Below are 41,291 nucleotides of genomic sequence, written 5' to 3' on the forward strand. Positions count from 1 at the left end.
AACGTTCAGAACAATCCTGAAAACATCAGTTCCGAAAAACCGACAAAAACAACACCACACCCCCAACACGGGGCGCCGAGAGCATGGCAAAAACAACAACAAACAAAAACCACCAAACACACTATTGAGTTCTCAAACAACACGCCCCACCCGGACGCGCAGTCAACCCGCGGCTAAAAGCCGCGCATCGGCAGTGCGGACAGATGAGATGCCCCCGGAATCGCTCGGTGAATCTCGTCGATTCCGTGGGCTTGTCGCGCTGACCGGGTCTGGCCTGGTCGCGGCGACGTGCACTAAGTTACGCGAGGTGAAACTGGGAGTCAAATCCGCTGCTAGCAGGGGTATTTCGGCGCCTTCAAGATCAACTTCGCGCGGCGCCCGCCCCGTCGGGCCGCCCGGGTCGAGTCCTCGCTAACCACCCTGGACGCGTTGGACGCCGGCCACGTTGCGCTTGCCGCGGCGCACCACCAGCCACCGGCCGTGCAGGAAGTCCCCCGGCTGCGGCGACCATTCCTCGCTGTCGACGCGGACGTTGTTCACCGAGACTCCCCCCTCGCCGATGGTGCGGCGGGCCGCGCCGCGACTGGCCGACAGCCCGGTGGCGACCAGCAGATCGACGATGCCGTCCGGGCTGCCCGGCGCCAGCTGGGCCACCGGCGTCTCCTGCAGCGCCGCGGTCAGCGTTGCCTCGTCCAGCCGGGCCAGCTCCCCCCGACCGAAGAGGGCCTGGCTGGCCAGCTCGACGGCTTCGGTGGCCGCCTCGCCATGGACCAGGGTGGTGAATTCGCGGGCTAGCCGGCGCTGCGCGGACCGCTCGTGCGGTCGCTCGGCGGTGGCCTTCTCCAGCTCTTCGAGCTCGTCGGCGGACAGGAAGGTGAACCAGCGCAGGTAGCGGACCACGTCGGCGTCGGCGGTATTGAAGAAGTACTGGTACCAGGCGTACGGGCTGGTCATCTCCGGATCCAGCCAGAGGCTGCCGCCGCCGGTGGACTTGCCGAACTTGGTGCCGTCGGCCGCGGTCACCAGCGGCACGGTCAGCGCGTGCACGGTCGCGCCCAGCTTCTGACGCACCAGCCGGACACCGGCGATGATGTTGCCCCACTGGTCGGAGCCGCCGATCTGCAGTGCGCAGCCGTACCGCCGGTACAGCTCCACATAGTCGTTGGCCTGCAGCAGCATGTAGCTGAACTCGGTGTAGGAGATGCCCTCGGAGTCCAGCCGGCGCCGGATGGTGTCGCGGTCGAGCATCACGTTGACAGAGAAGTGTTTGCCCACGTCACGCAGGAATTCGACCGCCGACAGCGGCGCGGTCCAGTCCAGGTTGTTGACCACCACCGCGCCGGTGGGGCCGTTGTCGAAGTCGACGAAGCGCTCCAGTTGGCCCCGGATCCGCCCGGACCACTCGGCCACGGTGTCGGCGCTGTTCAGGCTGCGTTCGCCGGTGTCGCGGGGATCGCCGATCAGGCCGGTGGCCCCGCCGGCCAGCACGATGGGCCGGTGGCCGGCCCGCTGGAATCGGCGCAACGCCAGTAGCGGCACCAGGTTTCCGGCGTGCAGGCTGGGCGCGGTGGGATCGAATCCGGCATAGACGGTGATCGGCCCGCCGGTCACTTCGGCGGTCAGCGCATCCAGGTCGGTGGATTGGGCGATCAGGCCGCGCCAGCCCAGCTCGTCGAGAATCGTCGTCGGCATGCGTCGATTTTCCCGGATCAGTCGCTGGCGCCGGGCGCCGGTGCCCGCGGGCTTCGTCGGTAGGCCGAAACCTCGGGCTTCCCGGGCGCCCACAATCGCCACGGCCGGTCGGCGGCCTGGCTGACGCCCACCCGTGGCCCTGCCTGCGCCGCCAGCGGCGCACCGAGCCGCAGTTGCACCGGACTGCGTGCGTCAAACAGATCGATTCCGTTGTCCGCCATGGCGATTCCCAGAGCAGAGCAGAGGTTGCCCGGGCCGCGCGCCAAACCGGTGCTCGGCACCGTTTCGCCGCGTCGCGACCGCGCCACCGCCGATCCCTCGTCGATCACCGCCGCCCGCAGCAGCACCGCCGCCGCCGTGCCGTCCGGCCCGCAGGCCACATTGGCGCAGACGTGCATGCCGTAGCTGCGGTAGGTGTACAACCGGCCGGCCGGGCCGAACATCACGGTGTTGCGCCCGGTGGGACCGCGATAAGAATGTGCCGCCGGGTCCGGCCACGGCCCGTCGGGCACGCCGCCATAGGCCTCTACCTCGACGATCGTCGCGCGCACCCCGCGGGCGGTAAGGGTGGCGCCGAGCAGCAGGCGGGCGGCCGCGAGCGGATCGACCGCCAGCTGGGCTGCACTCACCGCCCAGATTCTGCCCGAGCCCCGATTGGGCCTTGACAACGCATCGCAACCGGTCGATATTCATCACATGATGATTTCATCGCGTGATGAATTATCGGGGGCGCGTCCCATCCCGGCCGTCGACATCGAGCACCTGCGGGTGATCCGGGGTAAGCGCCCGGTCCTGCACGATCTGTCGGTGCGGATCGCCCCGGGCACCATCACCGGCCTGCTCGGCCCGTCGGGCTGCGGCAAGACCACGCTGATGCGCTGCATCGTGGGCACCCAGGTCATCACCGGCGGACAGGTCACCGTGCTGGGCGACGCGGCCGGCTCCGCGGCGCTGCGTCGCCGCGTCGGCTACATGCCCCAGCAGGCCACGATCTACGACGACCTGCGGGTCATCGACAACGTCCGCTACTTCGCGTCGCTTGCCGGCGTCGACGCCTCGGCCGCCGACGACGCGGTCGACTCGGTGGATCTGCAGCGGCATCGCGGCGACTACTGCGCGAACCTGTCCGGCGGGCAACGCGCCCGGGTGTCGCTGGCCTGTGCGCTGGTCGGCCGGCCGGACCTGCTGGTGCTCGACGAACCGACGATCGGCCTGGACCCGGTGTTGCGGGCCGAGCTCTGGCACCAGTTCCAGGCGCTGGCCCGGCGCGGCACCACGCTGCTGGTGTCCAGCCATGTCATGGACGAGGCCGACCATTGCGGCGACCTGTTGCTGATGCGCCAGGGCAGGCTGCTGGCGCGCACCACACCGCGACGACTGCGAGAGGAGACCGGATGTACGTCGATGGAGGAAGCGTTCCTGTCCGTCATCCGGCGCAGCACCGCGCCCCGAGCCGGCTGACCCGCACCCTGCAGCTGCGGCCGTTCCTGGCCACCACGCAGCGGATCCTGCGGCAACTGGCCGGTGACCATCGCAGCGTCGCGATGGTCCTGCTGGTGCCCAGCCTGATCATCACGTTGATGTACTTCATGTTCGCCAACGTCCCGCATCCGCCGGGTACCCCATCGCCGTTCAACGCCGCGTGCCTGATTCTGCTCGGCCTGTTCCCGCTGTTTCTGATGTTCGTCATCACCGCGATCACGATGCAGCGCGAACGCGCGTCGGGGACGCTGGAGCGCATCCTGACCAGCCCGCTGCGCAGGCTGGACCTGCTCGCCGCCTACGGCACGGCGTTCTCGGTCGCGGCGGCCGCCCAGGCCAGCCTGGCCTGTGTGGTCGCGTTCTGGCTGCTCGGTTTCGAGACCGCCGGCAGCCCGGCGTGGGTGTTTGTGATCGCGATCGTCAACGCGGTGCTCGGCGTCGGCCTGGGGCTGCTGTGCAGCGCGTTCGCCCGCACCGAATTCCAGGCGGTGCAGTTCATCCCGCTGGTGATGGTGCCGCAACTGCTGCTGGCCGGGATCATCGTGCCCCGCGCCACGATGCCCGAGTGGCTGCAGTGGATCAGCAACGCGTTGCCGGCCAGCTACGCGCTGGAGGCACTGCAGCAAGTGGGCGCACATCCGCAACTGACCGGTATCGCGGTACGCGACATGGTCATCGTGCTGGTATTCGCGGCCGCCGCGCTGGCCCTGGCCGCGGTGACACTGCGACGACAGACGCCGTGATGTCCACTGAGGCCAGCAACCGGCGGCCGGGCCGGCCCTCCGGATCCTCGGACACCAGGGAGCGGATCTTGAGCTCGGCCCGGGAGCTCTTCGCCCACAACGGGTTCCAGAACACCTCGATCCGCGCGGTGGCCGCCGATGCCGGCGTCGACGCGGCGCTGGTGCACCACTATTACGGCACCAAACAACAACTGTTCGCCGCGGCGACCGAGCTGCCGGTGGACCCGATGGTCGTGTTGGGACCGTTGCGGGACGCGCCCGTCGAACAGCTCGGCCGCATCCTGCCCGAACTGCTGCTGCCGCTGTGGGATTCGCAGGCCGGTACCGGGCTGATCGCAGCGATGCGCTCCATGCTCACCGGGACCGAAGTTCCGCTGGCGCGTTCGTTTTTCCGCGATATCGTGGTCGCCGAACTCGCCAGTCGCATCGATGTACCGGCCGGAACCGGCGTGTTGCGCGCCGAGTTCACCGCGAGCCAGTTGATGGGCATCGTGGTCGCCCGCTACATCGTCGGCCTGGAACCGCTCGCGTCGCTGCCCGGCGACCAGGTCGTGGCGATGGTCGCCCCGACGCTGCAGCGTTATCTCACCGGGGATCTGCCGGACCGGCTCGGCCGATGAGTCGGGCATGTTCGTCGTCGCCGACGTCGGTGGCCTCGTCGATCAGCAGCACCGGGATACCGTCCTCGATGCAGTAGGCGCGACGCAGCCGCGGGTTGTAGAGCACCTCATCCGCGGAACGTTTCACCCGCAGCAATGGTCCGCGGTCGGCCGGACAGACCAGGATGGCCAACAGCTCGTCGTCGATCACTGGCGGCCCCCGGCCAATTCGGCGCGTACCGCGGCGGTCAACCGCTTGAACTGTCCACTCGCCGCGTCGAAGTACCAGGCGTTGCGCCCGGCCTTGGGCAGCCCGGCTTCGCGCAGCTCACCCAGCGTCGGGCGGTAGACGGCACTCAGCGGCAGATCCGGCACGACGTGCACGACATCGGGCCCGGCGCCGACGGGCAACTCCGCCACCGCCTCGCTGAGGTCCGCGGCGGTGACGGTCGCCCCCGGCCGCACCGTCACCGCGGACACGACCAGGTCGTCCCCGGAGCCGGCCGTCACCCGATACGTCACCGCCAGATCGACGCCGGTGACGATGCCCAGCGCGTCGGTGATCAGCACCGGATACGCCATGCCGCGGCCGGTGTGGATGCTCGAACCGCGTCCGCCGGCCAGCCAGTAGTCGCCGTCGGCGTCGCGCCGGAAGAGGTACTCGGTGGAGATCCAGGTGTCGGCGGGCGCGAACACGCCGCGCTTGACCGATGCCGACGGGTCGATCGGCCCGCGTGGCTTGGCCAGCAGCACCCCGACTTCGTTGGTCTCGGCTTTCCGCACGAAGCCCCGCTCGTCCTCGAGGATCAGGTCCTGGTCGGGGTCGTAGGCGGCCAGCTCCACCTCCACCGCTCCGGGCAGCGGGCGGCCCTTGCTGCCGACCTTGGCGCCGGAGACGTTGGCCAGCACCGCCTGGCCGTCGGTGGTGGCGAAGAACTCGACGACCTGGGCCGGCGCGAACGCCTCGGTGACCCTGCGCCACAGCCCCACGGGCATGCCGGAACCGATGAACAACCGCACCGGATGGTTGCCCTGCAGCACGAAATTCGGGTCGTCGATGACCTCGCGCAGCATCGCCCAGGTGTAGGACACCACGCTCACCCCGTACTGGCGCACCTCGGCGACGAAGCGATCCGGGTTCAGGCCGCGCGACAGCGCGATGCGGGCCCCACCGACCACGGCGCCGCCGAGGCTGACCAACAGCCCGGACTCGTGGTGCAGCGGCGTCAGGCAGTACAGCGTGTCGGTGGGCCCCAAGGCGGCGGTCGACGCGGTGCCGAACGCCGAGAGCGCCCACCGGTAGTTGGTGATCTGCTTGGCCACCAGTTCGCCGGCCACCGTGCTGAAGGCGACGAACGCCAGATCGCGGGCGAATCCCGGGTTGGGCCGGTACCAGCCCGGCAGGTCGACGGCGTCGGGGTCGATCTGCTCCATGTCGATGACGGCTTCAGCGTCGGCCGGCAAGTCCAGATCACGGGTCTCACCGCCACCGAGGACCAGCACCTGGCAGCCCAGGTCGCGGACGGCGGCCAGCGCCAGGTCGAGGTTGCCGGGGTCGGTGATGATCTCGGAGATGCCACCCAGGCGTGCCGCCGCGCCCAGATCCCCATCCGGCGGCATCAGCACCGCGACCGCGCCCAGGCGCGACAACGCGGCGATCGCGACCATGGCGCTGGGGCGGGTGGCCATCAGCACGCCGACGTGAACACCTTGCCGCACACCGACATCGATCAATCCGCGAACGACGTTGTCGATGCGCTTGTTGACCGCCTCATAGGTGTGCACCCGGCCGTCGAACAGCAGAAATTCGCCGTGGGGCGACTCGGCGGCCTGCTCACCGATGATGCGGCCCAGCGAGATCCGGGTGTGGTCGTTGATCTGTCCGAGCCGGGCCAGCCGGGGCAGGGTGCGTGCGGTCTCGATCGCCATGGTGCGCATCGACTTCTGTGCGGCGACCATGGCGTCGGCGGCGCCGCGGGCCAGCGTCAGCGCGACACCGGAGGCCTCCCCCAGCCCGTGCGCGATCCGCGAGGTCATCGCCACCCCGCCCTTGCTGTCCTCGGGGGCCTGCTCGGCCATCAGCGCCACCCCGGGGGGCTGCGGGCCCTGGCCCTCCTGCCACAGCACCCAGTCGGCGACCGTCGGCCAGGTCAGTTCGGCCGCCTTGGAACCGACCACCAGCCCGAAGTGCCCGGCGCGCAGCAGGTACTCGAAGACCTTGGCGTCGGGCGCCGCGCGCCGGATACCGCGCACCGCGGCCGGCTGGCCGATGTCGTCGACCTCGCCGACGAAGGCCAGCACCGGGCAGGTGATGTCGGTCAGCGTGACGAGTTGGCCGTTGATCGCGAAACCACCGGTCATCATCCGGTTGTGCGCGATGAACTGCTTGAGCAGCTCCGAGATCGCCGGACCCGACCAGGCGATCCAGCCCTCCGACTCCAGGAAACGCCGCTGCGCCTCCCGCGGCAGCAGGGCTTCCCGGTCGTGCAGTTGGCGCAGGAAGTCCATCCGGGCCTTGGCGGTCTTGAGCGGATCCATCATCTGGAAGCCCACGCGCGCCTGCCACCCCGAGATGTCCAGCCGGTTGAAGACGTGGTCGGCCATGAACCCCGCGACGCTGGAGGCGATGTTGGGCGGCACGCCCATCGGTAGCGCGGCCAGGGTGTCGACCGGGGAGCCGAACGCGATGATGGACGCGATGCTCTTCGAATGCCGGTAGGCCCCGGCCTGATAGGCGAACATGCCGCCCTGGGAGTAGCCGGCCAGGTGCACGTCGCGTCCGGCCGTCTGGGCGATGGTGTCGATCGCCTGGCTGAGCCCGACGATGTGGTCGGCCAGGTTGCGTCGCATCCCGCCCTCGACCTCGTCGGGTGAACCGAAGTCGATCACCCAGGGGTCCACTCCCGCCCCGTGCAGGATGCCGACCGCGCCGTCCTCGCGGGTGACGTCCCACATGTTCGCCGACATCATCATCGGGTGCACCAGCAGCACCGGCGGCCCGGGCTGCGGCTGGCCGGGCCGGTTGTCGGGCGGGAAGTAGCGCCGCAGCTTGTACATCGGGGTGCTCTCGACGATCTGGTAGGGCGACGGCACGGTCCCGGTCTCCAGGCCGCCCCAACGCAGCACCTCCAGGCCGTTCTGCGCGGTGGCCATCAGCCACTCGACCGGCCGGGTGATGGCCGACAGATTCAGATCCACGCTGCTCCCCTACGTCGCGTTCGATCGTCAATGACGTGCACATTCTGGCACATCAGCGTGCTTGGTCCGGCTCGTTCAGTCGTCGGCGACCGGCAGGCAGTAGCGTTCTGGCAGTGGCACACCTGCTCGGCGCCGAAGCCCTTCACCTGCGCTATCCCACCGGTGTGGTGCTCGACTCGGTCACCCTCGGGGTGAACGACGGCGCCCGCATCGGCATCGTGGGCCGCAACGGCGACGGCAAATCCTCGCTGCTGCGGCTGCTCACCGGCGCCGCCACACCGGACTCCGGCCGGGTCACCCGCCGCAGCGGCCTGCGGGTCGGTCTGCTCGACCAGGCCGACACCCTCGACCCGGGCCGCACCCTGGGGGCGACGCTGGTCGGCGAGCAGGCCGACCACGAGTGGGCGTCCAACCCGCGGATTCGTGACGTGGTCGACGGACTGGTCGCCGACATCGCCTGGGATGCCACCATCTCGGAATTGTCGGGCGGGCAGCGCCGGCGGGCGCAGCTGGCCGCGCTGCTGATCGGCGAGTGGGACGTGATCGGCCTCGACGAGCCCACCAACCACCTCGATGTGGAGGGAATCACCTGGCTGGCCGGCCACCTGCAGCAGCGCTGGGCCCGCAACACCGGCGGCCTGTTGGTGGTCACCCACGACCGCTGGTTTCTCGACGAGGTGGCCACCACCACCTGGGAGGTGCACGACCGCATCGTGGAGCCCTTCCAGGGCGGCTACGCGGCCTACGTGCTGCAGCGGGTGGAGCGCGACCGGATGGCCGCGGCCAGTGAAGCCAAGCGGCAGAACGTGTTACGCAAGGAGCTGGCCTGGCTGCGCCGCGGCGCCCCGGCCCGCACCTCCAAACCCAAGTTCCGCATCGAAGCGGCCAACGCGCTGATCGCCGACGTCCCGCCGTTGCGCAACGAGGTCGAGCTGGTGAAGCTGGCCACGGCACGACTGGGCAAGGACGTCATCGACCTGCTCGACGTGACGGTGTCTTTTGGGGCGCCCGTGGACGCCCAGCCGGTGCTGCGCGACATCGAGTGGCGGATCGGTCCCGGGGAACGCACCGGGATCCTCGGCGCCAACGGCGCCGGCAAGTCCACGCTGCTGGGGCTGATCGCCGGGACCGTGACGCCCGATGCCGGGCGGGTCAAACGCGGCAAGACGGTTCGGCTGGGCATGCTCGATCAGCAGTCCGGGGAGCTGGCCTCGCTCGCCGAGGACCGGGTCGCCGACGTGCTGGGCCGGCTGCGCAACGACTACCAGGTCGACGGCAAGGAGATGACGCCCGCGCAACTGCTGGAGCGGCTCGGCTTCGGCAGGGCGCAACTGTCGGCCCGGGTCGGCGAGCTGTCCGGCGGGCAGCACCGCCGGCTGCAGTTGATGCTCACCCTGCTGGCCGAACCGAACGTGCTGGTGCTCGACGAGCCGACCAACGACGTCGACACCGACATGCTCACCGCCACCGAGGATCTGCTGGACTCCTGGCCGGGCACGCTGATCGTCGTCTCCCACGACCGGTACCTGCTGGAGCGGGTCACCGATCAGCAGTACGCGATCCTGGACGGTCGGCTGCGGCATCTGCCCGGCGGCGTCGAGGAGTATCTGCAGCTGGCCGCCGAGGCGCGCCGCACGCCGGCCTCGCGCCCGGCGCCGGCTGTTGCCGATTCCGGGACGCTCTCGGGCGCGGAACTGCGTGCGGCACAGAAGGATCTGGCTGCGGTCGAGCGCCGGCTGACGCGGCTCGCCGAACAGATCGAGGCCAAGCATCATGAGCTCGCCGCTCACGACCAGGCCGATCACGTGGGCCTGGCGACACTCACCGGCGAGCTGCGCGCGCTGGAGGACGAGGTGGCCGAGCAGGAGGGCCGCTGGCTGGAGCTGTCGGAGGTCGTCGAATAGCCGGTGCGCCGCCGACTGCCGTCTGCTCAGCGGCGCTCGAAGTGCTGGTAATCCACCGGCGATTTCCAATCGCCGCCCCAGCGCCAGCCGGCGTCGGTGAAGGCGCGCACCGCCGGGTCGCCGGGATGCAGTAACCCCGGCTCGATGCGGTGGCGGTCCAGATAGACCGCCGCGTTCTTCGGTTCGAATCCGTGGCGGGTGACCGACGGGTTCAGCAGCGGGTTGATGTCGATGGCCCGGCCGTAAGCGTGCTGCGCCCAGTTGCCCGATCCCGGGATGCGGCGGCAGTTGAACGCCGAGGTGTTGTTGTCCGCCATCGACAGTTCGTCGTCGCCGCCGCGGTAGTGGGCCGCCGGGCGCATCTTCTCGATCGGGAAATCCAGCCGGTACAGCCGCTCGAAGATCGCGATGACCTGCGGAACCAGTTCTTGGTGCACGATCAGCTCGCCGCGGTGCGGCCGGGCATCGAAACCCAGGTGGGTCAGCGTGACCCGCCGCAGTTGCGCCGGGGCGACCGGGCAGCCGGGACGCCAGGTGGTGCCGAGTTCGGCGGCCGTGACGGGAGCGACGGCGGCCGGTTCGGGTTGGGTGACGGCAGCTGACGACGGTGTTGGCTCGGGGGCGCCCGTGCATTGCGGCAGCAGCCCGCAGACCACGATGGCCGTCAGCAGGCGCCACATCCTCGGGTTGGTCCGGCGGCCGTTGATCTGCTCACGCTAGCGCAGCACGAGATCCGTTCCGCCGAAGCATGGTTAAGGCGTGGCGAACCCGGCTATCCGTCATCTCATCCCCCGAAAGAGAGGAGGACGTCATGAAGGTTCGTGGGATGACGAAGACGGCCCTGGCGGCAATGGCCATGGCGGCGATCCCGATGACGGTCGCGCCGACCGCGACAGCGGCCTACCCGATCGTCGGCAAGCTGGGCAGCACCCTGCAAGCCACCGACACCGTTGGTCAGGTCGTGTACTCCTGGCGGGTGAGCGGCCTGCAGCCGAGCTCCGACACCATGCCGGGCTACCCGGTCGCGGGCAAGGTGTGGGAGTCCACCGCGACGGTGAACGCGATCCGGGGCAGCGTGACTCCGGCGATCTCCCAATTCAACGCCGTCGCCCCGGATCGGGCGGCTTACCGGGTGCTGTGGCAGGTGGCAGCTCCGAAGGCGATCAGCGGGGCGACGATCCCGCAGGGCGCACAGTCCACCGGCAAGATCTACTTCGACGTCACCGGCCCGCCGCCGACCACGGTGACGATGAACAACGGCATGGAGGACCTGATGATCTGGGGGCCGTAGTCCCCCGGGATGCTCAGCCGTCGACCCACCGGCGCTGACGCGCGGCACGCTCGCGCAGGCCCGCCAGCTGCTCGGCGACCCGCGCCGGCGCGGTGCCACCGCGGGCGTCGCGGGAGGCCACCGATCCTTCGACGGTCAGCACGTCGCGCACCTGCGGAATCAGCGCCGGGTCGATCTCGGCCAGCTCGGCGTCGGTGAGCTCGTGCAGGCCGGCGCCGCGCTGCTCGGCGGTCTTCACTGCGACACCCGCCGCCTCATGCGCAGTCCGGAACGGAACACCTTGGCGCACCAGCCATTCGGCGATATCGGTGGCCAGCGTGTAACCGGCCGGCGCCAGCGCGGCCATCCGTTCGGTGTCGAACGCCAGGGTGCCGACCAGCCCGGCCATCGCCGGCAGCAGCAGTTCCAGCTGGGCCGCTGAATCGAACACCGGCTCCTTGTCCTCTTGCAGGTCCCGGTTGTAGGCCAGCGGCTGGGCCTTCAGGGTGGCCAGCAGGCCGGTCAGGTTGCCGATCAGCCGGCCGGACTTGCCGCGGGCCAGCTCGGCGATGTCGGGGTTCTTCTTCTGCGGCATGATCGAGCTGCCGGTCGACCAGGAGTCGTGCAACACCGCGTAGCCGAACTCCGTTGAGCTCCACAAGATGATGTCTTCGGCCAGCCGCGACAGGTCGACGGCGATCATCGCGAACACAAATGCGGCTTCGGCGGCGAAATCGCGTGCCGCGGTGGCGTCGATCGAGTTGTCCGCGGCGGCGTCGAAGCCGAGTTCGGCGGCGATGGCGTCCGGGTTCAGGCCCAGCGACGAACCGGCCAGCGCGCCCGATCCGTACGGCGAGACCGCGGCGCGGGCGTCGAAGTCGACGATGCGCCCCACATCGCGCAGCAGCGGGTGGGCGTGCGCCAGCAGGTGATGTGCCAGCAGCACCGGTTGCGCGGACTGCAGATGCGTCTTGCCGGGCATGACGGCGTCCGGGTGGGCGGCGGCCTGGTGGGCCAGCGCGTCGACCACGTCGAGCACCCCGGCGGCGACGCGGCGCACGGCGTCGCGCAGCCACATCCGAAACAGCGTGGCCACCTGGTCGTTTCGCGACCGCCCGGCCCGCAGCCGGCCACCCAGTTCGGCGCCGACCCGGTCGATCAGGCCGCGTTCCAGCGCGCCGTGGACGTCCTCGTCGGTGACCAGGGGGCCGAAGCTGCCGTCGGCGACGTCCTCGCCGAGACTGTCCAGGCCGGCCAACAGCCCGTCACGCTGCTCATCGGTGAGCAACCCGGCACCGTGCAGCACCTTGGCGTGCGCTTTGGACGCGGCGATGTCGTAGGGGGCCAGCACCCAGTCGAAGTGGGTGGATTTGCTCAGCGCGGCCAGCGCGTCGGACGGACCTTCGGCGAACCGTCCGCCCCACAGTGATCCCTCGTTGGTGCTCATGCGGTCACCTTTCTCCGGCGAGCAGACGCGAAAGCCCCCAAATCCGATCCTCTGAGGGGGCTTTCGCGTCTGCTCGCGGTGGAGAAGCTCACGAGCCCAGGTCCCGGCGGGCGGAGATCTTCGAGCTCAACCCGTGGATCTCGACGAACCCACGCGCGGCGGACTGGTCGAAGGTGTCGCCCTCGTCGTAGGTGGCCAGGTTGAAGTCGTACAGCGACTCACTGCTGCGCCGGCCGTTGACCGCGATGTGGCCGCCGTGCAGCACCAGCCGCACCTCGCCGCTCACGTGCTGCTGGGTGTGGGCGACGAAAGACTCCAGCGCGGCCTTCAGCGGCGAATACCACAGCCCGTCGTAGACCAGCTCGGCCCACTTCTGGTCGGTGTGCCGCTTGAACCGGCCCAGCTCGCGCTCCAGGGTGACGTGCTCGAGTTCGGTGTGGGCGCTGATCAGCACCATCGCGCCGGGGGCCTCGTAGATCTCGCGGCTCTTGATGCCCACCAGCCGGTCCTCGACCACATCGAGGCGTCCCACGCCCTGGGCGCCGGCCCGCCGGTTGAGCTCGACGATGGCCTCCAGCACCGACACGCCCTTGCCGTCGATCGACACCGGGACACCGCGTTCGAAGCCGATGATCACCTCATCGGGGACCCCCCAGTTGACGGTCGGGTCCTCGGTGTAGTCGTAGACGTCCTTGGTCGGCGCGTTCCACAGGTGCTCCAGGAACCCGGTCTCCACCGCCCGGCCCCACACGTTCTGGTCGATGGAGAACGGTGAGCGCTTGGTGACGTTGATCGGGATGTCGTTCTGCTCGGCGAACGCGATCGCCTTCTCCCGGGTCCAGGCGTAGTCGCGGACCGGGGCCAGCACCTTGAGATCCGGTGCCAGCGAGGCGAATCCGACCTCGAAGCGGACCTGGTCGTTGCCCTTGCCGGTGCAGCCGTGTGCGACGGTGCCGCCGCCGTACTCGCGAGCCGCGGCCACCAGGTGTTTGACGATCAGCGGCCGGCTGATCGCCGAGACCAGCGGGTAGCGGTCCATGTAGAGCGCATTGGACTGGATGGTGGGCAGGCAATAACCCTCGGCGAACTCGTCGCGGGCGTCGACCACGACGGATTCGACGGCCCCGCAGTCCAGGGCCCGCTGGCGCACCACGTCCATGTCCTCGCCGCCCTGGCCGAGGTCGATGGCGACGGCCACGACTTCGCGCCCGGTCTCCTTGCCGATCCAGCTGATCGCCACCGAGGTGTCCAGGCCACCGGAATACGCCAGGATGACGCGTTCGGACATCGAGTTCTCCTTGCTGTGTCTTACTGGGTGCTACTGGTCTTACTGCAGGTCGTTGAGGGCGGCGGCGAGCTCGGCGCCGGTCATCGGCTCGCGCGCTGCCACGAAGATGGTGTCATCCCCGGCGATGGTGCCGACGACGTACGGTAGCGCGGCCCGGTCGATGGCACTGGCCAGGTAGTCCGCCGCGCCGGGCGGGGTGCGCAGCACCGCGAGGTTTCCGGTGGCGTCGGTGGACACCAGCAGCTCCCCCAGCAGCCGGCACAGTCGGTCGGTGCCGCCGGACAGTCGCATCGGGTTGCCGTCTTCGGGAATGACGTACCCGCCGACTCCTCCATCGGGGCCCCGCAGTTTCACCGCGCCGAGTTCCTCCAGGTCGCGTGACAGGGTGGCCTGGGTGACCTCGATGCCGTCGGCGGCCAGCAGCGCGGCCAGCTCGGTTTGGCTGCGTACCGGTTCCGCGGACAGCACCTCGACGATGCGGGCCTGGCGGCCCACCCGGGTGATGGGGCTGTCGGCTCGGCTCATCGTGACCGTTCCAGCAACCACACCAGCAGCGCCTTCTGTGCGTGCAGCCGGTTCTCGGCCTCGTCCCAGACCGCGCTGCGCGGCCCGTCGATCACCGAGTCGGTGATCTCGTCGCCGCGGTGCGCCGGAAGGCAGTGCAGCACAGTGACGTCCGGGTCGGCCAGTGCAACCAATTCGTCGTTGATCTGATAGGGCCGAAACGGCGCGACCCGGTCCAGCCCGTCGTCTTCCTGGCCCATCGAAGTCCAGGTGTCGGTGACCAGCACGTCGGCGCCGGTCGCCGCCTTGGCCGGGTCGGCGGTGAGGCTGACCGAGGCACCGGTGTCGGCGGCGCGCTGCTGCGCCGCGGCGACGACGGCGGGATCGGGGGTGAAACCGTCCGGGGCGGCGACGGTGACATGCATGCCGGCGGTGACGCCGCCGAGCATCAGTGAGTGCGCCATGTTGTTGGCGCCATCACCGAGATAGGTCAGCCTGAGCCCTTGGAGTGCGCCTTTGCGTTCGGCGATGGTCTGCAGGTCGGCCAGCACCTGGCAGGGGTGGAAGTCGTCGGAGAGCGCGTTGACGATCGGCACGGTGGCGGTGGCCGCCATCGCGGTCAGTCGGTCCTGGGCGAAGGTGCGCCACACGATGGCGTCGACGTAGCGCGACAGCACCCGCCCGGTGTCCTCCAGGGTTTCGTCACGGCCCAGTTGGGTGGAGCGGCCATCGACGACGACGGCGTGCCCGCCGAGTTGGGCGATGCCGATCTCGAACGAGAACCGGGTGCGGGTGGAGTTCTTGTCGAAGATCACCGCGACCCCGCGCGGGCCCTCCAGCGGCCGGCGGCTGTGCGGTGCGGCCTTGAGTTCGGCTGCCAGCGTGAGGATTTCGGCCTGCTCGGCGGGGGTGATGTCGTCGTCGCGCAGAAAGTTCCTAGGCATGTGCGGCCTCCTGCGCGGTGTCCAGCACGCCGGGCAGCGCCGTGATGAAGTCGTCGAGCTGCGCTTCGGTGATGATCAGTGGTGGCGCCAGCCGGACCACGCCTGGCGCGGCGGCGTTGACCAGGAACCCGGCGTCGCGGGCCGCGGCCTCCACCGCTTTGGCCTTCGGCGCGGTCAGCACCACGCCCTGCAGCAGTCCCTTGCCGCGGACGTGGTCGACCAGCGGGTGGCCCAGTTCCTCGATGCCGTGGCTCAGTGACTTGCCCAGAGTTCCGGCGCGGGTGATCAGGTCGCCGTCGGCCAGCGCTTTGAGTACCGCCAAGGCGGCTGCGGTGCAGACCGGGTTGCCGCCGAAGGTGCTGCCGTGGCTGCCGGGGGTCAACAGGTCAGCGGCCGCGCCGACGGCCAGGCACGCCCCGATCGGCAGGCCGCCGCCGAGTCCCTTGGCCAGCGTGACGATGTCGGGGGTGATGCCGTCGTGCTGGTGGGCGTAGAACGCCCCGGTGCGGCCGACGCCGGTCTGCACCTCGTCGAACACCAGCAGTGCGCCGTAGGCCGCGGTGATGCCGCGAGCCTCGGCCAAATAGCCGGCGGGCGGGACGACGACACCGCCCTCCCCCATGATCGGCTCCAGGAAGACCGCCGCGGTCGCCGAGTCGACAGCCTCGGCAAGCGCTTTGGTGTCTCCGTAGGGCACGTGGGTGATGTCGCCGGGCAGCGGTTCGAACGGCGCGCGCTTATCGGGTTGACCGGTCAACGCCAGCGACCCCATCGTCCGGCCGTGGAACGCGCCGTCGGCCGCTACGATCTTCGTCTTGCCGGTGAGCCGGGTCAGTTTGAACGCCGCCTCGTTGGCCTCGGCCCCGGAGTTGCAGAAGAACACTCGCGCCGGTGCGCCCAGCTGGTCGACGAGGCCTTCGGCCAGCGCGACGCCCGGCTCGGTGGCGTACAGGTTCGAGGTGTGGCCCAGGGTGTTCAACTGGGTGGTGACGGCTTCGATCACCGCGGGGTGGCGGTGGCCGAGCAGGTTGACGGCGATGCCGCCGAGCAGATCGAGATAGTCCTTACCCGCTTCGTCGGTCACCACCGCGCCCTGGCCGCTGACCAAAGCCAGCGGCGGGGTGCCATAGTTGTTCATCATCACCGCGGACCAGCGGTCTTGCAGGCTCATGGGTTCACCACCTTGGTTCCGGTGCCGGCGTCGGTGAACAATTCGACGAGCACGCAGTGCTTGACCCGGCCGTCGATGATGTGGGCGCTGGGCACCCCGCCGCGCACGGCGCGCAGGCAGGCTTCGACTTTGGGGATCATGCCCGATTCCAGCGTCGGCAACAGCTGCGCCAGTGTCGCGGTGTCGATCTCGCTGACCAGCGAATCGGTGTCGGGCCAGTCGGTGTAGAGGCCGTCGACGTCGGTGAGCATCAGCAGTTTCTCGGCTTGCAGGGCTTCGGCCAGCGCTGCCGCGGCGGTGTCGGCGTTGATGTTGTGCACCACGCCGTCCGCATCGGGGGCAAGGGTGGAGACCACCGGGATCCGGCCTGCGGCAATGAGATCGCGCACCGCGGCGGTGTTGACCTGGTCGACGTCGCCGACCAGTCCGATGTCGGTGGCGACGCCGTCGACGGTGACACTGCGCCGCACCGCGGTGAACAGCGCGGCGTCCTCACCGGTGATGCCGACGGCATAGGGGCCGTGGGCGTTGATCAGCCCGACGAGTTCGCGGCCGACCTGGCCGAACAGCACCATGCGCGCCACGTCGAGCACTTCCGGTGTGGTGACCCGGAATCCGCCCTTGAAGTCGCCTTCGATCCCGAGCCGGGAGAGCATGGTGCTGATCTGCGGTCCGCCGCCGTGGACCACCACCGGCTGGATACCGCAGTTGCGCAGGAACGCCATGTCGGCGGCGAACGCGTGCTTGAGGGTGTCGTCGGTCATGGCGTTGCCGCCGTATTTGACGACGACGATCTTGCCGTGCAGCTGCTTGAGCCAGGGCAGTGCTTCGGCCAGAACTTGGGCTTTGGTCGCGGTGCTGGTCATGAGCTGTACGCGGAGTTCTCTTCGACGTAGGCGTGGGACAGGTCGGTCGTGCGCACCGTGGCCTGCCCGCTGCCCTGGTTCAGCTCGACGGTGACGTCGATGTCGGGGCCGGACAGGTCGACTTCGCGGGCTCCCGGCATCGGCAGGCCGTCGCTGAATACCGGTGACCCGTTGAATGCCACCGTGATCCGGTCCGGGTCGATGGTGAACGGCACCATCCCGACGGCGGCCAGCACCCGGCCCCAGTTAGGGTCGGAGCCGAACAGCGCGGTCTTGACCAGGCTGTCGCGGGCGACGAGCCGGGCCGCCAGCAGCGCGTCGTCGTCGTTGCCGGCGCCGGTGGCGGTGATCGTGACCCGTTTGGTGACGCCTTCGGCGTCGGCCTGCAGCTGGGCGCACAGGTCCTCGCAGGCGGCCAGCACCGCGGCGTCGAGTTCGTCCTGGCTGGGCGTGATCTCGCTGGCGCCCGAGGACAGCAACAGCACCGTGTCGTTGGTGGAGCAGCTGCCGTCGATGTCGAGGCGGTCGAAGGTCAGGGCGGCGGCGCGGCGCAGCGCGGTGTCGAGTGCGGCCGCGTCGGCTTTGGCGTCGGTGGTGAGCACCACCAGCATGGTGGCCAGCGACGGGGCCAGCATGCCGGCACCTTTGGCCATCCCGCCCAGCGTCCAGTTGTCATCGTGGTGCAGCGCAACCTGTTTGGGCACGGTGTCGGTCGTCATGATCGCCCGGGCGGCCTCGTCGCCACCGACCAGTCCCCCGGCCATCTCCTGCACCACGTCGGTGACTCCGGCCAGCAGCTTGTCCATCGGCAGCCGGTCGCCGATCAGTCCGGTGGAGCAGACCGCCACCTCGACGGCTCCGGTCTCGGTGCCCCACTCCGACAACGCGGCAGCGACGGCCTCGGCGGTGGCGTGGGTGTCTTGGAATCCGCCCGGGCCGGTGCAGGCGTTGGCGCCGCCGGAGTTGAGGATCACCGCCCGCAGCCGGCAGCTTTTGAGCACCTGTTGGCTCCACAGCACCGGGGCCGCCTTGACCTGGTTGCTGGTGAACACTCCGGCGGCCGCGTAGTCGGGCCCCTCGTTGAACACCAGCGCCAGGTCCGGCGCCCCGGAAGCCTTGATGCCGGCGGCGATTCCGGCCGCCCGGAAGCCCGCCGGCGCTGTCACCCCTTGTTCGCGCAGGATCCGTGTCACGGGGCGACACCCACTGTCGAAAGCCCTTCGGACTCCGGCCAGCCCAGTGCCAGGTTCATCGCCTGCACCGCGGCGCCGCCGGTGCCTTTGACCAGGTTGTCGATGGCGGCGATCGCGATGAACGTCGAGGCGTCCTCGTCGACGGCCACCGCCAGGTGCGCGGCGTTACTGCCGATCACCGATCCGGTCTTGGGCAGCTGACCCTCCGGTAGCAGCCGTACGAACGGCTCTGCCTGGTAGGCCTTTTCGTAGGCGGCGCGCAGCTTGGGCAGCGGCGTGGTGGTTTTGGCGGTGCAGGTGGCCAGGATGCCCCGCGACGCCGGGATCAGCACCGGGATGAAGGAGACGGTGACGTCACGGTGGGTGACCGCCCGCAGGCCCTGGCCGATCTCCGGAGTGTGCCGGTGCGCGCCGGCGATGTTGTAGGCCCGCGCCGAGCCGATCACCTCCGAGCCGAGCAGGTCGACCTTGGCGGCCTTGCCGGCGCCGGAGGTGCCGCTGACCGCGACCACGGAGACGTCCGGCTCGATCAGGCCGGCGGCGACGGCCGGGAACAGCGCCAGCAGCGCCGCCGTCGGGTAGCAGCCCGGCACTGCGATCCGGCGGGCGTCCTTGAGCTGTTCGCGCGCCCCGGGCAGTTCCGGCAGGCCGTAGGGCCAGGTGCCCGCGTGCGACGTGCCGTAGAAGCGTTCCCAGTCGGTCGGGTCGTCCAGCCGGAAGTCCGCGCCGCAGTCCACCACCAGGGTGTCGTCGCCGAGCTGTTCGGCCAGTACCGCCGAATGTCCGTGCGGCAGGCCGAGAAACACCACGTCGTGGCCGGCGAGGACGTCGACCTCGGTGGGCTGGAGGACCCGGTCGGCCAGCGGCATGAGATGCGGGTGCTGTTCGCCCATGGTGCTGCCGGCGTTACCGGCGGCGGTCAGCGCCCCGATCGTCAACCGGCCGTCCGCGTAAGCTGGGTGCCCCAGTAACAGCCGCAGAATCTCACCGCCGGCGTACCCACTGGCACCGGCTACCGCCACAGAAACCATGCGACCAGTGTTGCATTGTTATGCATCAATGCGCAAACCCATTACGTTTATTTCCGGCCAGCGTGCGGGTCCCCGGCCGACACGCCGTGGCCAGAACCGTTTTTGCGCACGCCCGCCGACGGTATCTGAGGCTCAGACCGACACTCAGCTCGGCGCTTGGACCGATGCGGAATCGCGGTAGGCCTCCAGCAGCCGCAGCCAGACCTCGCTGATCGTCGGAAAACACGGCACGGCGTGCCAGAGCCGACTCACCGGCACCCGCCCGGCGACGGCGATGGTGGCCGAGTGCAGCAGGTCGGCGACACCGGGGCCGACGAACGTGGCACCGAGCAGGTACTCATGCTCGGCGTCGACCACCATGCGGGCGCGCCCACGGTAGCCGTCGGCGTGCAGTTTGGCCCCGGTCACCGCCTCGCCGATCTCCACATCCACCACCTGCACCCGCTGCCCGGCCTGTTGCGCCTGCTCGGCGGTGAGCCCCACGGCGGCAGCCTCCGGGTCGGTGAAGAACACCTGCGGCACCGCGTGGTGGTCAGCGGTGGCGGCATGGGCGCCCCAGTCCGCGGTGTCCAGCGGGGCGCCGGTGGCTCGCGCGCCGATGGCGTCGCCTGTAATGCGTGCCTGGTATTTGCCCTCGTGGGTCAGCAGCGCCCGGTGATTGACGTCGCCGCACGCGTACAGCCACCCGTCGTCGACGGCCTGCACCCGGCAGGTGTCATCGACCTGCAGCCAGTCCCCGGGATTCAGGCCGACGGTGTCCAGGCCGATGTCGCCGGTAGCCGGGCTGCGGCCCGTCGCGAACAGCACCTCGTCGACTTCGAGTTCGCCGCCGTCGGTCAACTCCAAACGCACCGGCCCATCACCGTCGCGCCCGAGCCGGGCCACCGAAACACCCGTGCGCACATCGACTCCCGCCTCGGCCAACCCGCGCGCGACGTACTCGCCGACGAACGGCTCCATCCGCGCCAATAACCCCGATCCGCGCACCAGCATCGTCACGGCCGAGCCCAAACACTGCCAGGCGGTGGCCATTTCGACGCCCACACCGCCGGCGCCGACGACCGCGATCCGGCCGGGAACCGACATGGCTTCGGTGGCTTCGCGATTGGTCCACGGCCGGGCCTCGGCGATACCGGGCAGTTCCGGGAGTGCCGCGCGGGTTCCGGTGCAGATCACCACCGCATGGCGGGCGGCCAGCTCCACGGTGTCGCCGCCGGGCGTGGTGACCACCGCCCGCCGCGGCCCGTCGAGACGTCCGTGCCCGCGCACCAGCGTCGCGCCGATGCCGTTGATCCAGTCCACCTGGCCGGTGTCGTCCCAGTCGCCCACGAAGTCGTTGCGGCGGCCGAACACTCCGGCGGCGTCGATCGGGGAGCTGACGGCTTCGCGCGCGCCGGCCACGCGGCGGGCGTCGGCCAGCGCGAGCACCGGCCGCAGCAGCGCCTTGCTGGGCACGCAGGCCCAATAGGAGCATTCGCCGCCGGCGAGTTCGCGCTCCACGATCGCCACCGTCAGCCCGGCGGCCCGGGCGCGGTCGGCGACGTTCTCACCGACCGGTCCGGCTCCGAGTACGACGACGTCAAAGGTTTCGGGTTCGTTCATAGCGTTGAACTCCCATCGAGGTTCCCGCTCGGTGACGCGTGGCGCTTCTCAGCATGCCGGAGTACCCGGGGCTCGCGATAGGCCGCGAGAGTGCATAGTTGTACGCCTGACCGCGGCGTGTCGTGTGCAAACACGCCCGCTCGCGCAAAATGAGCAAGGGCCTAGCGCAGGGTGGCGCCGACGCGCTCGGCGGCGCAGGCCACCGCGGCGTCGCGGGCGGCGCTGGCCTCGTCCTCGGTCAGGGTGCGATCGGCCGCGCGGAAGCGCAGCGCGAACGCCAGTGACTTGCGGCCGTCGGCGACCTGCGGACCGGTGTAGACGTCGAACAGGGCGATGTCTTCCAGCAGCGCGCCGGCGCCGGCGCGCACCGCATCGGCCACCGATTGGGCGGTCACCTTCTCATCGACCACCAGCGCGACGTCCTGGAACACCGCCGGGAACGGCGACACCCGCGGCGCGGGCAGCGACGACGCGATGGGCATGGCGTCCAGGTTCAACTCGACCGCGCAGCTGCCCTTGGGCAGCCCGGAGCGTTCGACGACGGCCGGGTGCAGCTGCCCGGCGTAGCCGATCACGGTTTCGCCGACCAGCACCTCGGCGCAGCGGCCCGGATGCCACGGCAGCTGTGCCGCCGAGCGCAACGTGAGCTCCACACCGCCGGCGCGGGCGATCACCCGGGCCGCCTCGATGGCGTCGGCGGCCTCGACGGGCCGGCCCGGCCCCCACGGCCCGCGGGGCTCGGCCAAGCCGGTCAGCGCCACCGCGATGTGCTGCGGCTGGCGGGGCAGAGCCGCGTCGATGCCGGCGATCTGCGCGTCGGTGGGCCGTTGTGCGGGCGTGACAGCCGGGAATTCGGCTGACCCGACCGACTGCACCACCTGGGCGATGGTGAACAGCGCGACATCGTTGATGCCGCGGGACACGTTGCGCCCCAACGCTTCCAATAAGCCGGGCAGCAGTGTGCTGGCCAGCTGCGGCCGGTCGGCCTCCAGCGGGTTGAGCACGGCGACGGTGGCGCGGCGCGGGTCGTCGTCGGCCAGGCCCCAGGCGTCGAACACCCCGGCGGGCAAAAACGGGCTGGTGAGCACCTCGACGTAGCTGGCCAGCGCCAGCGACTTGCCGATCGCGCGCCGGCGCCGCTGGGTGTCGGTCAGGCCTCGCCCGGCCGGCGCCGCGGGCAGCACCGACGGGATGGACTCCAGGCCTTCGAGCCGCAGCACCTCCTCGACCAGGTCGGCGGGCTGGCGCAGGTCCGGCCGCCAGCTCGGCGGGGTGACGGTCAGTGTCACGCCGTGAGCCGCCACGGCGCAGCCGACCTGGGTCAGCCGCCGGGCGGTGGTGCCCTCGGGGTAGCTCACCCCGGCGGTGCGGTCCGGCAGGTCGGCGGCGATCTCGATGGGTGCCGGGTTCCAGTTCTCGACGGGCGGGTCCCCGCGCCAGTCGGTCAGTGTGGGTTCGACGGCTCCCCCGGCGATCTCGGCGAGCAGCGTCGCACACCGGTCCAGCACGGCCACCGAGATGGCCGGGTCCACGGCGCGCTCGTAGCGGCGGGCGGCCTCGCTGGGCAGGTGCAGCCGCCGCGCGGTCCGCGACACCGCTGCGGGATCCCAGATCGCGGCCTCCAACAGCACGTCGGTCGAGTCGTCGCGCATCTCGGTGCTGCCCGAGCCCATCACGCCGCCGATCGCGGCGGTCGCGACGTCGTCGACGATCAGCACATCGGCCGGGTCCAGCTTGCGTTCGATGTCATCGAGGGTGGTGACGGTCTCGCCGGGCGCCGCGAAGCGCACGCCGAATCCGCCGGTGATGCGAGACCGGTCGTGGGCGTGCATCGGGTGGCCGAGTTCGACCATCACGTAGTTGGTGGCGTCGACGGCCGGCGAGATCGCCCGGATACCGCAGAGCAGCAGTCGGCGCTGCAGCCACCACGGCGACACCGCCGCCGGGTCGATGCCGGTGACGCCGCGTAGCGCGAAGCGGCGCACGCCGGTGTCGGGTTGCACGGTCAGCGGCCAGGCCTCGCCGTCGGCGGGCAGCGGCGGTACCGCGGCCGGATCGGCGAAGTTCAGGTCCAGCGCGCACGCCAGATCCCGTGCCAGGCCCCGCACCGACATGCAGTAGCCGCGGTCGGGGGTGATGGCCAGCTCGTAGACCACGTCGTCGAGGCCGAGGACCTCGGCGGCGTCGGCACCGGGATCGGCGGTGCCGGACGGTAGTACCAGGATGCCCGAATGGTCGGTGCTCAGCCGGATTTCGGACGCCGAGCAGATCATCCCATCGCTGGTGCGGCCGTAGGTCTTACGGGTGGCGATCGCGAAGTCACCGGGCAGCACCGCACCGGGCAACGCCACCACCACCAGGTCACCGACCACGAAATTGGTGGCGCCACAGACGATCTCGCGGGGCTGTTCTTCGCCGACGTCGACGCGGCAAGCCCGGATCGGCTTCTTGAACTCGGTGAGTTCCTCGATCTCGACGACCCTGCCGACCTTGAACGGCCCGGTGACCGGGCCCAGGGTGTGCACGTCCTCGACCTCGTGGCCGACGCGCAGCAGCGCCTGCTCCATGTCGTGTGCGGAGATGTCCAAGTCGGGCGCGCCTGCGGTCAGGGCCTCACGCAGCCAGCTGTAGGGAATGCGCATCAGGCACCCACTCCGAACGGCAGCGAGAACCGGACATCGCCCTCGACCATGTCGCGCATGTCGGGAATGCCGTTGCGGAACTGCAGGGTTCGCTCCAGACCCATGCCGAATGCGAAGCCGGAGTACTCGTCGGGGTCGATACCCACGCCGCGCAGCACGTTGGGGTGCACCATGCCGCAGCCGCCCCATTCCACCCAGCCGGGGCCGCCCTTTTTGCCCTCGAACCAGATGTCGACCTCGGCGGAGGGCTCGGTGAAGGGGAAGAAGTGCGGCCGGAACCGGGTGCGCGTCGCCGGCCCGAACTCCGATTGCGCGAACGCGTCCAGGGTGCCGCGCAGGTGTGCCATGGTCAGCCCGCGGTCCACCGCCAGCCCCTCGACCTGGTGGAACACCGGGGTGTGGGTGGCGTCGAGTTCGTCGGTGCGGAAGGTGCGGCCGATCGAGACGACGTAGACGGGCAGGTCGCGGGCCAGCAGGGCGCGGATCTGCACCGGGGAGGTGTGGGTGCGCAGCAGCTGGCGTGAGCCGGCCGGGGCGATGTGAAAGGTGTCCTGGTCGCTGCGCGCCGGGTGGTCGACGGGGAAGTTCAGCGCGTCGAAATTGAAGTGCTCGGCTTCGACCTCGGGGCCTTCGACCACCTCCCAGCCCATCGCGACGAAGGTGTCGGCGACGTGTTCGGCCAGTTGGGTGATGGGGTGGCGGGCCCCGACGGGACGACGTGCCGAGGGCAGCGTGACGTCGATGCTCTCGGCGGCCAGCACGGCGGCGTCGCGTTCGGCGCGCAGTTGCTCGAGCCGCTCGTCGTAGGCCTGTTGGGCTTGGGTGCGGGCGGCGTTGACGCGCTTGCCGGCGTCGGCCCGGTCGGCCTTGTCTAGTTTGGCCAGCGCCTGGCGGGCCAGTGCCAGCGGCGCCTTGTCGCCGAGGTGCTCGGTTTTGGCGTGGGCCAGCGCATCCAGGTCGGCGGCGGCGGTGAAGCCGTGCTGCGCTGCTTGCAGGGCCGCGTTCAGGGTCGCGTCGGCGACGACGGTCGAGTCAACGGGTTGATCGCCCACGCGACGCGATTCTCCTTGCTGGGTGTGATTTTGGCTGAGACGCCAGCGTCGATCTTATCGACCACACGGCGAGAGCCCCGCACGCGGTGTGCGGGGCTCTCGACCGGTGGATCAGCTGTCGTCCTCGTCGGCGGGCTTGGGTGTGGCTCCCTCCGAACCGGCGGTGCCTTCGCCACCGGCGGTTCCAGTCGGCGCAGTCGGCTGGTCGGGGGCGTCGGCCTTCTCCGAGCCGGAGCTGCCGCCGGTACCGCCGGTGCCACCGATGCCACCCTTGGTGCTGCCGACGCCGCTGCCGCCGGCACCGCCATCGCCGCCGTCGCCGCCGTGGCCCTCGGTGTCCGCATCGGTGCTGCTGCCACCGTTACCGCCCGCGCCGCCGGCGCCGACGGTGACCGGCTGGCCATTGGTGGGAGCGGTGCCGCCGCCGGTCAGGGACCCGCCGGCACCGCCGTCGCCACCCTTACCGCCGTTGCCCTCGGTGCTGTTGCCGCCGGCGCCGCCGGCGCCGCCGTTGTGGGCACGCCAGGTCGCATTGCCGCTGTCACCGCCCTTGCCGCCGTCGCCGCCGTCGCCGGTGGTGCCGGTGCCGCCGGCCCCGCCCGCGCCGCCGGCGCCGGCGGAGCTGAACACGTTGCCGCCGGTCAGGCCCTTCGCGCCGTCACCACCGGTGCCGCCGTTGCCACCGGTCTCGCCGTTGCCGCCGGCCCCGCCGGCGCCGCCGCTGCCGCCGAAGTTGAGGATCTGACCCTTGCCGGCCAGATTGCCGTTGGCGTCGTTCCAGCCGGTGCCCCCGGCACCGGTGCCGCCGTTGCCACCCTTGCCACCTTCGCCGTCATCGCTGGCACCGCCGGCACCGCCGGCGCCACCGCTGCCGCCGGTGATGGTCCCTTCACCGCCGTTCCCGCCGTTCCCGCCGTTACCGCCGTTGCCGGATTCGATGGCCGAGGCATCGGTGTCACCGCCCTCGTTCTCGCCGCCGGTGCCGCCGTCGCCGTCGCCGCCGTCACCGCTGCCATCGCCGTCGCCGTCATCGGCCGGGACGGTGGCGGCGCCACCGGCGCCACCCTTACCACCGGCGCCACCCCAGATGACCCGGGTACCGGCGTCGCTGGCGGCGGCACCACCGTCGCCACCGGTGCCGCCGTTGCCGCCGTTACCGGTGATGGCGCTGCCACCCGCGCCGCCGTTGCCGCCGGCGCCGGAGACGCCCAGGATGGTGCCGGAGCCGAACTTGCCGCTGAACCCGTCGATGCCCCAGGTGCCGTCGGACCGCCATCCGCTCGCGGCGGCGCCGTTGCCGCCGTTGCCACCGTCACCGCCGTTGCCGTTCTCAGCGGTGGCGGCGCCGCCCTTGCCGCCGGCTCCGCCGGTGCCGCCGTATTGGCTGCCCACCGCTGCGTTACCGCCGTGGCCGCCGTTGCCGCCGTTGCCGTGCTCGGTGCCGCCGGCGCCGCCGTTACCGCCGGCACCGCCGTTTCCGCCGGTGGTCGCCCTGCTGACGTCGGTGTCCTTGTCATACCAGGCATTGCCGCCGTTGCCGCCGTTGCCGCCGTCGCCGTAGACCCCGCCCGTGCCGCCGTCACCGCCGGCACCGCCGTTCCAGTGCGTCTCATCGCCGTCCGCGCCGGCCCCACCGTGGCCACCCCGCCCGCCAACGGTCGCGTCGGAGCCGTTGTCGCCATCGCCTCCGGCCGTGCCGGCGGTCCCGGCGCCGTCACCGGCGGCGCCACCGGCACCGCCGTTGCCCGCCGAGCCGGCGTCGCCGGCGTTACCGCCCGTGCCGCCGGAGCCATAGCCGTACTGGCCCTTCTCGTTCCAGTCGCCTTGAGCGCCGTCGCCGCCGTCGCCGGCGGCACCGGCGTTGCCGCCCTTACCGCCGCTGCCGCCGTCGCCATTGGCGCCGGACTCGGATGCACCGCCGGCACCGCCGGCGCCGCCGTTGCCGCCGTTGTAGCCGTCGCCGCCGTCGCCGCCATTACCGGTGCCGTTTTCGAAGTCGCCGGCTGCGCCCTCCACGCCGTGGCCGCCGTTGCCGCCATCACCGCCGTCGCCGCCCTTGCCACCGTTCCCGGTGCCGTCGCCCGCGCCGCCGGCACCGCCGTCGCCACCGTGGCCGCCGTCGCTCGTCTTGTGGCCGTTGCCGTCGGCGCCCTTGCCGCCGTTGCCGCCGTCGCCGCCCTTGCCGTTGCTGCCTTCGAATGCGTCGCCGCCGTTGCCGCCGCGGCCGCCGTCGCCGCCGTAGGCACCGTTGCCGCCGTCGCCACCGTTGCCGCCGTCGTGGTGGTCCGCGGTTCCGGCAGCACCGTTACCACCGTTACCGCCCTTGCTGGCCTCGGTGGGATCTATGGCGCCGTCCGCGCCGTCTGCACCCTTGGCATCGGGGTTTTCGCCCTCGCCGCCCCACTCGCCACCAGCGCCGCCGTTGCCGGCGTGCTCGCCGTTGGCACCGGCCTGCCCGCCGTCGCCGCCGTTTCCGTTCCCGGTGCCGTCCCAGGTGCCGTTGGCGCCGTTACCACCGTCGCCGCCCGCGCCGACCGCACCGCCGGCGCCGCCAGCGCCACCGTCACCGTAGGCCCCGTCGGTGCCGGTGTCGGTCTGCGCCTTGCCGCCTACGCCGCCCTTGCCGCCCTGACCACCGTCGAAGCCGTTGCCACCTTGGCCACCATTGCCACCGTTGGCCCCTGCATCCTCAGCGTCATCGCCGGCCTTGCCCTTGAGCCCGTCGTGCCCGGCTCCGCCGACACCGCCGGTGCCGCCGTTGCCGCCATTGCCCGCCTCGGTACCACCGTCACCGCCGGCACCACCGGTACCACCGGTGCCCCCAACCGTGAGCTGATTGTCGTCCTCGTCAACGAGCGGGTTTCCATGCTCGTCGACGGCGGTAGCGCTGACACCACCGGCACCGCCGGTACCGCCCGTACCACCGTTGCCGATCTTGCCGCCGTCACCGCCGGCGCCGCCGTCACCGCCCTTGCCGGCGTCATGCCAGGTAGTGGCGCCCGGACCGACCTCTTCACCGGCACCGCCCGCACCGCCGGTGCCGCCCTGGCCACCGTTGCCGGCGTCGCCGCCGCTGCCGCCGTTGCCACCGACACCGCCGTTGCCGGCCGCGTGGTCGGCGGTGGCGTCCACGCCGGCACCGCCGGTGCCGCCCTTGCCGCCATCACCGTTGACCGTGCTGGCCTCGCCGGCCGCACCCTTGGTGCCAAACATGCCGCCGTTGCCGCCCGTGCCGCCGGAACCGCCCGAGCCGCCTTCACCGCCGTCGCCGCCGGCGCCACCGTCGAGGTTCTCGGCGTCGCCATCGGCGCCGGTACCGCCCTGGCCGCCGGCCCCACCGGCGCCACCGGCGCCGCCCGCGCCACCCGTGCCGAACATTGATTTGGTCGCATTACCGCCGGCGCCACCGGTGCCGCCCGCATGGCCGGCACCACCGACACCGCCGGCACCACCGTCAGCCCACACACCGGCAGCGCCATCCGCACCGGCCGTGCCCGCACCACCGGCGCCCCCGACACCGCCGATCCCGAACAGCCAGCCCATCGCGTCGCCGCCGCTGCCGCCGTTGGCGCCCATGCCGCCGGCGCCACCGGCACCGCCGATGCCCATGATGGTGCCGCCGGCACCACCGGTACCGCCGACCTGGTCGTCCCAGCCGGCGCCGCCGGCACCGCCATTGCCGAACAGCCCGGCGGCACCGCCGTCACCAGGATCGTTGTCTTCCCCGCCGGCGTAGCCGGCACCGCCGGAGCCGAACCACAGTCCGCCATCACCGCCGTCGGGGGTCTCCGCGGTGCCGGCAGCGCCGTCCCCGAGGTAGAACTGGCCGTCGGGAGCCCAGCCGTTGATCATGTCGACGAGCCAGGAGTTGGCCGGGTTCTCGATAAAGGCGTCGATCGACGAATACAGCGGCTGGTAGAAGAACGTGTTGAACAGCGACGTCATGTCGAATGCGCTGGTGTCGACCGCGATGCCCGGGTCCGCCGACGAGGTGAACCAGGAGCTGATGTCCCAGGTGCTGGTGTCCCAGTCGTTGGTGTCCCAACCCCACGCCGAGTCCGACACCGGCGCGAACAGGTCGGTCAGCCAGTCGAAGTCGAGGTCGGCGTGCGCCGTGGGGGCCGCGGCCAGCGGAGCCATACCGAACGCCAGGAACGCCGCCACCGTGCTGCCGGCACCGACCACCCGATGACGAACCCGGCGGTCGTTCCCGCGGCGCTGCTCCCGACCTGACATGATTTCCCCGCTTCTGCGCTGAAGGCGACCTGTGTAGAACTGCACAATTAGATGACTTGTTCACGCAGACTATTCCAAGGAACGGGGTTCCTCCACTCGTGTGCGGGAATTCGACCGGCTCACAAGTAAGTTAACGCCACGCTCAGTCGGAAGCGGGGGGCTCGCGGCGAACCGCCTTGAGCCGATACATCATCAGATCGGCCGGGACACCGCTGGTCTTGGCCGACAGCACCTGTCGGCGGGCCCGCTTGGCCGTCACTCCCAACTCCTCGAGGTCCCCGGGCTCGATGCGCTCCAGCGTCGCCCCGGACACCACGATGCCGCCCTTGACGGCCCGCTCCATCACCCGCGCGGCGATGTTGACGTCCACGCCCAGCCAATCATCGGCCAGCCGCTGCGGCCGCCCGGTGTGGATACCGGCCCGCATCCGCGGCGTGAAGCCGTTGACCTCGACCGTCGCGATCGCATCCTGGGCTTCCAGCACCGCGCCGACCGCGATCAGCGGCTCGCGGAACACCGCCATGATCCCGTCGCCCATCCGTTTGACGATGCGGCCGCCGGCGTCCAGCAGCGGCGGTTCGACCGCCTGCGACACCCGCCGCAGCAGGGTGAGGGTGGCGTCGTCGCCGGACCGCAGCGACCACGTCGAGAAGCCGACCAGGTCGGTGAAGACCAGCGTCGCCTCGGCATTGGTGGGGGCGCGGGAAATCCGCTCGGTCAACGCCTGCCATATCTGCAAGGCCCCCAGACTGACCTCGCGCGACGCCGCGGAGCGGTCACCCATCAGCCGACCGGCCGCCCGGGCCGCGGCCTGCGGTCCCCCGTCGCCCGCGGTCGAGAGCGGATCGCCGAACTCGGGGTCGCCGGGTAGCGCCCGGCGCACCCGCCGGACCAAGTCGACCACCCGCACGTCGTTGGTCGTGCGGTTCAACCAGGCCGCGGCGTCGTCGAGGGAGAACGAACGGCGGCGGCTCGACGGGGCATGCTCCGGTATCTCCACCACCTCCTCGAGCTCGTCAGCCTGCCGACCGACCGGCTCGAGGTCCATGCGCCTCAGCGTAGGTGGCGGTTGCGGCCACCGGCAACGGCAGAGACACGTGGCACACGCCACGGTCGGCGATCCCGTCGCGACTCGCCCCCGATAATGTAGACAACATGTGTTGTCACAATTATGGTTGTGTCAGGTTCGCCAGACAGGAGACGTGATGACCGTTACGCCGACCACGTCCGCCGAGCGGGCAGCTGAGCCCGCGGAGCAGAGTGCCCCCGTACCGACCCCGCCCAAACCCGCGGCGGCCGTGGAGCCATTGAACGCCGAATCGCTGACCTGGAAGTACTTCGGGGATATCCGCACCGGCGTGATGGGCATGTGGATCGGCACCATCGAGAACATGTACCCCGGCCTGGGCGCCGGCGTGGAAGAGCACTCCAGCCTGTGGCGTGAACCGCTGCAGCGGGTGACGCGGTCGGTGTACCCGATCATGGGCGTGGTCTACGACGGCATGCGCTCCCAGGCCACCGGTGCGGCGATCCGCGACTACCACCGCGACATCAAGGGCACCGATGCGCAGGGCCGGCGCTATCACGCGCTGGATCCTGAGACTTTCTATTGGGCGCATGCGACGTTCTTCATGTTGATCATCAAGCTGGCCGAGTACTTCTGCGGCGGGCTGACCGAGGCCGAGAAGCACCAACTCTTCGACGAACACGTGCAGTGGTACCGGATGTACGGCATGAGCATGCGCCCGGTGCCGAAGTCCTGGGACGAGTTCTGTGAGTACTGGGACCGGGTCTGCGAGGAAGAGCTGGAGATGACGCCGGCCGCGCAGGGCATCCTGGACATGCGCATCCCCAAGCCGTGGTTCGTGATGATGCCCACCGGCGTGTGGGATCAGCTGTTCAAGCCGGCACTGGCCGCCCAGCGCTGGGTGGCCGCCGGGCTGTTCGAACCGGTGGTTCGGGAGAAGGCCGGGCTGCGCTGGTCAGAAGGCGACGAGGTGCTGTTCCGGCTGTTGGGCAAGGCCGCCCACCTGGCGTTCAGCGTGGTCCCCGAGGAGATCCGGCTGCATCCGCGTGCGCTGGCCGGCTACAAGCGCGAACAGGGCAAGCTCCCCGCCGACGCACCGCTCATCGAAGCGCCCTGGTTCAGCGGACCGCCCAAGGACCGGCGCGCCAGCGGGATGCACTACGTGCCGCGGGTCAGCCGGGGCATGAAGCTGGTCGAGCGGGCCGGGGCGTTCGTGCACAGCACCTTCTCACTGGCCGCCGGCGGCGGCCTGGCGCCGCGCCCGCCACGCCGTAAGGCCGCCTAGGACCGGGCGCCGCGCTGCGCCCGCGCGCTCTGATACAGGCAGATCGCTGCTGCGGCAGCCACATTCAGGCTCTCCGCGCCGCCGGACATCGGGATGTGCACCCGATGGTCCGCGGCGGCCGCGACGGCAGCCGGCAAGCCGTGGGATTCCGGGCCGAACAGCCACGCGGTAGGCGCGGTCAGCACCGGATCGGCGTCGTCGAGACTCAGGTCGCCGTCCAGCGCCGTGGCCAGCAGCTGCAGCCCCGATTCGCGCAGCGCCGCAAGGACCGCATCGGTGTCGGCGGCCACCACGACCGGGACGTTGAAGACGCTGCCCGCCGAGGCGCGCAGGCACTTGCCGTTGTAGGGGTCGACGCTGTTGCCGGTCAACACCACCAGGGAAGCCCCGGTGGCGTCGGCGATACGGATCAGGGTGCCGGCGTTACCCGGCTCGCCGATGCCCACCGCGACCGCCACCAGGTGCGGCGCGTCGGCTAGCAACCCGCCCAGGTCCGGTTCCGGAACCGTGCATACGGCGACCAATCCGGCCGGGGTGACGGTGTCCGACAAGGCTTTAGCCGCCCGGTCGCTGACCTGGTGCACCGGCGCCCGGACCGACGCCAGCAGCTCGCCGTGCCGTTGCGCCGCCGATTCGGTGGCGAAGACCTCGACGGCCAGCCCGCGACGGATCGCAGCCTCGACCAGATTGGGACCCTCCGCCAGGAAGCGCTGTTCACGCTTCCTGGCGACGTGCCGGTGCAGCTTGACCGCCGCGACCACGCGGGCCGAGCGTTCGGTCAGCATCCCAGAAAGACCCAGCAGGGTCAGGCGGCCTCGCCGGAGGGCGCGTTGACATCCTCGGGCAGCGCGGCCTTGGCGACCTCGACCAGCGCGGTGAACGCTGCCGCGTCGCTGACGGCGATCTCGGCGAGGTTCTTACGGTCCACCTCGACACCGGCCGCCTTGAGACCCTGGATCAGGCGGTTGTAGGTGACGCCGTTGGCGCGGGCCGCCGCGTTGATCCGGGTGATCCACAGCTTGCGGAAGTCGCCCTTGCGGGCGCGACGGTCACGGTAGGCGTAGGTCAGCGAGTGCAGCTGCTGCTCTTTGGCCTTGCGGTAAAGCCGCGACCGCTGGCCACGGTAGCCTTTCGAGGCCTTCAGGATGGTGCGACGCTTCTTCTGGGCGTTGACTGCCCGCTTCACGCGTGCCATGGGGTGTTCCTACTCTCGTTGGGACGTAAGGGATTTGCGTAGCGCGGAGCGGCTGTCAGCCGTTCAGCATCTTGTTGACGCGCTTGGCGTCGGCAGCAGCCACCTCGGTGCGCCCGGCCAGCCGGCGAGTGCGGGTGCTCGGCTTGTGCTCGAGCAGGTGGCGACGGTTGGCCTTCTGCCGCACGATCTTGCCGGTGCCGGTGCGACGGAACCGCTTCGAAGCGCCACTGTGGGTTTTCGCCTTGGGCATGTTTCCTCAGTTCTGGTATTCGGTGTCAGTTTTCGGGTTTGGGCTCGGCCGCCTCGGCCGCGTTGTCCGGCGCCGAGGCGGGGGGCTTTGCGCCCGCACCGGCATCTTCTGCGGCCTTGGCCCGGGTCTTCGCGCCGCGGTGCGGTGCCAGCACCATCGTCATGTTGCGTCCGTCCTGCTTGGCGGAGGTCTCGACGAACCCGTACTCGGCGACATCGGCGCCCAGTCGCTGCAGCAGCCGGTAGCCCAGTTCGGGCCGGGACTGCTCACGTCCGCGGAACATGATCGTCACCTTGACCTTCGCCCCGGCTTCGAGGAAGCGGACCACGTGGCCCTTCTTCGTCTCGTAGTCGTGGGGGTCGATCTTGGGGCGCAGCTTCTGTTCCTTGACGACGGTCTGCTGCTGGTTCTTGCGAGACTCGCGCTCCTTCTGGGCCGCCTCGTACTTGTACTTGCCGTAGTCCATGATCTTGCAGACCGGCGGTTTCGCGGTCGGGGCTACTTCGACAAGGTCGAGATCGGCATCCGCGGCGACGCGAAGCGCATCCTCGATGCGCACGATGCCTACCTGCTCCCCTCCCGGGCCGATCAAACGGACCTCAGGTACGCGAATGCGCTCGTTGACGCGGATCTCAGTGCTGATGGGACCTCCCTGGGTAGTCTTCCGGTCGCGGCCGCCGCAGTGCTCGTCCGGACGCAGCGGCGCTGAAACCACCCACCAGCAAAAAAGCCCTGCACGAAGCAGGGCCCGATGCCGACCGGTCGCGGCCCGATTACCATCGGGGCGCCTGCGCGCGCTGCGCAGAGCAGGCGGTTCGCACCGCCTGCGACCGGACCACTAGACCTACGGATCGCTCCGCGGCTAGAGGTGGGAGGGAACTCCACTTGCAGTCCTGGCGTACGCCGGGACGGTCGCGGCACACAGTCTAGCAGCAGTTCGGCATTCCTCCAGCCCGGACATTTCGTCCCCGGCGGCGCCCAGCTTGACTGCCTATCCTCGCGGGTTATGACTCTCGCCGGTATCCGCCGCGCTGTGTTCGCCCGGCACGCCAACCCGTGGAGCGCCTGGAGTCGCTGGGCGACGACGCCGTTGATCCTGGTGCCGGTGTGGCGGCGCTCCTGGCGGGATGCCGCGTGGGTGTCGGTGTGGTTCGCACTGAACCCGGTGCTCTTCGGCGAGCCCACCGATCATGCGGCCTGGTCGACGCGCGCGATGCTCGGTGAGGAGCAGTGGGTCACCGACCGGCCCCGAGACGCCGCCCTGCTGGTGAACCTCGCCGGTAGCGCCGCGACCGCATGGGCGCTGCTGAGCGCCCGCCGGCGGCGACTGCTGCCGACGGTGGCGGCCACCGCAGCGGCGATGACGCTGACCATGGGCTACTGGGCGCTGATGGTCCGCTACTTCGATCGCCGGCGGTACCGTGGCGAACATGAGTGACGATCCGGGCGACCCGCAGCCCGACACCGGTTACGACGACACCGGCGTGCCGACCTTCGAATCGGTGCGCGAGAAGATCGAGAACCGGTTCGAGACCTCGATCGGTGCGCAGGAACTGGACGCGGAAACCCCGGAGGGCCGCACCGTCGAGAAGCAGTACCAGGACCGGCAGCGCGCCGCCGCCGACCGGTTGGAGCAGATCCGCGCCTCGATGCGCGATGACGAACACTGACAGGTGCGGGCCTTCACCATCGCCGAACGGCGAAACCGCTTGGCACGCCGGCATTTCCTGGCCCCGGAGACCGCGACCGAGCCGATCACGCAGATAGCGGCCACGCTCATCGGCCTGCACGCCACCGATCCGGCCACCCCGTACCTGTCGCTGTGGGCGCGATCATCGCCGTTCAGCGTCGCCGACCTGGACAGTGCGTTGTATGAGAAGCGGTCGCTGATCAAGCAGCTGGCGATGCGCCGCACGCTGTGGGTGGTCGACCCCGCCGAGCTGCCTGCTGTGCAGGCCGCCGCCGGCGACCGGGTGGCCGACACCGAACGCCGCCGACTCATCGCCGACGTGGCCAAAGCCGGTGTCGCCGACGACGGAGCACGCTGGCTGGCCCGGGCCGGCGCGGCGGTGCTGCGACATCTCGAAGAGCACGGCCCGGCCAGCAGCACCGAACTGCGTGCCGCACTACCCGAACTGGCCGGAACCTACGACCCCGCACCCGGCAAGGCCTACGGCGGCCAGACCCACCTCGCCCCGCGCGCCTTGACCGTGCTCGGCGCCCAGGGCGACATCGTGCGCGGACCCAACGACGCCAGCTGGACCTCGTCGCGGCCCCGGTGGGCGGCCGCCGCCGACTGGCTCGGCGAACCGGGCGAACCGATCTCCGCCGAGGAGGCGCAGGCGCGCCTGGTCGCCACTTGGCTGCGGGCCTTCGGCCCGGCCACCGCCGACGACATCAAGTGGTGGTTCGGCACCACCAAGACGGCGGTCCGAAAAGCGTTGAGCGGCATCGGCGCCGTCGACGTCGACCTGCACGGCACCCCCGGGTACGCGCTGCCCGACGACCTGGAGCCCGAGCCCGAACCCGAGCCGTGGGGTGCGCTGCTGCCCGGACTCGACGTCACCACGATGGGCTGGTATCACCGCGACTGGTACCTCGGCGAGCACCGCGGCCAGCTCTTCGACAACTACGGCAACGCCGGACCCACGGTGTGGTGGAACGGCCGGATCGTGGGCGGCTGGTGTCAGAACGCCGCCGCCCAGGTGCAACTGCAGCTGCTGGAGGACCCGGGTCGGCCGGCGCGTCAGGTGTTGGAACGGCGGGCGAAGCAGCTCACCGCCTGGCTGGACGGCACGCGGATAGCGCCGCGGTTCCCGTCGCCGCTGGTCAAGGAAGCGCGCCGCTAAGCGCTGGCTTTGCGCCGCCGCTTCACCGGCTTGGCGGGTTTGACCGGTATGTCCAGGATCTCGGCGAGGAACTTACCGGTGTAGCTTTCCGGCACGGCCACCACGTCCTCGGGTGTGCCGGTGGCCACCACCGTTCCCCCACCGGCCCCGCCTTCGGGGCCCATGTCGATGATCCAGTCCGCGGTCTTGATCACGTCCAGGTTGTGCTCGATGACGATCACCGTGTTGCCCTTGTCGACCAGCCCGTTGATGACGCCCAGCAGTTTGGCGATGTCCTCGAAGTGCAGGCCGGTGGTGGGCTCGTCAAGGATGTAGACGGTGCGGCCGGTGGAGCGCTTCTGCAGCTCCGAGGCCAGCTTCACCCGCTGCGCCTCCCCGCCGGACAGCGTCGGCGCGGGCTGCCCCAGCCGCACATAGCCCAGGCCGACGTCGACCAGGGTGCGCAGGTAGCGGTGGATGGCGGTGATCGGCTCGAAGAACTCCGCCGCCTCCTCGATGGACATGTCGAGCACCTGAGCGATGGTCTTGCCCTTGTAGTGCACCTCCAGGGTCTCCCGGTTGTAGCGGGCGCCGTGGCAGACCTCGCAGGGCACATAGACATCCGGCAGGAAGTTCATCTCGATCTTGATGGTGCCGTCGCCGGTGCACGCCTCACACCGGCCGCCCTTGACGTTGAACGAGAACCGGCCCGGCTGATAGCCGCGCACCTTGGCCTCGGTGGTGGCGGCGAACAGGGTGCGGATCTTGTCGAACACCCCGGTGTAGGTGGCCGGGTTGGACCGCGGGGTGCGCCCGATCGGTGACTGGTCGACCCGCACCAGCTTGTCCAGGTGGTCCAGGCCGGTGATGCGGGTGTGCCGGCCGGGCACCAGCCGGGCGCCGTTGAGCTTGTTGGCCAGCACCGACGCCAGGATGTCGTTGACCAGCGTCGACTTTCCCGAACCGGACACTCCGGTGACGGCGGTCAGCACCCCGAGCGGGAACGCCACGTCGACGCCGCGCAGGTTGTGTTCGCGGGCGCCGACCACGACCAGCTGGCGTTTGGCATCCACCATCCGGCGAAGCTGGGGCACCGCAATGCTTTTCGCGCCGGACAGGTAGGCGCCCGTGATCGAGTCGGTGTTGGCCACCAACTCGGCGTAAGGCCCGCTGTGCACGATCCGCCCGCCGTGCTCCCCGGCCGCCGGACCGATGTCGACGATCCAGTCGGCGTGCGCGATGGTGTCCAGGTCGTGCTCGACGACGATCAAGGTGTTGCCCAGGTCGCGCAGCCGCACCAGGGTTTCGATCAGCCGGCGGTTGTCACGCTGATGCAGCCCGATCGACGGCTCATCGAGCACGTAGAGCACCCCGACCAGACCCGAGCCGATCTGGGTGGCCAGCCGGATACGTTGCGCCTCACCACCGGACAGTGTTCCGGCCGCCCGCGACAGCGTCAGATACTCCAGCCCGACGTCGAGCAGAAAGCTCAGCCGCGACTGGATCTCCTTGAGCACCTGGCCGGCGATGGCCTGCTCCCGCGGGCCCAGCGTCAGCGCGTTGAGGAAGGCGGAGCATTCCGCGATCGACAGATCACTGACCTGCGCAATGGATTTGCTGCCGTAGTCGCCGGCGGTCATGGTCACCGCCAAGATCTCCGGCTTGAGGCGGGTGCCGGCGCACTCCGGGCAGGGCACGTCGCGCATGAAGCCGGCGTAGCGTTCCTTCATCTGTTCGGACTCGGTCTGCTCCATCTTGCGCTGCAGGAACGCCATCACACCTTCGAAATCGGTGTAGTAGGAGCGGGTCCGGCCGTAGCGGTTGCGGTAACGCACATGGACCTGCTCGTCGGAGCCCTCCAGGATCGCCTTGCGGGCCTTGACCGGCAGCTTGCGCCACGGGGTGTCGACGTCGAAACCCATGGCGTCACCGAGACTGGCCATCATCCTGGTGAAGTACTCGCTGGTGGGGCCCATCGACCACGGCGCCACCGCCCCCTCGGCCAGGGTGCGGTCCGGGTCGGGCACCACCAAGTCGGCGTCGACCTCCTTGCGGATGCCCAGCCCGGCGCATTCGGGGCACGCCCCGTAAGGCGAGTTGAACGAGAACGACCGCGGCTCCAGGTCGTCGACCGCCAGCGGGTGACCGTTGGGGCAGGCCAGCTTCTCGGAGAATCGCTGCTCGCGGTGGGGGTGGTCGTCATCGCGGTCGACGAACTCGAGCACCACGATGCCGTCGGCCAACCCCAGCGCCGTCTCGATCGAATCGGTGAGCCGCTGCTTGGCCGTCTCCTTGACCGTCAACCGGTCCACCACGACGTCGACGTCGTGTTTCTCCTGCTTCTTGAGCTTGGGCGGGTCGGTGAGCGGGTGCACCACGCCGTCGACCCGGACCCGGCTGTAGCCCTGGGTGTTGAGCTTCTCGAACAGGTCGGCGAACTCCCCCTTGCGGGTGCGCACCACCGGCGCCAACACCTGAAAGCGCAGCCCCTCATCCATGGCCAGCACCTGATCGACGATCTGCTGCGGGGTCTGGCGGGCGATGCGCTCACCGCAGACCGGGCAGTGCGGGGTGCCGGCGCGGGCGTACAGCAGCCGCAGGTAGTCGTAGACCTCGGTGATGGTGCCGACCGTCGACCGCGGGTTGCGGTTGGTGGACTTCTGGTCGATGGACACCGCCGGCGACAGGCCCTCGATGAAGTCGACATCCGGTTTGTCCATCTGACCCAGGAACTGGCGGGCATACGCCGACAGCGACTCGACGTAACGGCGCTGGCCTTCGGCGAAAATCGTGTCGAAGGCCAGCGAGGACTTGCCGGAGCCGGACAGCCCGGTGAAGACGATCAACGCGTCCCGCGGCAGGTCCAGGTCGACACTGCGCAGGTTGTGTTCACGCGCACCCTTGACGATCAGCCGGTCAGCCACCCGTCCATGCTAGGTGGCGCTACCGACACGCAGCTCACGGCCAGTACGGTGGCGGATATGACCCCGAAGACCTCGGTTGACGACACCTACACCGGCCATGTCGAGCCCGGCACCGCCGCCCGCCGCACCCTGCCCGGGGCCACGATCATCAAGACCTCGGTGGGTCCCATGGATAACAACGCCTACCTGGTGACGTGCACCAACACCGGCAAGACGCTGTTGATCGACGCGGCCAACGACGCCGAGACGCTGCGGGCACTGGTGCGCGACCACGCGCCGGAGGTAGCGCTGATCGTCACCAGTCACCAGCACTTCGATCATTGGCAGGCACTGGCCGAGCTCGTCGCCGCGACCGGGGCGCCGACGGCGGCGCACGCGCTGGACGCCGAGCCGCTTCCGGTGACCCCCGACCGGCTGCTGGCCGATGGCGACACCGTGAAGGTGGGTGACCTGACCTTCGACGTGATCCACCTGCAGGGCCACACCGAGGGCTCGGTGGCACTGGCCCTGGACGGCGCGGCCACCGGAGGAATCACCCAGCTGTTCACCGGCGACTGCCTGTTCCCGGGCGGCGTCGGCAAGACCTGGCAGCCCGGCGATTTCGAGCGGCTGCTCGGCGACGTGAGCGCCAAGGTGTTCGACCGGTTCGGCGACGACACCGTCGTCTACCCCGGACACGGCGACGACACCACCCTCGGGACCGAGCGACCGCATCTGGCGGAGTGGCGCGAACGGGGTTGGTGACGGCGCTACCGGCGTGCGCAACGTGCGGCACCGAACCGCGGGAGGGCGCGCGGTTCTGCGACGGCTGCGGTTCGCTGATCGCGCCGGCCGGCGACCGCGCCCGCCGAGGAGAACCTGGCGATCCGGGATATCTGGCTGTTACGACTGCGGGCCCTGCTGGCCAGGGCACGCGACGACACCGCGCAGCACGCCGACTTCCGCGACCGCTACCGCGACATGGCCGAAACGCTTGGCTTCCAAGGGCATCTGGCCTGGGCCGAAGCGATGCCCTGACGACAGATGCCGGCCCGGTCAGCCGGTGGTGTGCACGATCAGCACGTCGACCTTGGCGCGCCGCGACACGTTGGCCGGCACCGACCCGAGCAGCCGCCCGGCAATCGTGCTCAGCCCCACGTTGCCGACCACCAGCAGGTCGGCGTTGACCGACTCGGCCAACTCCACCAGCGCGTCCACCGGGGCGCCGACGATCGCGCGCTCCTCCACCTCGTAGGCCCCGGCGGCAATGGCCCGCTCCTTGGCTTCCTTGAGGATGGCGTAGATCGGGGCACTGCCGGAGGCCTTGTAGCTCTCGTCTTTCAGAGCGTCGACGGCCCGCGGGTCGTCGGCGTGCGGCAGGTAGGCGGTGGCGATGACGACCTTCGCACCCTCACCCGACGCCAGGTGACCAGCACGGTCGACGGCACGCAACGAAGAATCCGAGCCGTCCGTGCCGACCACCACCGTCTTGTAGCCGCTCATCCGTAACCCTCCCGGTGAAAAGTTGCAATGCTCGCTAGTAAGCCATGGCGACATTAACGCGTCGGAGGCCCCGATGGGGGCGATTGGCGTCACATGTCGCCTGCGGCGCTGCACACACATCGCCGTTGACCGGCACGAAAACCGCATCTCACCGCCGTCGTGACGTGGCTGACACGGCGCGCCGGGCGGTAGCGTGGACTGTCATAACCGTCACCGCTCGCGATAGCAGACGCCGTTGAGCCTGGTACTGGACCGGGCACCGGTGAGCACCGCGGCGGGTTCGCCCCACCGGCGGCGTCGGCCCCCGGACGCGGTCCTGATCGCAGTGGTGGCGACGCTGATCAGCGGCATCGGCGCGAGCCGACCGTCACTGTGGTTCGACGAGTCGGCCACGATCTCGGCGTCGACGCATCGATCGCTGCCGGAACTGTGGCAGTTGCTGACCCACATCGACGCGGTGCACGGCCTGTACTACCTGTTCATGCACGGCTGGTTCGCCGTCTTCCCCGCGACGGAATTCTGGGCGCGGGCGCCGAGCTGTCTGGCGGTCGGCGCCGGCGCCGCCGGGGTGGTGGTGTTGTGCCGCCGGTTCGCCGGCCGGCGCGTGTCGGTCTGCGCCGGCGTGCTGTATGCGGTGCTGCCACGGGTGACGTGGGCGGGAGTGGAAGCGCGCCCCTATGCGTTCGCGGCGGCGTCCGCGGTCTGGCTGACGGTGCTGTGGGTGAGCGCGGCGCGCCGGAACACCCGGGCGCTGTGGCTGGGGTACGGCGCGGCGGTGGTGGCCTCAACGCTGCTGAACACCTTCACCGTGCTCATGGTGGCGGTGCATGCGGTAGGACTGCGGGCGTGCGGGTGCGACCGCTCGGTGCAGCGGCGCTTTGCGGGCGCCGCCGGAATCGCGCTGACCGTGCTGGCCCCGTTCCTGTGGTTCAGCCGGCAGCAGATCTGGCAGGTCGCCTGGCTCCGGCCGGTGAACGCGCACACCGTGATCGAGATCGCGCAGCAGCAGTTCTTCGACAACAGCGTGCCGTTCGCGATCTCGGCCTGGTTGCTGATCGCCTCCGCTGTGGTGGCCGTGCGGGCCGGGATCCGCCCGGCACCCGCCGGCGAGCTACGGCAGCTGGTGTTGCTCTGCATCGCCTGGCTGGGGCGTGTCATTCCATCTGTGTAAGTCCGAGGTGGTCCATCATCGGACCGCCGTTGGGGCGGACAGAAGGAGTGTTTTGTGACCAAGTCCACGAAGGCGCCGGCTCAGGACAAGACGGCGGCCCGACGGTTGGCGGAGGCGTTCAGCGCCGACACACTGGATTCGCTGATCGCCGATGCAGTGAAATCGGGGACCCCGATCGACGGCGCGGACGGTTTGCTCAACGAGCTGACCAAGGCCGTGCTCGAGCGTGCCCTGAATTCGGAGTTGACCCATCACCTGGGTTACG

General features: G+C 70.3%; 35 protein-coding genes and 1 pseudogene. 12 read left to right on the plus strand and 24 right to left on the minus strand.

Annotation, left to right across the window (positions count from 1 at the left end; genetic code table 11):
• Nucleotides 1-411 precede the first annotated feature (411 nt).
• Both tyrS and BST10_RS19265 read right to left on the minus strand, forming a co-directional pair.
• Nucleotides 412-1,692, minus strand: a complete 1,281-nt coding sequence (gene tyrS / locus BST10_RS19260) for a tyrosine--tRNA ligase (RefSeq protein ID WP_013828783.1) — start codon at nt 1,690-1,692, stop codon at nt 412-414.
• A 17-nt stretch (nt 1,693-1,709) separates the two neighbouring features.
• The gene (locus BST10_RS19265; RefSeq protein WP_083040004.1) at nt 1,710-2,321 is read right to left on the minus strand and encodes a DNA-3-methyladenine glycosylase; all 612 of its coding nucleotides are present in this window, start codon (nt 2,319-2,321) and stop codon (nt 1,710-1,712) included.
• A gap of 67 nt (nt 2,322-2,388) precedes the next feature.
• Here BST10_RS19265 and BST10_RS19270 point away from each other — a divergent pair, with 67 nt between their 5' ends.
• The 3 genes from BST10_RS19270 to BST10_RS19280 are packed head-to-tail and all read left to right on the plus strand — an operon-like array spanning nt 2,389 to nt 4,537.
• The gene (locus tag BST10_RS19270; protein WP_013828781.1) at nt 2,389-3,153 is read left to right on the plus strand and encodes an ABC transporter ATP-binding protein; all 765 of its coding nucleotides are present in this window, start codon (nt 2,389-2,391) and stop codon (nt 3,151-3,153) included.
• A complete protein-coding gene (locus BST10_RS19275; protein ID WP_083040007.1) occupies nt 3,087-3,917 on the plus strand; it encodes an ABC transporter permease in 831 nt (276 codons plus the stop codon). Before BST10_RS19270 ends, BST10_RS19275 begins: the two co-directional genes overlap by 67 nt.
• Nucleotides 3,917-4,537, plus strand: coding sequence for a TetR/AcrR family transcriptional regulator (locus BST10_RS19280; RefSeq protein WP_083040009.1), 621 nt, complete (start codon nt 3,917-3,919; stop codon nt 4,535-4,537). The genes BST10_RS19275 and BST10_RS19280 overlap by 1 nt, the downstream gene beginning before the upstream one ends.
• On the opposite strand, the gene BST10_RS19285 is transcribed toward BST10_RS19280, so the two are convergent.
• Together BST10_RS19285 and BST10_RS19290 are read right to left on the minus strand one after the other, a co-directional pair.
• On the minus strand, nt 4,503-4,727 hold the full coding sequence (locus BST10_RS19285; protein ID WP_083040012.1) for a Trm112 family protein: 225 nt from the start codon (nt 4,725-4,727) through the stop codon (nt 4,503-4,505). The genes BST10_RS19280 and BST10_RS19285 overlap by 35 nt on opposite strands.
• A complete protein-coding gene (locus tag BST10_RS19290) occupies nt 4,724-7,714 on the minus strand; it encodes an acyl-CoA synthetase (protein ID WP_083040015.1) in 2,991 nt (996 codons plus the stop codon). Before BST10_RS19290 ends, BST10_RS19285 begins: the two co-directional genes overlap by 4 nt.
• Nucleotides 7,715-7,827: 113 nt before the next feature.
• Here BST10_RS19290 and BST10_RS19295 point away from each other — a divergent pair, with 113 nt between their 5' ends.
• Complete coding sequence (locus BST10_RS19295; protein WP_083040017.1) at nt 7,828-9,618, plus strand: ABC-F family ATP-binding cassette domain-containing protein; 1,791 nt, start codon at nt 7,828-7,830, stop codon at nt 9,616-9,618.
• A gap of 26 nt (nt 9,619-9,644) precedes the next feature.
• Here the strand turns inward: BST10_RS19295 and BST10_RS19300 are convergent, their stop codons facing one another.
• Nucleotides 9,645-10,298 (minus strand): M15 family metallopeptidase, encoded by a 654-nt coding sequence (locus BST10_RS19300; RefSeq protein ID WP_013828775.1) that lies wholly within the window; start codon nt 10,296-10,298, stop codon nt 9,645-9,647.
• A 131-nt stretch (nt 10,299-10,429) separates the two neighbouring features.
• Between BST10_RS19300 and BST10_RS19305 the strand changes: the two genes are divergently transcribed.
• Nucleotides 10,430-10,909 carry an MPT63 family protein gene (locus tag BST10_RS19305; RefSeq protein ID WP_083040019.1) on the plus strand — a complete coding sequence of 160 codons (480 nt, stop codon included), beginning with the start codon at nt 10,430-10,432 and terminating at the stop codon, nt 10,907-10,909.
• 13 nt (nt 10,910-10,922) lie between these two features.
• Here the strand turns inward: BST10_RS19305 and argH are convergent, their stop codons facing one another.
• From argH to BST10_RS19370, 13 genes are all read right to left on the minus strand, one after another.
• Nucleotides 10,923-12,335 carry an argininosuccinate lyase gene (argH, locus tag BST10_RS19310; protein ID WP_083040024.1) on the minus strand — a complete coding sequence of 471 codons (1,413 nt, stop codon included), beginning with the start codon at nt 12,333-12,335 and terminating at the stop codon, nt 10,923-10,925.
• Nucleotides 12,336-12,423: 88 nt separating this feature from the next.
• The gene (locus BST10_RS19315) at nt 12,424-13,623 is read right to left on the minus strand and encodes an argininosuccinate synthase (protein ID WP_083040025.1); all 1,200 of its coding nucleotides are present in this window, start codon (nt 13,621-13,623) and stop codon (nt 12,424-12,426) included.
• Between the two features lie 39 nt (nt 13,624-13,662).
• Nucleotides 13,663-14,148 (minus strand): arginine repressor, encoded by a 486-nt coding sequence (locus BST10_RS19320; RefSeq protein WP_083040026.1) that lies wholly within the window; start codon nt 14,146-14,148, stop codon nt 13,663-13,665.
• Nucleotides 14,145-15,071: an ornithine carbamoyltransferase gene (argF, locus tag BST10_RS19325; protein ID WP_083040027.1), complete on the minus strand. Its 927-nt coding sequence runs from the start codon at nt 15,069-15,071 to the stop codon at nt 14,145-14,147. Before argF ends, BST10_RS19320 begins: the two co-directional genes overlap by 4 nt.
• The gene (locus BST10_RS19330; RefSeq protein WP_083040028.1) at nt 15,064-16,242 is read right to left on the minus strand and encodes an acetylornithine transaminase; all 1,179 of its coding nucleotides are present in this window, start codon (nt 16,240-16,242) and stop codon (nt 15,064-15,066) included. Before BST10_RS19330 ends, argF begins: the two co-directional genes overlap by 8 nt.
• Nucleotides 16,239-17,108: an acetylglutamate kinase gene (argB, locus tag BST10_RS19335; RefSeq protein ID WP_013828768.1), complete on the minus strand. Its 870-nt coding sequence runs from the start codon at nt 17,106-17,108 to the stop codon at nt 16,239-16,241. Before argB ends, BST10_RS19330 begins: the two co-directional genes overlap by 4 nt.
• Nucleotides 17,105-18,301, minus strand: coding sequence for a bifunctional glutamate N-acetyltransferase/amino-acid acetyltransferase ArgJ (gene argJ, locus BST10_RS19340; protein ID WP_083040029.1), 1,197 nt, complete (start codon nt 18,299-18,301; stop codon nt 17,105-17,107). Before argJ ends, argB begins: the two co-directional genes overlap by 4 nt.
• On the minus strand, nt 18,298-19,332 hold the full coding sequence (gene argC, locus BST10_RS19345) for an N-acetyl-gamma-glutamyl-phosphate reductase (RefSeq protein WP_041317765.1): 1,035 nt from the start codon (nt 19,330-19,332) through the stop codon (nt 18,298-18,300). Before argC ends, argJ begins: the two co-directional genes overlap by 4 nt.
• 144 nt (nt 19,333-19,476) lie before the next feature.
• Nucleotides 19,477-20,934 carry a dihydrolipoyl dehydrogenase family protein gene (locus BST10_RS19350; RefSeq protein ID WP_083040030.1) on the minus strand — a complete coding sequence of 486 codons (1,458 nt, stop codon included), beginning with the start codon at nt 20,932-20,934 and terminating at the stop codon, nt 19,477-19,479.
• A 161-nt stretch (nt 20,935-21,095) separates the two neighbouring features.
• A complete protein-coding gene (gene pheT, locus BST10_RS19355) occupies nt 21,096-23,576 on the minus strand; it encodes a phenylalanine--tRNA ligase subunit beta (RefSeq protein ID WP_083040031.1) in 2,481 nt (826 codons plus the stop codon).
• On the minus strand, nt 23,576-24,628 hold the full coding sequence (gene pheS, locus BST10_RS19360; RefSeq protein ID WP_083040032.1) for a phenylalanine--tRNA ligase subunit alpha: 1,053 nt from the start codon (nt 24,626-24,628) through the stop codon (nt 23,576-23,578). Before pheS ends, pheT begins: the two co-directional genes overlap by 1 nt.
• A gap of 111 nt (nt 24,629-24,739) precedes the next feature.
• Nucleotides 24,740-28,864 (minus strand): PE family protein, encoded by a 4,125-nt coding sequence (locus BST10_RS24225; RefSeq protein ID WP_163762319.1) that lies wholly within the window; start codon nt 28,862-28,864, stop codon nt 24,740-24,742.
• A 142-nt stretch (nt 28,865-29,006) separates the two neighbouring features.
• Complete coding sequence (locus tag BST10_RS19370) at nt 29,007-29,912, minus strand: adenylate/guanylate cyclase domain-containing protein (RefSeq protein WP_013828761.1); 906 nt, start codon at nt 29,910-29,912, stop codon at nt 29,007-29,009.
• 157 nt (nt 29,913-30,069) lie between these two features.
• Between BST10_RS19370 and BST10_RS19375 the strand changes: the two genes are divergently transcribed.
• Entirely contained in the window at nt 30,070-31,176 is a 1,107-nt protein-coding gene (locus BST10_RS19375; RefSeq protein WP_235673588.1) for an oxygenase MpaB family protein, read from the plus strand.
• On the opposite strand, the gene BST10_RS19380 is transcribed toward BST10_RS19375, so the two are convergent.
• The 4 genes from BST10_RS19380 to infC are packed head-to-tail and all read right to left on the minus strand — an operon-like array spanning nt 31,173 to nt 33,264.
• Complete coding sequence (locus BST10_RS19380; RefSeq protein ID WP_013828759.1) at nt 31,173-31,961, minus strand: TrmH family RNA methyltransferase; 789 nt, start codon at nt 31,959-31,961, stop codon at nt 31,173-31,175. The genes BST10_RS19375 and BST10_RS19380 overlap by 4 nt on opposite strands.
• Nucleotides 31,962-31,981: 20 nt before the next feature.
• Entirely contained in the window at nt 31,982-32,371 is a 390-nt protein-coding gene (gene rplT, locus BST10_RS19385; RefSeq protein ID WP_013828758.1) for a 50S ribosomal protein L20, read from the minus strand.
• A 55-nt stretch (nt 32,372-32,426) separates the two neighbouring features.
• The gene (rpmI, locus tag BST10_RS19390; protein WP_013828757.1) at nt 32,427-32,621 is read right to left on the minus strand and encodes a 50S ribosomal protein L35; all 195 of its coding nucleotides are present in this window, start codon (nt 32,619-32,621) and stop codon (nt 32,427-32,429) included.
• A gap of 25 nt (nt 32,622-32,646) precedes the next feature.
• Nucleotides 32,647-33,264: a translation initiation factor IF-3 gene (gene infC, locus BST10_RS19395; protein WP_193466264.1), complete on the minus strand. Its 618-nt coding sequence runs from the start codon at nt 33,262-33,264 to the stop codon at nt 32,647-32,649.
• A gap of 363 nt (nt 33,265-33,627) precedes the next feature.
• Between infC and BST10_RS19400 the strand changes: the two genes are divergently transcribed.
• Genes BST10_RS19400 through BST10_RS19410 form a run of 3 tightly spaced genes read left to right on the plus strand, consistent with a single transcriptional unit; the run spans nt 33,628 to nt 35,470 of the window.
• Nucleotides 33,628-34,059 carry a DUF6653 family protein gene (locus BST10_RS19400; protein ID WP_275987402.1) on the plus strand — a complete coding sequence of 144 codons (432 nt, stop codon included), beginning with the start codon at nt 33,628-33,630 and terminating at the stop codon, nt 34,057-34,059.
• Nucleotides 34,052-34,291 (plus strand): hypothetical protein, encoded by a 240-nt coding sequence (locus BST10_RS19405; RefSeq protein ID WP_083040034.1) that lies wholly within the window; start codon nt 34,052-34,054, stop codon nt 34,289-34,291. The genes BST10_RS19400 and BST10_RS19405 overlap by 8 nt, the downstream gene beginning before the upstream one ends.
• A gap of 3 nt (nt 34,292-34,294) precedes the next feature.
• Complete coding sequence (locus BST10_RS19410) at nt 34,295-35,470, plus strand: winged helix DNA-binding domain-containing protein (RefSeq protein ID WP_083040035.1); 1,176 nt, start codon at nt 34,295-34,297, stop codon at nt 35,468-35,470.
• Here the strand turns inward: BST10_RS19410 and uvrA are convergent.
• Nucleotides 35,467-38,373 (minus strand): excinuclease ABC subunit UvrA, encoded by a 2,907-nt coding sequence (gene uvrA, locus BST10_RS19415; RefSeq protein WP_083040036.1) that lies wholly within the window; start codon nt 38,371-38,373, stop codon nt 35,467-35,469. The two genes, BST10_RS19410 and uvrA, sit on opposite strands and share 4 nt — an antisense overlap.
• Nucleotides 38,374-38,430: 57 nt before the next feature.
• Here uvrA and BST10_RS19420 point away from each other — a divergent pair, with 57 nt between their 5' ends.
• A complete protein-coding gene (locus tag BST10_RS19420) occupies nt 38,431-39,117 on the plus strand; it encodes an MBL fold metallo-hydrolase (protein WP_083040037.1) in 687 nt (228 codons plus the stop codon).
• 291 nt (nt 39,118-39,408) lie between these two features.
• Here BST10_RS19420 and BST10_RS19425 read toward each other — a convergent pair whose 3' ends face one another.
• Complete coding sequence (locus tag BST10_RS19425) at nt 39,409-39,855, minus strand: universal stress protein (protein ID WP_013828748.1); 447 nt, start codon at nt 39,853-39,855, stop codon at nt 39,409-39,411.
• A 235-nt stretch (nt 39,856-40,090) separates the two neighbouring features.
• Between BST10_RS19425 and BST10_RS19430 the strand changes: the two genes are divergently transcribed.
• Nucleotides 40,091-41,026: a glycosyltransferase family 39 protein gene (locus tag BST10_RS19430; protein WP_235673587.1), complete on the plus strand. Its 936-nt coding sequence runs from the start codon at nt 40,091-40,093 to the stop codon at nt 41,024-41,026.
• A gap of 105 nt (nt 41,027-41,131) precedes the next feature.
• A pseudogene (locus BST10_RS19435) lies at nt 41,132-41,291 on the plus strand (IS256 family transposase); the annotation flags it as partial.

Origin of the sequence: Mycolicibacter algericus DSM 45454, assembly GCF_002086455.1 — a bacterium.
Lineage (GTDB): Bacteria > Actinomycetota > Actinomycetes > Mycobacteriales > Mycobacteriaceae > Mycobacterium > Mycobacterium algericum.

What these genes read in the sequence shown, in the direction of transcription:
- tyrS (WP_013828783.1), bottom strand. Translation starts at nt 1,692, where the DNA reads ATGCCGACGACGATTCTCGACGAGCTGGGCTGGCGCGGCCTGATCGCC.
- BST10_RS19270 (WP_013828781.1), top strand. Translation starts at nt 2,389, where the DNA reads ATGATGATTTCATCGCGTGATGAATTATCGGGGGCGCGTCCCATCCCG.
- BST10_RS19275 (WP_083040007.1), top strand. Translation starts at nt 3,087, where the DNA reads ATGTACGTCGATGGAGGAAGCGTTCCTGTCCGTCATCCGGCGCAGCAC.
- BST10_RS19280 (WP_083040009.1), top strand. Translation starts at nt 3,917, where the DNA reads ATGTCCACTGAGGCCAGCAACCGGCGGCCGGGCCGGCCCTCCGGATCC.
- BST10_RS19300 (WP_013828775.1), bottom strand. Translation starts at nt 10,298, where the DNA reads ATGTGGCGCCTGCTGACGGCCATCGTGGTCTGCGGGCTGCTGCCGCAA.
- BST10_RS19305 (WP_083040019.1), top strand. Translation starts at nt 10,430, where the DNA reads ATGAAGGTTCGTGGGATGACGAAGACGGCCCTGGCGGCAATGGCCATG.
- argH (WP_083040024.1), bottom strand. Translation starts at nt 12,335, where the DNA reads ATGAGCACCAACGAGGGATCACTGTGGGGCGGACGGTTCGCCGAAGGT.
- BST10_RS19315 (WP_083040025.1), bottom strand. Translation starts at nt 13,623, where the DNA reads ATGTCCGAACGCGTCATCCTGGCGTATTCCGGTGGCCTGGACACCTCG.
- BST10_RS19320 (WP_083040026.1), bottom strand. Translation starts at nt 14,148, where the DNA reads ATGAGCCGAGCCGACAGCCCCATCACCCGGGTGGGCCGCCAGGCCCGC.
- argF (WP_083040027.1), bottom strand. Translation starts at nt 15,071, where the DNA reads ATGCCTAGGAACTTTCTGCGCGACGACGACATCACCCCCGCCGAGCAG.
- BST10_RS19330 (WP_083040028.1), bottom strand. Translation starts at nt 16,242, where the DNA reads ATGAGCCTGCAAGACCGCTGGTCCGCGGTGATGATGAACAACTATGGC.
- argB (WP_013828768.1), bottom strand. Translation starts at nt 17,108, where the DNA reads ATGACCAGCACCGCGACCAAAGCCCAAGTTCTGGCCGAAGCACTGCCC.
- argC (WP_041317765.1), bottom strand. Translation starts at nt 19,332, where the DNA reads ATGGTTTCTGTGGCGGTAGCCGGTGCCAGTGGGTACGCCGGCGGTGAG.
- BST10_RS19350 (WP_083040030.1), bottom strand. Translation starts at nt 20,934, where the DNA reads ATGAACGAACCCGAAACCTTTGACGTCGTCGTACTCGGAGCCGGACCG.
- pheT (WP_083040031.1), bottom strand. Translation starts at nt 23,576, where the DNA reads ATGCGCATTCCCTACAGCTGGCTGCGTGAGGCCCTGACCGCAGGCGCG.
- BST10_RS24225 (WP_163762319.1), bottom strand. Translation starts at nt 28,864, where the DNA reads ATGTCAGGTCGGGAGCAGCGCCGCGGGAACGACCGCCGGGTTCGTCAT.
- BST10_RS19370 (WP_013828761.1), bottom strand. Translation starts at nt 29,912, where the DNA reads ATGGACCTCGAGCCGGTCGGTCGGCAGGCTGACGAGCTCGAGGAGGTG.
- BST10_RS19375 (WP_235673588.1), top strand. Translation starts at nt 30,070, where the DNA reads ATGACCGTTACGCCGACCACGTCCGCCGAGCGGGCAGCTGAGCCCGCG.
- BST10_RS19380 (WP_013828759.1), bottom strand. Translation starts at nt 31,961, where the DNA reads ATGCTGACCGAACGCTCGGCCCGCGTGGTCGCGGCGGTCAAGCTGCAC.
- rplT (WP_013828758.1), bottom strand. Translation starts at nt 32,371, where the DNA reads ATGGCACGCGTGAAGCGGGCAGTCAACGCCCAGAAGAAGCGTCGCACC.
- rpmI (WP_013828757.1), bottom strand. Translation starts at nt 32,621, where the DNA reads ATGCCCAAGGCGAAAACCCACAGTGGCGCTTCGAAGCGGTTCCGTCGC.
- BST10_RS19400 (WP_275987402.1), top strand. Translation starts at nt 33,628, where the DNA reads ATGACTCTCGCCGGTATCCGCCGCGCTGTGTTCGCCCGGCACGCCAAC.
- BST10_RS19405 (WP_083040034.1), top strand. Translation starts at nt 34,052, where the DNA reads ATGAGTGACGATCCGGGCGACCCGCAGCCCGACACCGGTTACGACGAC.
- BST10_RS19420 (WP_083040037.1), top strand. Translation starts at nt 38,431, where the DNA reads ATGACCCCGAAGACCTCGGTTGACGACACCTACACCGGCCATGTCGAG.
- BST10_RS19425 (WP_013828748.1), bottom strand. Translation starts at nt 39,855, where the DNA reads ATGAGCGGCTACAAGACGGTGGTGGTCGGCACGGACGGCTCGGATTCT.